Annotated in this window: 48 protein-coding genes and 3 pseudogenes (2 of these 51 cut by a window edge); 27 read left to right on the top strand and 24 right to left on the bottom strand. The window is 72.1% G+C overall.

Translation table 11 applies throughout. The features are described 5' to 3' along the window. Both ACFYZJ_RS26275 and ACFYZJ_RS26270 read right to left on the bottom strand, forming a co-directional pair. Positions 1-1,303, bottom strand: partial view of a DNA repair helicase XPB gene (locus tag ACFYZJ_RS26275; RefSeq protein WP_388571813.1) — the 5' portion only. 344 nt of this gene lie to the left of the window's left edge; the window shows 1,303 of its 1,647 coding nt (coding positions 1-1,303); it begins with the start codon at positions 1,301-1,303; its stop codon lies off the left edge, out of view. 89 nt (positions 1,304-1,392) lie between these two features. Then, positions 1,393-3,987 carry a helicase-associated domain-containing protein gene (locus ACFYZJ_RS26270; RefSeq protein ID WP_388571811.1) on the bottom strand — a complete coding sequence of 865 codons (2,595 nt, stop codon included), beginning with the start codon at positions 3,985-3,987 and terminating at the stop codon, positions 1,393-1,395. A 799-nt stretch (positions 3,988-4,786) separates the two neighbouring features. On the opposite strand from ACFYZJ_RS26270, the gene ACFYZJ_RS26265 reads away from it, so the two are divergent. Further along, positions 4,787-5,788 carry a hypothetical protein gene (locus ACFYZJ_RS26265; RefSeq protein ID WP_388571810.1) on the top strand — a complete coding sequence of 334 codons (1,002 nt, stop codon included), beginning with the start codon at positions 4,787-4,789 and terminating at the stop codon, positions 5,786-5,788. Positions 5,789-5,873: 85 nt separating this feature from the next. On the opposite strand, the gene ACFYZJ_RS26260 is transcribed toward ACFYZJ_RS26265, so the two are convergent. Then, positions 5,874-6,260: a hypothetical protein gene (locus tag ACFYZJ_RS26260; protein ID WP_388571809.1), complete on the bottom strand. Its 387-nt coding sequence runs from the start codon at positions 6,258-6,260 to the stop codon at positions 5,874-5,876. A gap of 153 nt (positions 6,261-6,413) precedes the next feature. On the opposite strand from ACFYZJ_RS26260, the gene ACFYZJ_RS26255 reads away from it, so the two are divergent. Next, the gene (locus ACFYZJ_RS26255; RefSeq protein WP_388571808.1) at positions 6,414-7,031 is read left to right on the top strand and encodes an HAD family hydrolase; all 618 of its coding nucleotides are present in this window, start codon (positions 6,414-6,416) and stop codon (positions 7,029-7,031) included. Positions 7,032-7,061: 30 nt separating this feature from the next. Here ACFYZJ_RS26255 and ACFYZJ_RS26250 read toward each other — a convergent pair whose 3' ends face one another. Then, positions 7,062-7,316, bottom strand: a complete 255-nt coding sequence (locus ACFYZJ_RS26250; RefSeq protein WP_263230614.1) for a hypothetical protein — start codon at positions 7,314-7,316, stop codon at positions 7,062-7,064. A gap of 175 nt (positions 7,317-7,491) precedes the next feature. On the opposite strand from ACFYZJ_RS26250, the gene ACFYZJ_RS26245 reads away from it, so the two are divergent. Then, positions 7,492-7,875 (top strand): cold-shock protein, encoded by a 384-nt coding sequence (locus ACFYZJ_RS26245; RefSeq protein WP_388571806.1) that lies wholly within the window; start codon positions 7,492-7,494, stop codon positions 7,873-7,875. Positions 7,876-7,899: 24 nt separating this feature from the next. Here the strand turns inward: ACFYZJ_RS26245 and ACFYZJ_RS26240 are convergent, their stop codons facing one another. The 4 genes from ACFYZJ_RS26240 to ACFYZJ_RS26225 form a co-directional block, all read right to left on the bottom strand. Next, positions 7,900-8,754: a 1,4-dihydroxy-6-naphthoate synthase gene (locus ACFYZJ_RS26240; protein ID WP_388571804.1), complete on the bottom strand. Its 855-nt coding sequence runs from the start codon at positions 8,752-8,754 to the stop codon at positions 7,900-7,902. Then, positions 8,751-9,437, bottom strand: a complete 687-nt coding sequence (locus tag ACFYZJ_RS26235; protein WP_388571803.1) for a futalosine hydrolase — start codon at positions 9,435-9,437, stop codon at positions 8,751-8,753. Before ACFYZJ_RS26235 ends, ACFYZJ_RS26240 begins: the two co-directional genes overlap by 4 nt. 26 nt (positions 9,438-9,463) lie before the next feature. Then, positions 9,464-9,925, bottom strand: a complete 462-nt coding sequence (locus ACFYZJ_RS26230) for a DUF2771 domain-containing protein (RefSeq protein ID WP_388571802.1) — start codon at positions 9,923-9,925, stop codon at positions 9,464-9,466. A gap of 71 nt (positions 9,926-9,996) precedes the next feature. Then, the gene (locus ACFYZJ_RS26225) at positions 9,997-11,430 is read right to left on the bottom strand and encodes an MFS transporter (protein WP_388571800.1); all 1,434 of its coding nucleotides are present in this window, start codon (positions 11,428-11,430) and stop codon (positions 9,997-9,999) included. A gap of 411 nt (positions 11,431-11,841) precedes the next feature. Between ACFYZJ_RS26225 and ACFYZJ_RS26220 the strand changes: the two genes are divergently transcribed. The 4 genes and pseudogenes from ACFYZJ_RS26220 (at position 11,842) to ACFYZJ_RS26205 (ending at position 17,459) form a co-directional block, all read left to right on the top strand. Then, complete coding sequence (locus tag ACFYZJ_RS26220; protein ID WP_388571799.1) at positions 11,842-12,762, top strand: DUF3027 domain-containing protein; 921 nt, start codon at positions 11,842-11,844, stop codon at positions 12,760-12,762. 99 nt (positions 12,763-12,861) lie between these two features. Continuing rightward, a complete protein-coding gene (locus tag ACFYZJ_RS26215; RefSeq protein WP_388571798.1) occupies positions 12,862-15,978 on the top strand; it encodes a sacsin N-terminal ATP-binding-like domain-containing protein in 3,117 nt (1,038 codons plus the stop codon). A 127-nt stretch (positions 15,979-16,105) separates the two neighbouring features. After that, positions 16,106-16,264: pseudogene (locus tag ACFYZJ_RS26210) on the top strand (calcium-binding protein); the annotation flags it as partial. Positions 16,265-16,526: 262 nt separating this feature from the next. Next, on the top strand, positions 16,527-17,459 hold the full coding sequence (locus ACFYZJ_RS26205; RefSeq protein WP_388571797.1) for a hypothetical protein: 933 nt from the start codon (positions 16,527-16,529) through the stop codon (positions 17,457-17,459). Between the two features lie 20 nt (positions 17,460-17,479). On the opposite strand, the gene ACFYZJ_RS26200 is transcribed toward ACFYZJ_RS26205, so the two are convergent. Beyond that, positions 17,480-19,873 (bottom strand): cation-translocating P-type ATPase, encoded by a 2,394-nt coding sequence (locus ACFYZJ_RS26200; protein ID WP_388571795.1) that lies wholly within the window; start codon positions 19,871-19,873, stop codon positions 17,480-17,482. A 125-nt stretch (positions 19,874-19,998) separates the two neighbouring features. After that, complete coding sequence (locus tag ACFYZJ_RS26195) at positions 19,999-20,253, bottom strand: DUF2530 domain-containing protein (protein WP_388571793.1); 255 nt, start codon at positions 20,251-20,253, stop codon at positions 19,999-20,001. A gap of 282 nt (positions 20,254-20,535) precedes the next feature. On the opposite strand from ACFYZJ_RS26195, the gene ACFYZJ_RS26190 reads away from it, so the two are divergent. After that, positions 20,536-21,987, top strand: coding sequence for an NCS2 family permease (locus ACFYZJ_RS26190; RefSeq protein WP_388571791.1), 1,452 nt, complete (start codon positions 20,536-20,538; stop codon positions 21,985-21,987). Here ACFYZJ_RS26190 and ACFYZJ_RS26185 read toward each other — a convergent pair. Beyond that, a complete protein-coding gene (locus ACFYZJ_RS26185) occupies positions 21,957-22,214 on the bottom strand; it encodes a ribbon-helix-helix protein, CopG family (RefSeq protein WP_388571790.1) in 258 nt (85 codons plus the stop codon). The two genes, ACFYZJ_RS26190 and ACFYZJ_RS26185, sit on opposite strands and share 31 nt — an antisense overlap. Before the next feature lie 194 nt (positions 22,215-22,408). Between ACFYZJ_RS26185 and ACFYZJ_RS26180 the strand changes: the two genes are divergently transcribed. From ACFYZJ_RS26180 to thpR, 3 genes are all read left to right on the top strand, one after another. Then, complete coding sequence (locus tag ACFYZJ_RS26180) at positions 22,409-22,846, top strand: MarR family winged helix-turn-helix transcriptional regulator (RefSeq protein WP_200420914.1); 438 nt, start codon at positions 22,409-22,411, stop codon at positions 22,844-22,846. A 325-nt stretch (positions 22,847-23,171) separates the two neighbouring features. Then, complete coding sequence (locus ACFYZJ_RS26175; protein WP_388572120.1) at positions 23,172-24,434, top strand: MFS transporter; 1,263 nt, start codon at positions 23,172-23,174, stop codon at positions 24,432-24,434. Positions 24,435-24,749: 315 nt separating this feature from the next. Beyond that, the gene (gene thpR, locus ACFYZJ_RS26170) at positions 24,750-25,361 is read left to right on the top strand and encodes an RNA 2',3'-cyclic phosphodiesterase (protein WP_388571789.1); all 612 of its coding nucleotides are present in this window, start codon (positions 24,750-24,752) and stop codon (positions 25,359-25,361) included. Between the two features lie 157 nt (positions 25,362-25,518). On the opposite strand, the gene ACFYZJ_RS26165 is transcribed toward thpR, so the two are convergent. The 3 genes from ACFYZJ_RS26165 to ACFYZJ_RS26155 form a co-directional block, all read right to left on the bottom strand. Then, on the bottom strand, positions 25,519-26,511 hold the full coding sequence (locus ACFYZJ_RS26165; RefSeq protein ID WP_388571788.1) for an aldo/keto reductase: 993 nt from the start codon (positions 26,509-26,511) through the stop codon (positions 25,519-25,521). Between the two features lie 61 nt (positions 26,512-26,572). Then, positions 26,573-27,157, bottom strand: a complete 585-nt coding sequence (locus ACFYZJ_RS26160) for a Uma2 family endonuclease (protein ID WP_388571786.1) — start codon at positions 27,155-27,157, stop codon at positions 26,573-26,575. An 88-nt stretch (positions 27,158-27,245) separates the two neighbouring features. Further along, positions 27,246-27,929: a GDSL-type esterase/lipase family protein gene (locus ACFYZJ_RS26155; RefSeq protein ID WP_388571785.1), complete on the bottom strand. Its 684-nt coding sequence runs from the start codon at positions 27,927-27,929 to the stop codon at positions 27,246-27,248. A gap of 86 nt (positions 27,930-28,015) precedes the next feature. Here ACFYZJ_RS26155 and ACFYZJ_RS26150 point away from each other — a divergent pair. Both ACFYZJ_RS26150 and ACFYZJ_RS26145 read left to right on the top strand, forming a co-directional pair. After that, positions 28,016-28,739 (top strand): annotated as a pseudogene (locus ACFYZJ_RS26150) (WD40 repeat domain-containing protein); the annotation flags it as partial. A gap of 22 nt (positions 28,740-28,761) precedes the next feature. Continuing rightward, positions 28,762-29,136: pseudogene (locus ACFYZJ_RS26145) on the top strand (CHAT domain-containing protein); the annotation flags it as partial. Positions 29,137-29,203: 67 nt separating this feature from the next. Here the strand turns inward: ACFYZJ_RS26145 and serC are convergent. Further along, a complete protein-coding gene (gene serC, locus ACFYZJ_RS26140) occupies positions 29,204-30,322 on the bottom strand; it encodes a phosphoserine transaminase (protein ID WP_388571784.1) in 1,119 nt (372 codons plus the stop codon). Between the two features lie 253 nt (positions 30,323-30,575). On the opposite strand from serC, the gene ACFYZJ_RS26135 reads away from it, so the two are divergent. Then, positions 30,576-32,195: an ABC-F family ATP-binding cassette domain-containing protein gene (locus ACFYZJ_RS26135; protein ID WP_388571782.1), complete on the top strand. Its 1,620-nt coding sequence runs from the start codon at positions 30,576-30,578 to the stop codon at positions 32,193-32,195. Positions 32,196-32,318: 123 nt separating this feature from the next. On the opposite strand, the gene ACFYZJ_RS26130 is transcribed toward ACFYZJ_RS26135, so the two are convergent. Genes ACFYZJ_RS26130 through ACFYZJ_RS26105 form a run of 6 tightly spaced genes read right to left on the bottom strand, consistent with a single transcriptional unit; the run spans position 32,319 to position 37,838 of the window. After that, on the bottom strand, positions 32,319-33,554 hold the full coding sequence (locus tag ACFYZJ_RS26130) for a cytochrome P450 (RefSeq protein ID WP_388571781.1): 1,236 nt from the start codon (positions 33,552-33,554) through the stop codon (positions 32,319-32,321). Next, positions 33,551-34,774, bottom strand: coding sequence for a cytochrome P450 (locus ACFYZJ_RS26125; RefSeq protein WP_388571779.1), 1,224 nt, complete (start codon positions 34,772-34,774; stop codon positions 33,551-33,553). The genes ACFYZJ_RS26130 and ACFYZJ_RS26125 overlap by 4 nt, the downstream gene beginning before the upstream one ends. Continuing rightward, positions 34,771-35,415: an ATP/GTP-binding protein gene (locus ACFYZJ_RS26120; RefSeq protein WP_388571777.1), complete on the bottom strand. Its 645-nt coding sequence runs from the start codon at positions 35,413-35,415 to the stop codon at positions 34,771-34,773. The genes ACFYZJ_RS26125 and ACFYZJ_RS26120 overlap by 4 nt, the downstream gene beginning before the upstream one ends. Next, positions 35,396-35,743: a DUF742 domain-containing protein gene (locus tag ACFYZJ_RS26115; protein ID WP_388571775.1), complete on the bottom strand. Its 348-nt coding sequence runs from the start codon at positions 35,741-35,743 to the stop codon at positions 35,396-35,398. Before ACFYZJ_RS26115 ends, ACFYZJ_RS26120 begins: the two co-directional genes overlap by 20 nt. Then, positions 35,740-36,147, bottom strand: a complete 408-nt coding sequence (locus tag ACFYZJ_RS26110; protein ID WP_388571774.1) for a roadblock/LC7 domain-containing protein — start codon at positions 36,145-36,147, stop codon at positions 35,740-35,742. Before ACFYZJ_RS26110 ends, ACFYZJ_RS26115 begins: the two co-directional genes overlap by 4 nt. After that, the gene (locus ACFYZJ_RS26105) at positions 36,144-37,838 is read right to left on the bottom strand and encodes an ATP-binding protein (protein WP_388571772.1); all 1,695 of its coding nucleotides are present in this window, start codon (positions 37,836-37,838) and stop codon (positions 36,144-36,146) included. The genes ACFYZJ_RS26110 and ACFYZJ_RS26105 overlap by 4 nt, the downstream gene beginning before the upstream one ends. 347 nt (positions 37,839-38,185) lie before the next feature. Here ACFYZJ_RS26105 and ACFYZJ_RS26100 point away from each other — a divergent pair, with 347 nt between their 5' ends. After that, positions 38,186-41,056, top strand: coding sequence for an FAD-binding and (Fe-S)-binding domain-containing protein (locus ACFYZJ_RS26100; RefSeq protein WP_388571771.1), 2,871 nt, complete (start codon positions 38,186-38,188; stop codon positions 41,054-41,056). Between the two features lie 228 nt (positions 41,057-41,284). On the opposite strand, the gene ACFYZJ_RS26095 is transcribed toward ACFYZJ_RS26100, so the two are convergent. Further along, the gene (locus tag ACFYZJ_RS26095; RefSeq protein ID WP_388572119.1) at positions 41,285-41,701 is read right to left on the bottom strand and encodes an ATP-binding protein; all 417 of its coding nucleotides are present in this window, start codon (positions 41,699-41,701) and stop codon (positions 41,285-41,287) included. A 104-nt stretch (positions 41,702-41,805) separates the two neighbouring features. Here ACFYZJ_RS26095 and ACFYZJ_RS26090 point away from each other — a divergent pair, with 104 nt between their 5' ends. From ACFYZJ_RS26090 to ACFYZJ_RS26080, 3 genes are read left to right on the top strand one after another with little or no spacing between them, the layout of a single operon-like run. Then, a complete protein-coding gene (locus tag ACFYZJ_RS26090) occupies positions 41,806-42,618 on the top strand; it encodes a helix-turn-helix transcriptional regulator (RefSeq protein ID WP_388571770.1) in 813 nt (270 codons plus the stop codon). Beyond that, positions 42,615-42,821: a DUF397 domain-containing protein gene (locus ACFYZJ_RS26085; protein ID WP_388571768.1), complete on the top strand. Its 207-nt coding sequence runs from the start codon at positions 42,615-42,617 to the stop codon at positions 42,819-42,821. Before ACFYZJ_RS26090 ends, ACFYZJ_RS26085 begins: the two co-directional genes overlap by 4 nt. Before the next feature lie 13 nt (positions 42,822-42,834). Continuing rightward, positions 42,835-43,734 carry a GNAT family N-acetyltransferase gene (locus ACFYZJ_RS26080; protein WP_388571767.1) on the top strand — a complete coding sequence of 300 codons (900 nt, stop codon included), beginning with the start codon at positions 42,835-42,837 and terminating at the stop codon, positions 43,732-43,734. Between the two features lie 100 nt (positions 43,735-43,834). On the opposite strand, the gene ACFYZJ_RS26075 is transcribed toward ACFYZJ_RS26080, so the two are convergent. Next, the gene (locus ACFYZJ_RS26075) at positions 43,835-44,791 is read right to left on the bottom strand and encodes a DMT family transporter (RefSeq protein ID WP_388571765.1); all 957 of its coding nucleotides are present in this window, start codon (positions 44,789-44,791) and stop codon (positions 43,835-43,837) included. A 314-nt stretch (positions 44,792-45,105) separates the two neighbouring features. Between ACFYZJ_RS26075 and ACFYZJ_RS26070 the strand changes: the two genes are divergently transcribed. The 8 genes from ACFYZJ_RS26070 to ACFYZJ_RS26035 all read left to right on the top strand — a co-directional run bounded on the left by ACFYZJ_RS26070 (position 45,106) and on the right by ACFYZJ_RS26035 (position 55,226). After that, complete coding sequence (locus tag ACFYZJ_RS26070) at positions 45,106-45,900, top strand: TIGR03084 family metal-binding protein (RefSeq protein WP_388571763.1); 795 nt, start codon at positions 45,106-45,108, stop codon at positions 45,898-45,900. A gap of 5 nt (positions 45,901-45,905) precedes the next feature. After that, positions 45,906-47,597, top strand: coding sequence for an acyclic terpene utilization AtuA family protein (locus ACFYZJ_RS26065; protein ID WP_388572117.1), 1,692 nt, complete (start codon positions 45,906-45,908; stop codon positions 47,595-47,597). Continuing rightward, positions 47,594-49,192, top strand: coding sequence for an acyl-CoA carboxylase subunit beta (locus tag ACFYZJ_RS26060; protein ID WP_388571761.1), 1,599 nt, complete (start codon positions 47,594-47,596; stop codon positions 49,190-49,192). Before ACFYZJ_RS26065 ends, ACFYZJ_RS26060 begins: the two co-directional genes overlap by 4 nt. 23 nt (positions 49,193-49,215) lie before the next feature. Beyond that, positions 49,216-51,057, top strand: a complete 1,842-nt coding sequence (locus ACFYZJ_RS26055; RefSeq protein ID WP_388572115.1) for a biotin carboxylase N-terminal domain-containing protein — start codon at positions 49,216-49,218, stop codon at positions 51,055-51,057. A 95-nt stretch (positions 51,058-51,152) separates the two neighbouring features. After that, the gene (locus ACFYZJ_RS26050) at positions 51,153-52,286 is read left to right on the top strand and encodes an acyl-CoA dehydrogenase family protein (protein ID WP_388571759.1); all 1,134 of its coding nucleotides are present in this window, start codon (positions 51,153-51,155) and stop codon (positions 52,284-52,286) included. A 29-nt stretch (positions 52,287-52,315) separates the two neighbouring features. Beyond that, entirely contained in the window at positions 52,316-53,881 is a 1,566-nt protein-coding gene (locus ACFYZJ_RS26045) for a 4-coumarate--CoA ligase family protein (RefSeq protein ID WP_388571757.1), read from the top strand. Next, a complete protein-coding gene (locus tag ACFYZJ_RS26040) occupies positions 53,878-54,615 on the top strand; it encodes an enoyl-CoA hydratase family protein (RefSeq protein ID WP_388571755.1) in 738 nt (245 codons plus the stop codon). Before ACFYZJ_RS26045 ends, ACFYZJ_RS26040 begins: the two co-directional genes overlap by 4 nt. Continuing rightward, positions 54,603-55,226: a TetR/AcrR family transcriptional regulator gene (locus ACFYZJ_RS26035; RefSeq protein ID WP_388571753.1), complete on the top strand. Its 624-nt coding sequence runs from the start codon at positions 54,603-54,605 to the stop codon at positions 55,224-55,226. Before ACFYZJ_RS26040 ends, ACFYZJ_RS26035 begins: the two co-directional genes overlap by 13 nt. 25 nt (positions 55,227-55,251) lie before the next feature. Here ACFYZJ_RS26035 and ACFYZJ_RS26030 read toward each other — a convergent pair whose 3' ends face one another. After that, a complete protein-coding gene (locus tag ACFYZJ_RS26030; RefSeq protein ID WP_388571752.1) occupies positions 55,252-56,352 on the bottom strand; it encodes a citrate synthase 2 in 1,101 nt (366 codons plus the stop codon). Positions 56,353-56,781: 429 nt separating this feature from the next. On the opposite strand from ACFYZJ_RS26030, the gene pdxH reads away from it, so the two are divergent. Continuing rightward, positions 56,782-57,094, top strand: partial view of a pyridoxamine 5'-phosphate oxidase gene (pdxH, locus tag ACFYZJ_RS26025; RefSeq protein WP_388572114.1) — the beginning only. It continues 326 nt past the right edge of the window; 313 of the gene's 639 nt are visible here — the first part of the coding sequence; it begins with the start codon at positions 56,782-56,784; its stop codon lies off the right edge, out of view.

Raw genomic sequence — 57,094 nt, 5'->3', positions numbered from 1 at the left:
CCTTGATGACCGGCGCGCCCAGATGCTCACCCAGCTCGTCCAGCTGGTCGATGTACTGCCCGATGACGAGGATCTGCTGCCCGGCGAAGCGCCGCACCAGCGCCTCGGTCACCTTCCGCTTGGTGTCGGTGGTCGCGCAGTACCGGTACTTCTCCTCCTGCTCGGCGGTGGCGTAGGCGAGCCGCTCGGAGTCGGTGAGGTTGACCCGCACCTCCACGCAGTCGGCGGGCGCGATGTACCCCTGAGCCTCGATCTCCTTCCACGGCGCGTCGAACCGCTTGGGCCCGATCAGGGAGAACACGTCCGACTCGCGCCCGTCCTCGCGCACCAGCGTCGCCGTCAGCCCGAGCCGCCGCCGCGCCTGCAGGTCCGCCGTGAACTTGAAGACGGGCGCGGGCAGCAGGTGCACCTCGTCGTAGACGATCAGCCCCCAGTCCCGGGAGTCGAACAGCTCCAGGTGCGGGTAGATGCCCTTCCGCTTGGTGGTGAGGACCTGGTAGGTGGCGATGGTGACCGGCCGGATCTCCTTCCTGGTCCCCGAGTACTCGCCGATCTCGTGCTCGGTGAGCGAGGTCCGCTTCACCAGCTCGTGCTTCCACTGCCGTGCGGAGACGGTGTTGGTGACGAGGATCAGCGTGGTCGCCTTGGCCTGCGCCATGGACCCGGCGCCGACCAGGGTCTTCCCGGCACCGCAGGGCAGGACGACGACGCCGCTGCCGCCGTGCCAGAAGTTCTCCACGGCCTGCTTCTGGTAGGGCCGCAGAGCCCAGCCGTCCTCGCGCAGCTCGATGGGGTGCGCCTCGCCGTCGACGTACCCGGCGAGGTCCTCGGCCGGCCAGCCCAGCTTCAGCAGCACCTGCTTGATCTGCCCACGCTCGGAGGGGTGCACCGCGACGGTGTCCTCGTCGATCCGCGCCCCGACCAGCGGAGTGATCCGCTTCGACCGCAGCACTTCTTCGAGGACGGGCCGGTCGGTGGTGGTCAGCACCAGCCCGTGGGCCGGGTGCTTGCTGAGGGTGAGCCGCCCGTACCGGTCCATGGTGTCGGCGATGTCGACGAGCAGCGCGTGCGGCACCGGATACCGGCTGTACTGCACGAGCGCGTCCACGACCTGCTCGGCGTCGTGCCCCGCGGCGCGCGCGTTCCACAGCCCGAGCGGGGTCACGCGGTAGGTGTGGATGTGCTCGGGTGCCCGTTCCAGCTCGGCGAACGGCGCGATGGCCCGACGGCAGTCGTCGGCCTGCTCGTGCTCGACCTCGAGGAGCAGGGTCTTGTCGGACTGGACGATCAGCGGACCATTCACGCGCGCACCCTTTCGCTACGGCCATACGCTGCGGCCAAACGTCCAGTGTGCCTCATGGAGGGACGATCACGGCCGGCTCGACGGAACGATCACTCCTGGTCGTCCGCGAGTTCCGCGACCCCCGTGACCCGGTGCAGCGGATAGGTGCGGACCTCGTCCGCCGTGTGGTCGTACGCCGTCACGAAGCCGCCCTCGACGCGGATGGGGGCGATGACGCGCTGGCTGGCGGCGCCCTCGGCGTTGACGTAACCGATCCACAGGGACTCGCCGGTGAGCACGGCGGCCTGCATGGTGGCGAGGGTCTCGGCGGAGGTGGTGCGCGGCAGGTCGCCACCTGTGGCGGGAGCGCCGGTGGATTTGCGGGGTGCCGTGGAGGCCAGGTCGCCGGCGCGGATGGCGCGCAGGGCGGCCGTGAGGAGGGTGGCGTCCGGGGGCGGCGGGCCGTCCGGGACCGGCTCGGGCGGGGTGCGCGGCGGGGTCCGGTGGGCATGGGCGCGGCTGATCAGGACGTCGCCCTCGGCGGACTCGGCGGCCGGCGCGAGCCCCATGGCCCGCAACCCCTCCAGGAGGGTCGCCGGGTCGGTCTGGGCGGCCAGGACGGTCGGGGCCAGGCGGCGCAGGCGCAGGGCGGCCGAGCGCCTGTCGGCGAGGATCTCGTTCAGCAGGGCGTCGTCGTCGCAGCGCACATACGCGGAGGCCGCGCCGACGCGCAGGTGACCGTGCTTCCGCGCGACGTCGTCGATGAGATACGTCAGCGGCTGCGGGACCGGTGTGCGGGAGTGGGCGGCCAGGAAGGCGTGCAGGTCGGACGCGGTGCGGCCGGCGTCCAGGGCGCGGCGGACGGAGGCGGGCGTGAAGCGGTAGACGGTCGCGCCGCCCTTCGACTCCACCTCCGCGAGCACGCCGAGCACGTCGGCCAGCGGGCGCTGCAGCGGGCCGGGGGCCACCGCCGTGAGGTCCGCCTGGAGCAGGACGTGGTCGAGGGGTTCGGGCAGCAGCGGGGCGAGCAGGCGGGCGGCGCGGGCGGCGGCCGCGGCCTGCTCGGCGGGGGTGAGCGGGGCGCGGGGGACGGAGGTCCTGTGGTGGTGCCGGTGGACGGGGAGCTTGTCGCCGGGGCCGGTCGCGGTGGGCTCCACCGACGGGGCGTGACCGGAGGGCTCCCCGATCAGGGCGCGGCCGTGGGCGGACAGGGCGCCGCGGCCGGTCACGCCGAGGAGTTCCGCTTCGGAGAGGGTCCACTGGGCGAGGCGGGCGCGCAGATCCTCGGCGCCGGGCTCAGAGCCGCCGGCCCGGGTGCCGCGCGGGGGCCGCTCCCAGCGCAGCCGGGCCAGGATCGACTCGGGGGTGGCGGAGGCGCCCTCCGGCAGCCCGGCGAGCAGGGCCAGGACGCGGTGGCGGACCTCGGGCGCGGAGGAGCGGTCGAGACCGGGGCCGAGCGCGGACAGGGTGCGGTCCTTGGCGTCCCGCCCGCCGACGAGACCGGGGGTGCGGGTGGCGGCCAGCCATGCGGTGGCGAGCAGGGTCCACCGCTCGGCGGCGGGGCGTTCCAGCCACTCGTCGTAGGCCGGGGTGGCCGCGTACCGCTCGTCGGCCTCGCCGTCCGAGGCCAGCAGGCCCGCCGCGTAGGCGAGTTCCACCCAGAAGGCGGCGACGGGCTCGGGCACGTCGAGGGCGACGGCGGTCCGCTTCAGATCCCGCACACTCAGTCCGCCCGCCCGCAGCACGGCCGGCCCGCCCTCGTCCCAGTCCTTCAGCAGCTCCTCGACGGTGGCGAGCGCCGTGTACGCCTGACCGGCCGCGGTGGCGTCCACAACCTGTGGACGGTGGGTGGCGGCGGGCTCCACGGCGGGCGGCAGCGGCTCGGGATGGCGGTGCGCCCGCCCGGAACGCAGATGCAGGGCGACCTCGCGGGGGAGGACGACGGTGCCGGGTGCCGTGGGCAGCAGCAGACCCCGGTCGAGGAGCCAGCGCAGCCGCGGGGCGGGGTCCGGGGTGACCTGCCCGTACGGCGGCCCCCAGACGAGCCGGCCCAGGACCTCCAGGGACTCGGCGGGGGCGGTGGCGAGGAGCGCGGCCAGGCGGGTGCGGTCGCTGAAGAGGCCGGTGAGCGAGGCCACGGCGGACACGGCGTCGTGGGTCGTCGGCAGTCCGGTCGTGGTGAGGATCTCCTGGATCCGCCCCGGGGACATGCCGGCGGTGGCCTCGGCGACGGTGGGGCCGAGGCCGGTGGGGGAAGGGTGCTGCGGGGAGGGGGCGAGTAGCTCGCGGGCGGTGCGGACGAGGTGGAGCCGGTCGTCGGTGCCCCACACGAGGGCCTGCTCGCGCAGGGTGGCAAGGGCGTGGGGGACGGCCTCGGCGACCACGGGATCGGCCTCGGCCCCGCCGTCACCGGTCATGAGCTGCAGGAGTTGGCCGTACGACGCCGGGTCCGCGGCCACGGCGAGCGCCTCCGCCGTCTGCTGGGCGAACCGGTCGAGGCGCTCCAGGGCGCGGATGACGCTGGCTCGGGTGGCGGCGCGGGTGGCGAGCTGGGTGAGGTCGGTGGGGACCGGGGTGATGAGGTCCGGGCGGGCGCGGAGGAGGGCGGCCAGGGAGGCGTCGTCCCTGGCCCGCAGGGACTCGGCCAGCGAACGGGGCGCACCGGTGCCGGTGGCTTCCTTGCGTGAGCGCTCCTCGGTCGTCATCCGGTCAACGTTAGCGGGTGGGGCGGGACCGACGCGTCCGATGCCCGCAGCCACCGAGCGGTCCTCGCCCCCGCCGCCCCTACCCTCCCCGTCCACCAGGGGCTCCGCCCCTCCAACCCCACCAGGGGCTCCGCCCCTGCCCCCGGCGGGGACTGGGTCCCCTGCACCCCTGAGGGGGCCCGGCTCCTGGGTCCTGGGCGGGGACTGGGTCCCCGGCACCCCTGAGGGGGCCCGGCTCCTGGGTCCTGGGCGGGGAGTGGGTCCCCGGCACCCCTGAGGGGGCCCGGCCTCTGGGTCCTGGGCGGGGACTGGGTCCCCGGCACCCCTGAGGGGGCCCGGCTCCTGGGTCCTGGGCGGGGACTGGGTCCCCTGCACCCCTGAGGGGGCCCGGCTCCTGGGTCCTGGGCGGGGACTGGGTCCCCTGCACCCCTGAGGGGGCCGGGGCAGCGCCCCCGAAGGGGCGCGGGGCTGTGTCGATGTGCGGCTCCGCCGCGCGTGGGCGCGACCTGCCACATGTGGCCCGCGGCCGGGCGCGTGTCCAAGCCGTCCGGGCTCTTCGGGCCGAAGGCCGATCGGGGGGTCGGGGGCGGCGCTCCGAAGGGGCGGGGGGCTGTGTCGATGTGCGGCTCCGCCGCGCGTGGGCGCGACCTGCCACATGTGGCCCGCGGCCGGGCGCGTGTCCAAGCCGTCCGGGCTCTTCGGGCCGAAGGCCGATCGGGGGGCTGGGGGCGTGGCCCCCAGGGACGGTTCGACCGGGATACGGTACGGGGGACATGCGGCGCCACCCCGGAGGGGCTTCGTGGGGATTGAGAGCGATCAGCTCGTCTTCGACTACCTGAGCCGGGTCGGAGACCTGGCCCAGCAGCGCCAGCTGCCGTCGGCCGCGCGCATGCGGCTCGTGTCGGACCTGCGCAACGAGATCGACCGGCGCCGCGCCAAGGCCCCCGTCGACAGCCCGGCCACCGTCCGCCGTATCCTCGCCCGCCTCGGCACCCCCGACGAGGTCGTCGCCGCCGCGTCCGCCGACGCCCCCGCCGGCGCCACCGAGAGCCGCCCCGCCTCCGTCCCCCTCCAGCGGGTGAACGGCACGGATGACCGCCCCAAGGGCCTGCGCCGCGTCGTACCCCGGCCCCGCCCTGCCGATCCGCCGCCCGCCGACACTTCCCGGAACGCCCCCTCCCCACCCCACCTGGCCGGTGCCCACGAGCTCGGTGACAGCGCCGTCCAGCCCGACTGGTGGCGGGTCGACGGCGGGCCCGGCGGTGCGTTCGGGGTCGGTGACGGTGTCCCCGGGTTCGTCGGCGGTGTGGAGATCCCCGAGCTGCTGAAGCCGCCGCCGCGCGACACGCCGAAGCCGAAGACCGAGCGGACGGAATCGGAGCCGGAGCCGGTACCGGCCGTGGAGGCCGCCCCCGGCGCCGAGGAGACCGCCGCCGCCCCGGCCCGCCGTCTGCCGCGCCTGACGGGATGGCGCAACCCCCTGCTGCTCCTGGCCGCCGGTCTCCTCCTCGCCGGTGCGGTGCTCGGCAACTGGGTCGCCCTCGGCCTCGGCTGGCTCATCGCGTGGGCGTCCCGTCGGCTCAGCCCGACCGAGTCCAAGTGGGCGGTGATGGGCATGCCCGGTCTGGTCGCGGCCGCCGGCATCGTCTGGCTGTGGGGCCGCACGGACGGCCGCTGGGGCACCCCCATCGCCCAGGGCCACATGAACGACGCGATCGCCCAGACCTGGCCGTGGGTCGTCCGCGGCGCCGCCGTCGCCTCGGCCCTGTTCCTGATCTGGCGCTCACAGCGCCGCCGTTGACACCACAAAGGCCCCGGCTCACCCGGAGCCGGGGCCGTCCATACTCATCGCTCATCGCTGCGCGACTACTCGTACTCCCTTTCCCTTACTCCTCCGTGGCGGTTTCCTCGCTGCCGCTCTCTTCGGCCGCGGTTTCCTCGGTCGCGGGAGCGGCGGGTTCCTCAGCCCCGGCCTCCTCGGTCGCCGTGGTGGCCTCGGGCCCTCCGGTCGTGGTCTCCCCGGCCGTGGTGGCCTCAGGCCCTTCGGTCCCGGTCTCCTCGGTACCGGTCTCTCCGGCCGCCGCGGTCTCCGGTGCTTCTGCCCCGGTGTCCTCGGTCGCGGTGGTCTCGGGCCCTTCCGCCCCCGTGTCCGCCGCCTCGGTGGTCGGCTCTTCGCCCTCGGCGCCGGTCCCGGTGGTGGCCGGTGCCCCCTCAGGGGTGGTCTCTGCCTCTGTCCCTTCGGCCGCAGTGGGCTCCTGCTCGGTGTCGCTCACGTGCTCACCGCCTTCCCGTGGTGACAAACAGGAAGAGGCTCAGGTGTCGTCCCGTCGGACGACGATCGTGATGCGGAATTCACTATTCATGATGTCACCGATGAGGTGATTTGAGCCCATTTGATACTGATCCCCCCTGGGACAATCGCCCATATGACTTCGCGCCCCCTCACGGTCGGCTTCGACCTCGACATGACGCTGATCGACTCCCGGCCCGGGATTCACGCCTGCTACCAGGCACTTTCCGCACGGACCGGCACGTACATCGACGCCGACCTGGCCGTCACCCGGCTCGGGCCGCCGCTCGCGGAGGAGCTCGTGAACTGGTTCCCGGCGGAGCAGATCGACGCCGTGGCCGACCTCTACCGGGAGATGTACCCCACCATCGCCATCGCCGCGACGCCCGCCCTGCCCGGCGCCCGCGAGGCGATCGAGGCCGTACGGGCGGCCGGCGGGCGGGCGATCGTCGTCACCGCCAAGTACGAGCCCAACGCCAAGCTGCACCTGGAGCACCTCGGCATCGAACCCGACGCGGTGATCGGCGACCTGTGGGCCGAGCGCAAGGCGGAGGCCCTGCTCGACCACGGCGCGGCGGTCTACGTCGGCGACCACACGGGGGACGTACGCGGTGCCCGTACGGCAGGAGCGCACTCCGTCGCCGTCGCCACGGGCCCCTGCGACGCCGACGAGCTGCGGGGCGCGGGCGCGGACGTGATCCTCACCGACCTGACCGAGTTCCCGGCCTGGCTCGCGACGTACGGAGCCCGGTAGCGCCCGCCACCGCCGCCCGGCCCGCGGTCGCTACCGCTGCCCCGCTCCCCGCGCCTGCCTGCGGCCCTCCGCGATCGACTGCAGGACGCCGGCCCCGGCCATCAGGAAGCCCACGCCCATGAGCATGCACAGGCCGTACATGTACGTTGGGAAAGGCTTCGTCCCCAGCAGCAACGGGGCCACGGTGACCAGAGTGGACACGGCCCCGAGGAAGAACACGATGGCACCGGCACGGATCAGCCGGTCGCCGGCCGCGGCGGAATTCGCTTGGGTTTTGTCACGCACTGGACCAGGGTAGTTCCCACCGCGAGGAACCACTCGGCGACGTCTTGTCACCGGCCCCTGGACCATTAGCCTTGGTACCGGCGGGTCCACGCGGCCCGCTGCAGTGCTCTCCAGAGCAGTTTCCCGAAACACTTTGCAGACGCAGTTTCCGACGAGTACGAGGACGAGGACAGACGTGCCTACCGGCAAGGTCAAGTGGTTCAACAGCGAGAAGGGCTTCGGCTTTCTCTCCCGCGACGACGGCGGCGACGTCTTCGTCCATTCCTCGGTTCTCCCCGCCGGAGTGGATTCCCTGAAGCCGGGACAGCGTGTGGAGTTCGGAGTGGTCGCCGGTCAGCGCGGCGACCAGGCGCTGTCCGTCACCCTTTTGGAGCCGACCCCCTCGGTCGCCGCCGCGCAGCGCAAGAAGCCGGACGAACTGGCCTCCATCGTCCAGGACCTGACGACCCTCCTCGAGAACATCACGCCGAATCTGGAGCGGGGCCGCTACCCCGACAAGGCCTCCGGCAAGAAGATCGCGGGCCTGCTGCGCGCGGTCGCCGACCAGCTCGACATCTGACCGCGCGCGACGCACCGGCCCCCGTCAGGGGAACGCGAGCGCGTCCGGGCCGAGGGGCGGTACCAGCCCCTCGGCCGCCGCACGAGTGAGCAGACCGCGGACGGCCGCGTAGCCGTCCGCCCCCAGGTCGGCCGTGAACTCGTTGACGTACAGGCCGATGTGCTGGTCGGCCACCGCCGGGTCCATCTCCTGCGCGTGCTCCATGACGTAGGGGCGGGAGGTCTCGGGGTCGTCCCAGGCTGCCCGTACGGACGTGCGGATCGAGTCGGCGAGCAGCTTCAGCGTGTCCGCGCCCAGCGACCGCTTGGCGATGATCGCGCCCAGCGGGATCGGCAGGCCGGTGCTGTCCTCCCAGTGCTCACCCATGTCCGCGAGCTTGTGCAGCCCGTAATTCTGGTACGTGAACCGCGCCTCGTGGATGACCAGCCCGGCGTCGACCTTCCCGTCCCGCACGGCCGGCATGATCTCGTGGAACGGCATGACGACGATCTCCCCGACCCGGCCGGGGACGGTGTCCGCCGCCCAGAGCCGGAACAGCAGGTACGCCGTCGACCTCTCGCTCGGCACGGCGACCGTCCGGCCGGTGAGGTCGACCTCCGGCTCCCGCGTGAGCACCAGCGGCCCGCACCCACGCCCCAGCGCGCCCCCGCACGGGAGCAGGGCGTACTCGTCCAGGACGTACGGCAGGACGGCGTACGACACCTTCAGCACGTCGAACTCGCCGCGCTCGGCCATCCCGTTGGTGATGTCGATGTCGGCGAACGTCACGTCGAGCGCCGGCGCGCCCGGCACACCGCCGTGGGCGAGGGCGTCGAAGACGAACGTGTCGTTCGGGCAGGGGGAGTAGGCGATCTTCAGGGGCTCGGCGGATGCGGTCATGCGGACTCCCAACTCTCCCATACGGGCGCTAGCTTCCCGAAGCCCTCCGAGAGGGCCGTGAGCGCGTCACCGATGCGCCAGGCGGCGCGGTCGCGCGGGCCGACGGGGTTGGACACGGCCCGGACCTCCACGACGGGCGTGCCGTGCGCGGCGGCCGCCTCCGCGACCCCGAACCCCTCCATCGCCTCCGCGACCGCCCGCGGATGCCGGGCGCGCAGCTCGGCGGCGCGGGCGGCGCTGCCGGTGACGGTGGAGATGGTGAGGACGGTCCCGGCGCGGGCTCCGGTGGCGGCGACGAGCTCTCGTACGAGTGATTCCGGTGGCCGGTGGCTGACGGTCCCGAAACCGAGTTCGGTCACGGGCAGGAAACCATCCGTGGTCTCGGCGCCGAGGTCGGCGGCCACGATGTCATCGGCGACGACGAGCGAGCCGAGGGGCGCGTCGGGCAGGAAGCCGCCCGCGATGCCGGCGGAGACGACGAGGCCGTAGGGGGTGCCGTCGAGGGCGGCGGCGGTGAGCGCGGCGGCGGTGGAGGCGGCGGCGCGGGCGGGGCCCACCCCGGCGGCGAGCAGGTCGAGGGCGCCGGTGCGGTGCAGGGTCACCCCGGGCAGCGGTACCTCGACCGGTGGGGACGGGAAGGCCCTGGCCACCGCGTCCCGTTCCACGGGGACCGCGGTGGCCACCAGGACCCTCCTGCGCGGAGGAGTGATCAGGAAGCCTTCTCGAGCTTGAAGGACCACAGCCCCGTCACCTTGCTCTCGCCCTCCTTGATGGAGACGAGCGTGGAGTTGCCGCTCGCCCCGTACTGGGCGTTGAAGAACACGCTGCCCGGGATGGTGCGGTAGGTCTTGGTGCTGGACTCGGTCAGCGGCTGGCCGTTCATCAGGATCGTCCAGCCCTTGTCCGCGACGGCCGGGTCGACGCCGAAGCGGACCGTCTCGTCCGGGTCCACCTTGATGGACTTGATGTCCTTCGACTTCAGGCACTTCGCCAGGTCGCCGGACGGGACTTCCTTGCCGTCGTTGTAGCAGTCGGTCTGGGAGCTCACCGAGTTCGTGCCGACCGTGATGGTCGCCAGCGGCGACGGCTTGTTACAGGCGGACAGCAGGAGCAGTCCGGCGGAAACGGCGCCGAAGGCGGCTACGGCGCGACGGGAACGCAGTGCGGTCATGGCCGAAGGCTATCGGGCATGACCGGAGCGCCTCCCACGCGGGGTGGACGACGTGCCGCCCGCTCCCGCGATCAGGCCCCGCCCGCCCTGGCCGGAGCCGGGCCCTCGCGTCGCGCCGAGGCCATCAGTGCGCGTACCGTCGGCAGCCAGCCCGCCGCGACGATCACCGCGCCGACCGAGAGCCCCAGCACCCCGTTGAGCGGCAGCACGATCCCGATCGCCCCGCCCAGCACCCAGGCCATCTGCAACAGCGTCTCCGAGCGCGCGAACGCCGACGTACGCACCAGCTCCGGCACGTCCCGCTGGATCAGCGCGTCCAGCGCCAGCTTGGCGAGCGCCTGAGCGAATCCGGCCACCGCGGCCAGACACGCCACCAGGAACGCCCCGAAGAACACCGCCGCCGTGATCGCCGCGCCCAGCACGATCGCCACCACCGTCACAATGATCACTTCCGGTGCGCGCGACCTCAGCCAGGCACCGACGGCCGTACCCAGCGCGTTCCCGGCCCCCGCCGCGACGCCCACGATGCCCAGCGACACCGCCGCGCTCTCCCCGGTGAGCGGGTGGTCGCGCAGCAGGAAGGCGAGGAAGAAGATCAGGAAGCCGGACAGACAGCGCAGCGCGGCGTTGGCGGCCAGGGCGTGGATGACGGCGGGGCCCACGGTGCGCAGCCCGGGCCGGCGTGCGGCCGCCCTGCGCCCCGGGCCGTGCAGATGCTCCTCGTCCGCGGCGAGCAGCGCACGGTCCTCCCCCTTCGCCGAGTCGACCTTCGGCGGCAGCGAGAACGACAGGACCGTCCCCGCGACGAACAGCACGAAGGCGCCGTACAGCGGCCAGCCGGGACCGATGGCGTGCAGCGCGGCCCCGACCGGGGCGGCCAGCCCGGTGGCGAGCAGGCCGCCGAGGGTGACCCGGGAGTTGGCTTTCACCAGGGAGAAGCGGGGCGGCAGCAGCCGTGGCACCACGGCGCTGCGGACGACGCCGTACGCCTTCGACGCGACGAGGACGCCGAGCGCCGCCGGGTACAGCTCCAGGCTTCCGCTCGCCACCGCCCCCGAGATGATCAGCGCGAGCAGGGCGCGGGCGAGCATCGCGCCCGCCATCGCGGCTCGCCGGCCGTGCGGGAGCCGGTCGAGGAGAGGACCGATCACGGGGGCGAGCAGCGTGAACGGCGCCATGGTGATGGCGAGGTAGAGCGCGACCCGGCCGCGGGCCTCGTCGGTCGGGACGGAGAAGAAGACGGTGGAGGCGAGGGCGACGGTGATCATGACGTCGCCGGCGCCGTTCACGGCGTGCAGTTCGATGAGCTTGCCGAGGCCGGACTCGCCCGCGCCGTGCGCGTGCGTGGCCTTCCGGATTCCGCGGGCGACACCGGTGAGCGGGCGGCGCACGGCACGGCCGACCGCGCGGACGGGCCCGCCGAACCGGCCCGAACCGCCACCCCGGCTGTGCCCTCCGGCCCCACCGACCCCGGTGGTTCCCTCGGACGACCTCGCGGCTGCCACCCCGTCATAGTGCCCCGAGAAGGGCGGGTGTAGCGCCGTTACCGCACGTATTGCCGCACCTACGGGATCGACCGGTGTCGTACAGGGGTGGGGCGCGGGGAGGGAACAGGTCACCTGCGCGCGGCCGGAAGACGCCGCGGCGACATGTCCGGAACGGTATGCGGAGGGCGGGGCTCCGGGAAAGCGCAGCCACTCGGTGTGGGCCCCGGGGCGCGGAGAGGGTAGCGTGCGTAGCGCGCCGTGGCGATTGTTCTCGGCCGCGCGCCTGAAATCCATCCCGCAGAATGGATGGTGTGGGTGCGCCCGAGCGCGATCGGGCGCGGACGTCGACGCGGCCCTCAGGTCCGCTCCGTCCGCACCCAGCCGAGAAAGGGCGCACCTGTGAGACGGCGTAGGAGAGAAGCGATACCTGTGAGCGCGACAACGCGAAGCCGCACCCCCGACCGCCTCTGCGCCGAGGCGATCGACCTCGCCCGCGCCGCCGCCGAGGAGGCCGCCGCGCCCGGCGTCGTGGGCGAGCACGCCGGGATGGTGTCCGAGGGTGATCGTGTTGTCACGCACTTCTTCGAGTGCAAGGAACTGGGGTACCGGGGCTGGCGCTGGGCGGTGACGGTCGCGCGGGCCTCGCGCGCGAAGATCGTCACGGTGGACGAGACGGTGCTGCTGCCCGGCCCCGACGCACTGCTCGCCCCGGAGTGGGTGCCGTGGAGCGAGCGGCTGCGCCCCGGCGACCTCGGGCCCGGCGACCTGCTGCCGACGGACGCCGAGGACCTGCGCCTGGAGCCCGGTTTCACCGGCGAGGAGGAGCCGCCGCCGAACTCCGCGGTCTCCGGCGAGATGGCCGAGCTGGTCGAGGCGGAGGACGCGGAGGTGACCGCCGGAGCCCCGGCGAACCTGCCGATGGCCCCGTCGCGCGGTTCGATCTCCGCGGTGGCGGAGGAACTGGGCATGCGCCGCGCCCGGGTCCTGTCCCGCTACGGACTGCACGTAGCCGCCGACCGCTGGGAGGAGGCGTTCGGCCCCAAGACGCCGATGGCGCAGGCGGCTCCCGCCTCCTGTGTCACCTGCGGCTTCCTGGTCCCGATCGGCGGCTCGCTCGGACAGGCCTTCGGGGTGTGCGCCAACGAGTTCTCCCCGGCGGACGGCCGCGTCGTCTCCCTGTCGTACGGCTGCGGCGGCCACTCGGAGGCGGCGGTCATGCCGAAGACACCGCGCCCGGCTCCGCCGGTGGTGGACGAGACCAAGGTCGAACCGTTTCCTCTGCGGCCGTCGCCGGAGGGGTCGGTGCCGGCGGTGGCGGACGAGTCGTCGGCGGAGCTCGGGCACTCGTAGCGCACGTTCGGAGCCTGGCCGAGCGCCTTCCCGGAGCCGAGGGCAGACCTCGCGCACGGTACCTTCATCCAGCGAAGCGACCCGGGTGGAGGATGAAGCGTGAGCAAGTTCGTGCGACCGGCAGCCGAAGGGGACCCGTTCGGCACGGCCCGCCTGCGCCGCGGTGTGCTGGACGCCTGGGCCACCAGCCCGGCCCGGTTCCGCGAGGACGCCAACGCCGAGGAGGACCTCGTCCTCGGCGGCTACCGCGACCGCCTGGTCGTGGAGCTCGCGCAGAACGCCGCCGACGCGGCGGCCCGGGCGGGGGTACCCGGCCGGCTCCGGCTCACCCTCCGCGAGGGCGTGCTCGTCGCCGCCAACACCGGTGCCCCGCTGGACGCGGCCGGTGTCGAGTCGCTGTCCACCCTGCGGGCCTCCGCCAAGCGTGACGAACGCGAACAGGCCGTCGGCCGCTTCGGCGTCGGCTTCGCGGCCGTCCTCGCCGTCAGCGACGAGCCCGCGGTCGTCGGCCGGCACGGCGGGGTGCGCTGGTCCCTGTCCGAGGCCCGCGAACTGGCCACCGAGACCGCCCGGCACAGCCCCGGCCTCGGCGACGAGATCCGCCGCCGCGACGGGCACGTACCGCTGCTGAGGCTGCCGTTCGCCGCCGAGGGCACCGCCCCGGACCCGTACGACACCGCCGTCATCCTCCCGCTGCGCGACGCGGCGGCCGCCGATCTCGCCGAGCGGCTGCTGGGGGCCGTCGACGACGCGCTGCTGCTCGCCCTGCCCGGCCTCGAAGAGGTCGTCGTGGAGATCCACGACGAGAGCCCCCGCACGCTGATCCGCCGCGCCGAGGGTACCGACACGGTCGTGGAGGACTCCCGGGACGGCACCACCCGCTGGCGTACCGTCTCCCGGCACGGCCCCCTCACCCCGGACCTGCTCGCCGACCGCCCGGTCGAGGAGCGGCTGCGCCCCCACTGGTCGGTCACCTGGGCCGTCCCCGCGGACGCCGACGGCACACCGTCCCGTCCCCGCACCGCGCCGGTGGTGCACGCCCCGACCCCCAGCGACGAGCCGCTCGGGGTGCCCGCCCTGCTCATCGCGTCGTTCCCGCTGGACACCAGCCGCCGCCATGCCGCGCCCGGCCCGCTGACCGACTTCCTGGTGGAGCGCGCGGCCGACGCCTACGCCGAACTCCTCGCCGAATGGCGCCCGGTGAGCCCCGGCATCCTCGACCTGGTGCCGGGCCCGCTCGGCAAGGGAGAGCTGGACGGCGCGCTGCGGGGCGCCATCCTGGAGCGGCTGCCGCGCACCGCGTTCCTGCCCCCCGCGGGCGAGCCCGGCGACGACGACGAACTGCCCGAGGCGCTGCGCCCCCGGGACGCCGAAGTCGTCGAGGGCGCCGGGGCCGGGACCGTGCGGGTCCTCGCCGAGGTGCTGCCCTGCCTGCTGCCCGCGGGCCTCGAACGCCGCGTGGAGCTGCGGACGCTGGGCGTGGCCCGGGTGCCGCTGACCGAGGCGATCGACCGGCTCGCGGGGCTGGAGAAGGAGCCGGAGTGGTGGTGGCGGCTGTACGACAGCCTGGCCGGGGTCGACCCGGACCGGCTGTCCGGGCTGCCGGTGCCGCTGGCCGACGGACGTACGACGATCGGGCCCCGGCAGATCCTGCTGCCGACCTTCGACGGGCCGCCGGTGGCTCCCCAGGCGCTGGCCCGCCTCGGCCTGAAGGTCGCGCACGCGGACGGCGCCCACCCGCTGCTGGAGAAGCTCGGCGCGCTCCCGGCCACCCCGCGGGCCATCCTCACCACCCCGCAGGTGCGGGCCTCCGTCGCCGCTTCCCTGGACGATGAGGGTACGGGCTGGGACCAGGACGGGCTGGACGCCGAGGAGTTGGCGGACACCGTGCTCGCGCTGGTCCGCGAGGCGGGCCTGGAGCCCGGTGACGAGCCGTGGCTCGGCGCCCTCGCGCTGCCCGACGAGGACGGCGAACTCGCGCCCGCCGGGGAACTGGTCCTGCCCGGCAGCCCGTTCGCGAGCATCATGCGCGAGGGCGAACTCGCCTGCGTGGACGCCGAACTGGCCGAGCGCTGGGGCGAGCAGCCGCTGGCCGCCTGCGGCGTGCTGGCCAACTTCGCCCTCGTCCGCGCCACCGACGTCGTCCTCGACCCGGACGAACTGGAGCCCCGCGACTCCGACTTCGCCGAACCCGACGACGTGGGGCTGCTCGACGCGGTCGACGTGTGGTGCGAGGACGTCCTGGACCGGCTGCCCGACACACCGGTACCGCCGGTGGCGACCGAGATCGTCGCCGTACGGGACCTGGACCTGGTCGACGACGACCGCTGGCCCCAGGCCCTCGCCCTGCTCTCGCGGCCCCCGCTCAGGGACGCGCTCACCCAGCCGGTGCGGGTGCTGCTGCCGGACGGCACGCACGAGGTCGTACGCCCCTACACGGCCTGGTGGCTGCGCGGCCACCCGGTGCTGGACGGCCGCCGCCCGGCCGGTCTGCGCGCCGCGGGCGGCGACCCGCTGCTCGCGGGCCTGTACGAGGAGGCGGACGCCACCGGCTTCGACGACGAGCAGGTGCTGCGCGCCCTCGGCGTACGCACCTCGGTCGCCGCCCTCCTCGACGAGCCCGGCGGCGCGGCGGAACTCCTCGACCGGCTCGCCGACCCGGACCGCCTCGTCTCGGCCGCCCAACTGCACGCGCTGTACGGTGCGTTGGCCGAGCTGGACCCGCAGCAGGTGACCCTGCCGGAGGAGTTGCGCGCGGTGGTCGACGGGCGGGTGACCGTGGTGGACGCCGCCGACGCGGTGGTCGTCGACTCGCCCGACCTGCTGCCCTTCACCGAGGGCGTGCCGCTGCTGCCGGTGCGCCCGGCCCGGGCCGCCGATCTCGCCGAGCTGTTCCAGGTGCGGCGGCTGAGCGAGTCGGTGACGGGCGAGGTGACCTCCGAGGGCGTCGAGCACGACGTACCGGACTCCGTGCGGATCCTGCTCGGACCGCGGACCCCGGGGACGTACGTGGAGCACGAGGAACTCGTCGTCGACGGGGTCGAGCTGGACTGGCGCCTGACGTCCGACGGTGTCCTGCACGCGGCCACCCTGGAGGGCGTCGCTGCGGGCCTGGCCTGGGCGGCGGGTCAGTGGCCGCGCCGCTTCGAGGTGGCGGCGCTGCTGGAGGACCCGTCCCGCACGGAGGAGTTGGCGCGGGACCGCTGGTTCGACTGACAGCCCTCAGGAGCTGACGGCGAGTCAAACCGCCCTCGAAGAAGCTTCACAACATCGCACAACCTTTCACTTCCGCCACGGGTCCGGGTCTGTGGAGTCAGGGGACTCCACAGACCCAGCCGGGCACCGGGCCTACACCACGCCGAAGACCATCAAGACGGACTCGTACGGCAACCTGAAGACGACCGCCACGGCGTCGGTCGACGGGTACCACCGCAACAGCTTCGCGGGCACGTCCACCACCCCGGCGGTCAGCGCCACGGGTGACTTCGTCGACGTGCGGTAAGTCCACGCACAGCAGGCTGTCACACCGAGCGGCCCCTGCCTCCTGGGCGGGAGGCGGGGGCCGTATCCGTCGTGGCCCGGCCCGCGCACCCGGACCGGGCAGTGCCACGGAAACCGGTCCGGGCAGCGCCACGAAAAAAGATCAGGACTCGTACAACCATGCGTTTCGGCCACGTGTCTGATCGCACGAGTCAAGAGACTCCCCAGAAACTCCGGTCCCACGTGAAGCAACTCCGTGGGCCCTTTCTCCACTTGGGGAACCCATGCGTATTCGTGCCACTGTGGCCGCCGTCTCCGGCGCCCTGGCCCTCTCCGCCTTCGCCGTGCCCGCCGCGCACGCCGACGGCTCCGCGTCCTACCGCACGCACGCCGCCACGATCCGTGAAGCCGCCATCGCAGGCTCCGGAACCGGCTCCGCCAAGACCGCGTTCACCGCGGCCACCGAGACGACCGGCCAGCCGTACGCCCTGGACGTCACCTTCTCCAACCTCAAGATCGGCAAGGCGTACAAGGTGGGCACCACCAGCCACGTCGCCTTCTCGGTCAGCTACACCCTCACGCACGGCTCCGACGTCGACATCACGTCGTCCGACTTCCAGACGGGCCCGTACATCTACAAGGGCTCGTACGACAACCCGAGCAACATGCTCTTCGGGGACAAGCCGGCGACCTGCACCGCGACCTCGTCGACCACCGCCACCTGCAAGGGCAACATCGACATCTACCCGGCCGACGGCGACCTCATGAACGCCGACGCGGGTTCGTGGAGCGCCGGCGCCCTGGCCATCGACTGGAACGGCCAGCAGAACTCGACCAACCCCGACCTGTCCAAGGTCGGCGTCGCCGACCAGGGCGGCCTCGGCACGACCCTGGTCCAGCGCAACTCCACGCTGACCGCCGACGCCGGCCCCGAGCCGGTCTACAAGGGCAGGACGCTCACCGTCACGGGCAAGCTGAGCCGCGCCAACTGGGAGGACAACCACTACCACGGCTACGCCAACCAGCCGGTCAAGCTCCAGTTCCGCAAGGCGGGCACGAGCACGTACACCACCGTCAAGACGGTGTACACGAACTCCTACGGCAACCTGAAGACCACCACCACCGCCAACTACGACGGCTACTGGCGCTTCAGCTTCGCCGGCACCTCGACGACCCCGGCGGTCAGCGCCACAGGTGACTACGTCGACGTGAAGTAAGCAAGCCCCAGGGGCTCTCCCTAGGCGGGGAACCGGCGGTCGACCCACTTCCACAGCAGTTCCAGGGCGGCCGCCGACACCGCCGCGATGCCCACGGCGACCCACGGGATCGTCTCCCCGACCAGCCGCAGGGCGAAGAAGTGCTGCAGGTACGGCACGGCCAGCACACACACGAACGCCACGCCCATCGAGGCCACCAGGCCGATCCGCCACCAGGTGTAGGGGCGGGCGACGATCGCCAGCACCCACATGGCGATCAGGAACAGCGTCAGGGTCGCCGCGCTGGTCTCCGCGGCCAGGGAGCCGGGGCCGGTGTAGTGGTGGCGGGCGATCAGGTACGTGACGAAGGTGGCGACCGCCGCCACCGTCCCGCCCGGGACCGAGTACCGCATGACCCGCCGGACGAAGTGGGGTCTGGCCCGCTCCTTGTTGGGCGCGAGGGCCAGGAAGAACGCCGGGACACCGATCGTCAGGGTGGACAGCAGGGTCAGGTGCCGGGGCAGGAACGGGTACTCCACCTGCGAGCACACCACCAGCACCGCCAGCAGCACCGAGTACACCGTCTTCACCAGGAACAGTGTCGCGACCCGTGTGATGTTCCCGATCACCCGCCGGCCCTCGCCGACCACCGACGGCAGCGTCGCGAAGCTGTTGTCGAGCAGCACGATCTGCGCCACCGCCCGGGTCGCCTCCGAGCCGGAGCCCATCGACACCCCGATGTCCGCGTCCTTGAGCGCCAGCACGTCGTTCACGCCGTCGCCCGTCATCGCCACCGTGTGCCCGCCCGACTGGAGGGCGCCCACCATGTCCCGCTTCTGCCGCGGGGTGACCCTGCCGAAGACGGTGCCCTTGTCCAGGGACTTCGCCATCTCGTCCTGGTTCTGCGGCAGGTGCCGGGCGTCCATCACCTCGCCACGGATGCCGAGCTTCCCGGCCACCGCGCCCACCGACACCGCGTTGTCGCCCGAGATGACCTTGGCGTGGACGTTCTGGTCGGCGAAGTAGCGCAGGGTGTCGGCGGCGTCCGGGCGCAGCCGCTGTTCCAGGACGACCAGCGCGGTGGGCCGGACGCCGGCCGCGACCCGGGGGTCGTCCAGGTCCCGGGAGGCGCGGGCCAGCAGCAGCACACGCAGCCCCTGCTCGCTCAGCCGTTCGGTCTCGGTCAGGGCAGGGTCGTCGGGGTCGAGGAGGACGTCGGGGGCGCCGAGCAGCCAGGTACTGGCCTGGCCGTCGCCCTCGCTGAACGAGGCGCCGCTGTACTTGCGGGCGGAGGAAAAGGGCAGGGCCTGGGTGCAGCGCCAGTCCTCGCTGTCCGGGTAGGCGTCGATGATCGCCTGGAGGGAGGCGTTGGGACGCGGGTCCGCCTCGCCGAGGGCGCCGAGCACCTTGCGTATGTAGGTCTCGTCGGCGCCCTGGAGGGGGCGCAGCTCGGTGACGTCCATGCCGCCCTCGGTGAGCGTGCCCGTCTTGTCCAGGCAGACGGTGTCGACGCGGGCCAGCCCCTCGATGGCGGGCAGCTCCTGGACGAGGACCTGCTTGCGGCCCAGCCGGATGACACCGATCGCGAAGGCCACGGAGGTCAGCAGGACCAGCCCCTCGGGGACCATGGGCACGATGCCGCCGACGGTGCGGGCGACGGAGTCCTTGATCCCGTGCTGTGTGGTCACGAGCTGGCTGATGACCAGGCCGATCGCGGTCGGGACCATCATCCAGGTGACGTACTTGAGGATCGTGGAGATGCCGGTGCGCAGCTCGGAGTGCACGAGCGTGAAGCGGCTCGCCTCCTCGGCGAGCTGGACGGCGTAGGCCTCGCGGCCCACCTTGGTCGCCTGGAACGCTCCGCCGCCCGCGACCACGAAGCTGCCGGACATCACCGGGTCACCGGGCCGTTTGACGACGGGGTCGGCCTCACCGGTGAGCAGCGACTCGTCGATCTCCAGCCCGTCGGTCTCGACGCAGACGCCATCGACGACGATCTTGTCACCGGGCCCGATCTCCAGGACGTCGTCCAGCACGATCTCCGACGTGCTGATCTCGACCGGTGTCCCGTCCCGGCGCACGGTCGGCCGCGCCTCGCCGATCACCGCGAGGGAGTCCAGCGTCTTCTTGGCCCGCCACTCCTGGATGATGCCGATGCCGGTGTTGGCGATGATCACGTACCCGAACAGGCTGTCCTGGAACGGCGCCACGAACAGCATGATCAGCCAGAGCACACCGATGATCGCGTTGAAGCGGGTGAAGACGTTCGCGCGGACGATCCCGCCCAGGGAGCGACTGCTGCGGACCGGAACGTCGTTGACGTCACCGCGGGCGACCCGCTCGGCCACTTCGGCGGCGGTCAGGCCGCGCGTCCGCACGGGCATCGGGGCGGGGTGCACGGGATCGAGTTCGGCACCCGCGTCGATGTGCGTCATGCATTCGACGGTACGTGCGGATTTGCGCCTTCACCCGCCGAGCACTTCAAAGATCCGACCAGGGGAGGAGGGAGTGTCGTGCGGTGGTTGTACGGGAGCCGTACACGGCTCGTGTCGTCGCCGCGTTACCGCTTGCCGGCGGAGGCCCGCTTGATCGCCGCGTCGCGCCTGCGCACGTACCAGATGCCCACGCAGCCGAGCCCGGCTCCGGCCAGGCACGTCCACAGCCACCAGGTGTGCCCGTGGTCGGCGAACCAGCCGTAGAACGGCAGCTGGACCAGGAACATCAGGAACCAGAGGATCGTGCCGCCGATGACGACGGGCACCACGGGGCCCTCGAGGGGCTCCGGAGCCTCGTGCCTGGGGGTCCACTTCGCCATACGCACAGCTTACGAGGCGACGGGACCGCCCCGGCCGGTGACCCGGCCTGCCCTTGTGCGCCAAGGGTCTACGCGCGGAGATAGCGATCAGCGGCTTATACGTTCATACTGAAACGGTTCGAGTCTGGCCGCTTATGTTCGTACGAAACACCAACAGAAACCTGGGGGAGACCTGTTGGTGATCAAGCGGCGGCGAGACTCGATCACGTCTGTCAGCGATCCCCAGTGATCCACGTGGTCCCCCGTGATCACGTGATCCCCCCTGCACTTTTGAGGTCCCGCATGTCCACCTCGGCCCCCGCCAAGGCCTCCGCCGCGCAGCAGCCGGCCACCCGGCCGCCGTCCGGCGCCCTCGACCGCTACTTCAGGATCTCCGAGCGGGGCAGCACGCTGTCCCGCGAGATCCGCGGCGGTTTCGCCACCTTCTTCGCGATGGCGTACATCATCGTGCTGAACCCGATCATCCTCGGCAGCGCGAAGGACATGTACGGGCACCACCTGGACCACGGCCAGCTGGTCACCGCGACGGCCGTGACCGCCGCCTTCACCACGCTGCTCATGGGCGTGATCGGCAACGTCCCGATCGCCCTCGCCGCCGGCCTCGGCGTGAACACGGTCGTCGCCCTCCAGCTCGCCCCGCGCATGTCGTGGCCGGATGCGATGGGCATGGTCGTCCTCGCCGGTTTCGTGGTGATGCTGCTGGTCGCCACCGGTCTGCGCGAGCGCGTGATGAACGCCGTGCCGCTCGGCCTGCGCAAGGGCATCTCGATCGGCATCGGCCTGTTCATCATGCTGATCGGTCTCGTGGACTCCGGCTTCGTCACCCGCATCCCCGACGTCGCCCAGACCACGGTCCCGCTCCAGCTCGGCATGAACGGGCACCTCAACGGATGGCCCGTCCTGGTCTTCGTCCTCGGCGCGCTGCTCACCTTCGCGCTGATCGTCCGCAAGGTGCCGGGCGCGATCCTGATCTCGATCGTCGCGATGACGGTCCTCGCGGTGGTCCTCAACGCCGTCGCCAAGGTCCCCAGCTGGGGCCTGACCGTTCCGAAGTGGCCCGGCAACCCGGTCGCCACCCCCGACTTCGGCCTGATCGGAAAGGTCAGCCTGTTCGGAGGCTTCGGCAAGGTCGGCGTGCTGACCGGCATCCTGTTCGTCTTCACGGTCCTGCTGTCGTGCTTCTTCGACGCGATGGGCACGATCATGGGCATCAGCGACGAGGCCAAGCTGACCGACGCCGAGGGCAACATGCCCGGCATCAACAAGGTCCTCTTCGTCGACGGCATCGCGGTCGCGGCGGGCGGCGCCAGCTCCTCCTCGGCCACCACCTGCTTCGTGGAGTCCACGGCGGGTGTCGGCGAGGGCGCGCGCACGGGCTTCGCGAACGTCGTCACGGGCCTGCTGTTCGCCGTGGCGCTCTTCCTCACCCCGGTCGCCACGATGGTGCCGTCCCAGGCGGCCACCCCGGCCCTGGTCGCGGTGGGCTTCCTGATCCTGTCCAACTCGATCAAGGAGATCGACTGGGCGGACCACACCATCGCGATCCCCGCCTTCGTGACGATGCTGATGATGCCGTTCACGTACTCGATCACGAACGGCATCGGCATGGGCTTCATCACCTTCGTGCTGCTGCGCCTGGCCGCGGGCCGCGGGCGCGAGGTCCCGGCGGCGATGTACGTGGTGTCGGCGGTCTTCGCCTTCTACTACCTGATGCCGGCGCTGGGCCTGACCTGATCCGCCGGGTCGGCCTGCGGGGTCGGGCGACGGTCGGGTGACCCCGTGGAACCGTTGTAGAACCGTTCCGTCTCCTCGACGGCGGCCTCGAACCGCTGGTCGAAGTCATCGCGAATGAGCGTCCGGACGACATAGTCCTGGACGCTCATTCCTCTTCTGGCGGCATGGCGCCGGAGCCGCTTGAGCAGCTCCCCGTCCATCCGCACACTGAGCACGCTGGTCCCCATGCCCATGAGGGTCGCCCGACCCGGGCGCGCGACGGGTCACGTTTCGCTGCGAGATCACTCGTTCGGGTGATACCTGCAGCTCAGGAGTTTTCTCGCCATGGTTCGGGAGTGGGGTTTCGGAAGTGGCCGGAGTCACCCTCATGGGCGCGTGTTGGGGTGGTCTTTAGGGAAAGTAATGAGTTATCCTAAAGAGCATGCCTGACCTGACCCATGGCGACGACGCTGCCGCCGTGAACGCTCTCCGCTCCGCCGTGATGCGCCTGTCGCGCCGACTCAAGCACCAGCGGGTCGACGAGTCGCTGAGCCCCACCGAGATGTCGGTGCTCGGCACCCTGGCCCGCTGCGGCTCCGCGACCCCGGGCGAGCTCGCCCGCAAGGAGCACGTCCAGCCGCCCTCGATGACCCGCATCGTGGCCCTGCTGGAGAGCAAGGGTCTGGTCGCCCTGGAGCCCCACCCCGAGGACCGGCGCCAGAAGGTGGTCACCCAGACCGAGCGCGCCGAGGCGATGCTCGAGGAGAGCCGCCGCAAGAGAAACGCGTTCCTGGCCGGACTGATCGAGGGCCTGGACGAGGACGAGTGGGCGGCACTGCGCGCCGCAGCCCCCGTCCTCGAGAAGCTGGCGCACCTGTGACCGGGGCGCATCCGGGGTACAGCAGCACTCCGCGCCGGGGTGTCGCGGCCACGGGTGCGCATCTCTGCCGGACGCTCACCGTGACCGACGCGGCCCCCACCCGCGTACGTACGAAGTCGTCATCGCAAGGAGGCGAATCCCTTTGAGTACGGGAACCGGAGCAGCTTCCGCCCCCGCACCAGCCACCCACGACTCCCCGTCCGCCCACGAGACCGCACCGCCGGCACAGCCCCCCACCGCCGCCGAGAGCCCCGAGCCTCTCGAACGCACCGAGACCGTCGAACGCACCGGGACCGCCGTCCCGGCCGAGCCCCGCAAGTCATCGATGTTCAGTTCGCTGCGCATCCGTAACTACCGGCTCTTCTTCCTCGGCCAGGTCGTCTCCAACACCGGCACCTGGATGCAGCGCATCGCCCAGGACTGGCTGGTGCTCAGCCTGACCGGCTCCTCCACCGCCGTCGGTGTCACCACGGCGCTGCAGTTCCTGCCGATGCTGCTGTTCGGCCTGTACGGCGGCGTCCTCGTCGACCGTCTGCCCAAGCGCCCGACGCTGCTCGTCACCCAGTCGGCGATGGGGGCCACCGGCCTCGTCCTCGCCTTCCTGACCCTGACCGGGCACGTCCAGGTCTGGCACGTCTACCTGGCCGCCTTCGCCGTCGGACTCGCCACGGTCGTCGACAACCCGGCCCGGCAGTCCTTCGTCTCGGAGATGGTCGGCCCGAAGCACCTGCAGAACGCGGTCAGCCTGAACTCGGCGAACTTCCAGTCCGCCCGCCTGGTCGGACCCGCCGTCGCCGGTGTCCTGATCACCGGCGTGGGCACGGGCTGGGCCTTCCTGCTCAACGGTGTGTCCTTCCTCGCGCCCATCGCCGGCCTGCTGCTGATGCGCGCCCGTGAGCTGCACGTCGTGGAGCGCGCACCGCGCGGCAAGGGCCAGCTGCGCGAGGGCCTGCGCTATGTCGCCGGGCACCCGGAGCTGATCTGGCCGATCGTGCTGGTCGGCTTCATCGGCACCTTCGGCTTCAACTTCCCCGTGTGGCTGTCCGCCTACGCGGACGACGTCTTCCACGCGGGCGCCGGCGCCTACAGCCTCTTCAACACGCTGATGGCGATCGGCTCGCTGACCGGCGCGCTGCTGGCCGCCCGCCGTGGCACGGCCCGGCTGCGGGTGCTGATCGCGGCGGCGGCACTCTTCGGCACGCTGGAGATCGTCGCCGCCGAGGCGCCGTCCCTGTGGCTGTTCTCACTGCTGATGGTGCCGATAGGAGTCGCCGGTCTGACGGTGAACGTCACGGCGAACACGGCCGTCCAGATGGGCACGGACCCGGCGATGCGCGGCCGCGTCATGGCCCTGTTCATGATGGTCTTCATGGGCGGTACGCCCCTGGGCGCGCCCGTGGTCGGCTGGATCACCGACGCCTACGGGGCCCGGGTCGGCTTCGCCCTGGGCGGCCTGATCTCGGCCGCGGCCGCCGTGACCATCGGCCTGATCCTGGTGCGGGCGAGCGGCCTGCGCCTGGCGCTGGGCTGGCACCGGGGGCACCCGCGGGTGCGGTTCGTGCCGCGCGAGGAGCCGATGACGGCCTGAGCGGGTCGGTGACGGCTTGAGGGTTCGGTGACGGCCTGAGCGGGTCGGTGACGGCTTGAGGGTTCGGTGACGGCCTGAGGGGTCGGTGACGGCTTGAGGGTTCGGTGACGGCCTGAGGGGTCGGTGACGGCTTGAGGGTTCGGTGACGGCCTGAGCGGGTCGGTGACGGCTTGAGGGTTCGGTGACGGCCTGAGGGGTCGGTGACGGCCTGAGGGTTCGGTGACGCCTGAATGGTCGGGGCGCCCGGGTAGGGCGCCCCTTCGCGCCTCGGTTGCCGGTGTGGCCGGGAAGCACGATCCCTGCGAGGGTGAGGTCATGAGACTGTTCGCCGCGGTGCTGCCTCCCCCGGACGCGCTCCGGGAACTGGCCGCGGCGGTGCGCGAGTTGGAAGGGCTGCCGGGGGCGCGGGGACTGCGCTGGACGGGACGACCCGCCTGGCACTTCACGCTGGCCTTCTACGGTGAGGTCGCCGAGGACGTCGTACCGGACCTGTGCGAGCGGCTGGCCCGGGCGGCCCGGCGCACCGAGCCGTTCCCGCTGTCCGTGTCCGGGGGCGGGCGCTTCGGGGACAGGACACTGTGGGTGGGCGCGTCCGGGGACGTACGGGCGCTCCGGCTGCTCGCCGACCGTGTGGAGTCCGCGGCGCGGAAGGCGGGCGTGGAGATGGGGGAGCACCGCCCCTACCACCCGCATCTGACCCTGGCCCGTAGCCGGGGTTCGGCGGACTTCCGGCCCTATGTGGCGGCTCTGCGGGAGTTCGCGGGCCGCGAGTGGACGGTCGCCGACCTGACCCTCGTCCGCAGCCGGCTGCCGCAGTCGGGGGTGGCCGGGGAGCAGCCCCGCTACGAGACGGTGGAGCGGTGGGGGCTCGGCGCGGGCGGTGACGGGGTCCGGTTACGCTCGATACGTGGACCCGAAGACCCGTAACCGGATCATGGCCGGTGTGCTTGTGCTGATGTTCGCGGTGGTGGCGCTGGCGGCGGTGGTCGGGAAGTAGCTCCGGGCTACCGCGGGAACGCGGGGAAGGTGCCCCGCGGGCCAGGCGTTCCCCGGCCCGCGGACACCGGCCACGTCCCTGCGCCGGTTACCAGGCGAAGGCCTCCGGTGACGGACCCGGACCGGGGAAGATCTCCTCCAGGCCCGCCAGGACCTCCTCCGACAGCTCCAGCTCCACCGCCCTGATCGCCGAATCCAGCTGTTCGGCGGTGCGCGGGCCGACGATGGGGCCCGTGACGCCCGGGCGGGTCAGCAGCCAGGCGAGAGCCGCCTCGCCGGGCTCCAGGCCGTGCTTCTCCAGCAGGTCCTCGTAGGACTGTATCTGCGCCCGGACCGCGGGGTCGTTGAGCGCGTCGGCGGTCCGGCCGCCGGCCCGGCGTCCGCCCTCGACCTCCTTCTTGATGACGCCGCCCAGCAGCCCGCCGTGCAGCGGCGACCACGGGATGACCCCGACGCCGTAGTCCTGCGCGGCCGGGATGACCTCCATCTCGGCGCGGCGCTCGAAGAGGTTGTACAGGCACTGCTCGCTGACCAGCCCCAGCGAGCCGACCCGGGCGGCGGTCTCGTTGGCCTGGGCGATCTTGTAGCCGGGGAAGTTGCTGGAGCCGACGTACAGGACCTTGCCCTGCTGCACCAGCACGTCCAGGGCCTGCCAGATCTCCTCGAACGGAGTGTTCCGGTCGATGTGGTGGAACTGGTAGAGGTCGATGTAGTCGGTCTGGAGGCGCTTGAGGCTGGCGTCGACCGCCCGCCGGATGTTCACCGCGGAGAGCTTGTCGTGGTTGGGCCAGGGGGTGCTGCCGTCCGGGGCCATGTTGCCGTACACCTTGGTGGCGAGCACGACCTTGTCGCGCCGCTCGCCGCCCTTGGCGAACCAGTTGCCGATGATGGTCTCGGTACGGCCCTTGTTCTCGCCCCAGCCGTACACGTTGGCGGTGTCGAAGAAATTGATGCCCGCGTCCAGGGCCGCGTCCATGATCGCGTGGCTGTCGGCCTCATCGGTCTGCGGACCGAAGTTCATGGTCCCGAGAACCAGCCGGCTGACCTTGAGTCCCGTGCGTCCGAGCTGCGTGTACTCCATGACTGCTTAGCCAACGGGGTGGAGTGCGCTCTAGGCAAGGGGGGTTGGGCGCGGGGGCGGGTCAGTCGCGGGGGAACTCGTCGGTCTTGAGGGTCAGGCCGAGGGGAGTGGTGGTCATGTCGACGTCGGCTCCGAAGGCGATGGAGAGTTCGCTGACGTACTCGCCGTCCTTGGGCTGGGTGTAGAGGTGACACTTGCCCTGGTAAGGGTCCGCGATGAGGTAGACGGGGACTTCGGCGAGTGCGTAGGCCGTCTTCTTCGGCCCGTAGTCGTTATGCGCTGTGCTCCTCGAGATGACCTCGGCGACGAATTCGACGTCCTTGCACCGCCACAGGCCCTTGTCGTCCCTCTCGGCACCCTCGGCCACCAGCGTCACATCGGAGGCGAAACCGTTGAGGTGGCCCGGGTAGTCGACGCGGACGTCCGACTTCACCCGCTTGCGAGGGTACTTGGTGCGCAGTTGCTCGACGATATCCAGGATGATCTCCCAGTGCGTGTCCCGCTGCGGCGACATGAAGATGGCCCCCTCGACGATCTCGACCTTGTATCCCTCGGGGGTGGTCCGCTCGAGCGACTCGAACAGCTCGTCCAGAGTCAGCTCGCCGCTGTCATCGGCCATCTCGATCCTGTCTTCAAGGACGGTCATCGTGGCGCTCCTCCCCGGCCACTCTCCGCACGAGTGCAGCCGCGCAGGACAACGATACGTACCGTGACCGAGACACGCCGGTATTCGGTCAACTCGTTCCAGCCGCGTACGCCTGTCCGACCCCCCACGCCTCCCGCATCGCCCCCGCGAACGCCTCCGCGATCTTGTGTTCGCCGGAGGCGTTCGGATGCGTGCCGTCGTAGGTGTCGACGTGGATGTCGTACGACGGCGGCGGCGAGGCGAGCAGGATCGGTGACCGGGGCTCGTCCAGGTCGGCCACCGCCTTCGCCAGGAGTTCATTGAAGCGCGCGACCTGGGACCCGAAGGGCGCGTCCGTCGCCGCCCGGATGTTCGGGATCACCGGGAGCAGGACCATTCCGACGCGCGGGTTGGCGTTCCGGGCCTCGGTCACGAAGCGGCGCACGTTCTCCGCCGTCTGCTCCGCGTTCGTGTAGAAGCCGAGGTCGATCAGCCCCAGCGACACGAGCAGCACGTCCGCCCGGGACTCACGAACCGCGTCCGCGATCAGCGGCGCCATGTGCAGCCAGCCCTCGCCCCAGCCCGCCAGATGGGCGCGCGGGAAGTCGGGTTCGGCGTAGGCGTAGGACGTCGGCGCGTCGGCCGCCTTGTCGTACAGCGTCTCGCGCGGACCGACGAGCGTGCACGGGCCGCCGTACGTCGCGCACAGATGCCGCCACAGCCGGTAGCGCCATGTGTGTTCGCCCGCGCTGCCGATCGTCATGGAGTCGCCCACGGGCATGAACCTGAGCATCCGCTCATTATGGAGGGTCGGTGGTGGGGGACGGCCTCGCCCCCTGGTCCCGGGTGAACACCGGCGGCGGATGGCAGGCTTGGCGCATGCGTCGATCGTTCGCGTTCCTCTCCGGGGCCCTTCTCGTCGGTGCGGTCGCGCTCGCCGCGCCCGCGTCCGCCGACGACGGCGGCTTCAGCATCACGGACCCCCGGATCACCGAGTCGAGCGGGCTCGCCGCCTCCCGCCTCCACCCGGGGATCTACTGGACGCACCCAGTACGTCGTGAAGTACGCGGACGGCCCCAGGGACGCCGAGTGCCTGTTGGTCCACCCGAAGACCGGGCGCGTCCACATCATCGACAAGAAGGCGGACGGCGGCCACCTGTACGAGGGCCCGGCCAGGCTGACCGCCACGGGGACGAACGTCTTCCGGCCCATCGCCGTCGTCGACCTGTGGGCCACCGACGCCGCCTTCTCGCCCGACGGTGAACAGCTCGCCGTGCGCGGCTACTTCGGCGGCATCGCGTACGCGTGGAACGGCGGGAGGATCAAGAAGCAGACCCGCCTCGACGTCCCCCTGCAGCGGCAGGGCGAGTCGGTCACGTACACGCTCGACGGCTCCAGGCTCCTGTACGGCAGCGAGGACGCGGACAGCCCGGTGCAGCCGGAGGACGTGCCCGGTCACGAGGCCAAGTCGCCATCGCGGAAAGGGAGTGCGCAGACCGGGGCCGGGGCCGGGGGCGGATCACCGCTGAACGCCGACTACAAGGTGGGCGCCTTGGTCCTCGCGGCCGGCCTGGCCCTGGGTTCACTTCAGCTGCCACGGCGGGCAGGACCTCGCAGATCCGTCCCAGGGTGGCGTGCACCTCCACGACGGCATGCTGACCGTGGAGGAACTCACCTCCGCCCGGCACGCCCACGGTGAAATGGCCTTCCTGTCCGCCTGCCAGACGGCGCTGGGCGGCCTGGCCAACCTCGATGAGGCCATCACGCTCACCTCCGCGCTCCAGCACGCCGGGTGGCGTCACGTCGTCGGCACCCTGTGGTCGGTGTGGGACGCCGCAGCCGCGGGCATCAGCGAGGCCACCTACCGGCACCTGGTGCGCGACGGACGGGTCGATGCGGACGATGCCGCCCGGGCGCTGCACCGCGCGACCCTGGCCATGCGTGACCACCTGCCTCAACGCCCCTCCGTCTGGGCGCCCTTCGTGCACGTCGGTCCCTGAGCCGAGCGGTGAGAAGGAAAAGGGCGCCCGGTGTTCGCCGGGCGCCCTCATCGACGTACTGATGAGATCAGAGCCGTTCGATCACGTAGTCGACGCACTTCGTCAGTGCCTCGACGTCCGTGGGCTCGATCGCCGGGAACATCGCGATGCGCAGCTGGTTGCGGCCGAGCTTGCGGTACGGCTCGGTGTCGACGATGCCGTTGGCGCGCAGCACCTTGGCGACGGCGGCGGCGTCGATCTCGTCCGAGAAGTCGATCGTGCCGATCACCTGGGAGCGCTTGGCCGGGTCGGTGACGAACGGGGTCGCGAACTTGACGTCCTCGGCCCAGCCGTACAGCGTGCGCGCCGAGGTGGCGGTGCGGCGGACCGCCCAGTCCAGGCCGCCCTGGCCGTTGATCCACTCCAGCTGCTGGTTGAGCAGGAACAGGGTGGCGAGGGCCGGGGTGTTGTACGTCTGGTTCTTGCGGGAGTTGTCGATCGCCGTGGGGAGGCTGAAGAACTCCGGGATGTGGCGGCCAGAGGCGTGGATGCGCTCGGCGCGCTCGATCGCGGCCGGGGAGAACACGCCGATCCACAGGCCGCCGTCGGAGGCGAAGGACTTCTGCGGGGCGAAGTAGTAGACGTCGGTCTCGGCGATGTCGACCGGGAGGCCGCCGGCGCCGGAGGTGGCGTCGACCAGGACCAGGGCGCCTTCGTCGGCACCCTCGACCCGCTTGATGGGCATGGCGACACCGGTCGACGTCTCGTTGTGCGTGAAGGCGTAGACGTCGACACCCGCCTCGGCCTGCGGCTCGGGGTGGGTGCCGGGGTCGGCGGCGATGACGGTGGGCTCGGCGAGCCAGGGGGCGAGCTTGGCCGCCTTGGCGAACTTGGAGGAGAACTCGCCGAAGCTGAGGTGCTGCGACTTGTTCTCGATCAGGCCGTGGGTCGCGATGTCCCAGAACGCGGTGGAGCCGCCGTTGCCGAGGATGACCTCGTAGCCCTCGGGGAGCTGGAACAGCTCACGGATCCCCTCGCGCACCTTGCCGACCAGGTTCTTGACCGGGGCCTGGCGGTGGGACGTGCCGAGCAGGGAGCCACCCGTCGCGGCGAGGGCGTCCAGCGCCTCGACCCGCACCTTGGAGGGACCCGCGCCGAAACGACCATCCGCGGGCTTGATGTCGTCAGGAATCTGGATGTCAGCCACGGACGGGAGCGTAGCCGCTGGAGGAAACCTGGGCGAAACGTGGTCCGTCGGATGAGACGGGGTGTCGCCACCGGGTTGACCTCGCCCCCGCCGCCCCTACCCGTCCCGTGCCATCCCGTGCCTGGGGGCTGTGCCCCAAAAATGAGCAGCCGTCGACCGGGCCCGCCTGGCACCGTGGTCCGGGGCCCACCCGCCCACGCAGTGCGACGGCGCACCACGCCGTCCCCGTACGGCAGACAAGGACACACGAAAGATGGGACATCTTGAGGCCTCTCACCTTGAGTACTACCTGCCCGACGGACGGACGCTGCTCGGCGACGTGTCGTTCCGGGTGGGCGAGGGAACGGTGGCGGCCCTGGTCGGTGCGAACGGCGCCGGCAAGACGACCCTGCTGCGGCTGCTGTCCGGCGAGCTGAAGCCGCACGGCGGGACGGTGACGTCGAGCGGCGGTGTCGGGGTGATGCGGCAGTTCGTCGGCTCGGTACGGGACGAGAGCACGGTCCGCGACCTGCTGGTGTCGGTGGCGCCGCCCGGGATCCGGCAGGCCGCGCAGGCCGTGGACGCGGCAGAACACCTGATCATGACGGTGGACGACGAGGCCGCTCAGATGGGGTACGCCCAGGCCCTCGCCGATTGGGCGGAGGCACGCGGCTACGAGGCGGAGACCCTGTGGGACATGTGCACCATGGCCGCGCTCGGCGTGCCGTACGAGAAGGCGCAGTGGCGTCAGGTGCGCACGCTCTCGGGTGGTGAGCAGAAGCGGCTGGTCCTGGAGGCGCTGCTGCGCGGTCCCGACGAGGTGCTCCTGCTGGACGAGCCCGACAACTATCTGGACGTGCCGGGCAAACGGTGGCTGGAGGGACGGCTCGGGGAGACCGGGAAGACCGTGCTGTTCGTCTCGCACGACCGGGAGCTGCTGGCACGGGCCGCCGAGCGGATCGTCGCGGTGGAGCCGAGCCCGGCCGGCTCCGACGTCTGGGTGCACGGCGGCGGTTTCGGCACCTTCCACGAGGCGCGGCAGGAGCGGTTCGCACGGTTCGAGGAGCTGCGCCGCCGCTGGGACGAGAAGCACGCCCAGCTCAAGAAGCTGGTGCAGGACCTGCAGCAGTACGCCGCGCGCAGCGACGAGATGGCCTCCCGTTACCAGGCGGCGCGGACCCGGCTGCGCAAGTTCGAGGAGGCCGGCCCGCCGCCGGAGCCGCCGCGCAAGCAGGAGATCCGGATGCGGCTGCACGGGGGGCGCACCGGGGTGCGGGCCGTCACCTGTGAGCAGTTGGAGCTGACCGGGCTGATGAAGCCCTTCTCACTGGAGATCTTCTACGGCGAGCGGGTGGCGGTGCTCGGCTCCAACGGGTCGGGCAAGTCGCACTTCCTGCGGCTGCTGGCCGGGGAGGACGTGGCGCACACGGGTACGGTGAAACTGGGCGCACGAGTGGTACCGGGTCATTTCGCCCAGACGCATGCGCATCCCGAACTGATGGGGCGCACCCTGGTGGACATCCTGTGGACGGAGTACGCCCGGGACCGGGGCGCGGCCATGTCGGCGCTCCGCCGCTACGAACTGGACCGGCAGGGGGACCAGGCCTTCGACCGGCTCTCCGGCGGGCAGCAGGCGCGCTTTCAGATCCTGCTGCTGGAACTGCAGGGAACCACCGCCCTGTTGCTGGACGAGCCGACCGACAACCTCGACCTGGAGTCGGCGGAGGCCTTGCAGGAGGGCCTGGAGGCGTACGAGGGGACGGTCCTGGCGGTCACCCACGACCGCTGGTTCGCACGGTCCTTCGACCGCTTCCTGGTCTTCGGCAGCGATGGCCGGGTGCGCGAGACGCCGGAGCCGGTGTGGGACGAGCGCCGCGTGCAGCGGGCCCGCTGACGGGGGGTCTGGGGGCTGAGCCCCCGCGGGGACTCCAGGGGCGGAGCCCCTGCCGGGGGCGAAGGGGCGGAGCCCCTGGAGGACGGGGGCGGGCTGGGGCGGCGGGGGCGAGGAGCCGCCGGCTCAGCCGCCCAGCCGCACCGGCAGCTCGAACAGGTCGTTCTGCGTCACCACCGGCTTGTTGCGCAGCTCGCGCGCCGGGACCGCCAGGTCCAGGTCCGGGAACCGGGCGTACAGGGCCGGCAGCGCCACGCCCGCCTCCAGACGGGACAGCGCCGCCCCGGGGCACACATGCGGACCGTGGCCGAAGGAGATGTGCCGGTTCTTTGCTTCCCGGGTGATGTCGAAGACACCCGCACTCGGGCCGTGCGCCTTCTCGTCCCGCCCGATCGCCCCGTACGACACGATCAGCGCGTCACCTGCGGGGATGACCCGGTCACCCACCGGGACGTCTTCCGTGGCGAAACGGATCAGCACATGGGAGGTGGGCGTGGAGTAGCGCAGCGTCTCCTCGACCACCGCCGACCAGCCCGCCTCACCGGAGAGCACCAGCGCCCGCTGTTCGGGGTGCGTCGACAGGTTGACCACCGCGTTGACGATCAGCGAGATCGTCGTCTCGTGGCCCGCCGCCACCATCAGCTGCAAGGTGGAGACGATCTCCTCGTCCGTCAGACGGTCGCCGTCCTCCGCGGCCTGGATCAGTGCGGAGGTCAGGTCGTCGCCCGGTGCGGCACGCTTCGCCGCCACCGTGTCCGCCATGATCCCCGCCAGCTCGGTGAGCGTGGCGACGACCTCCTCGGGCGGCGTCTGCGTGGAGAAGAACTTCTCGAACAGTTCCTTCAGCCGCGGCAGCCAGGACTCCTGAATGCCCATCAGGTCCGCGATGACGTACATCGGCAGCGGGTACGCGAACTGCGCCTTGAGGTCGACCACCGAGCCGTCGGTGGGCAGCCGGTCCAGCAGGTCCTCGGTCAGTTTGGTGATGCGGTCCCGCATCTCCTCCACCCGGCGTGGCGTAAGCGCTTGCGCCACCAGCGTGCGCAGCCGCCGGTGGTCGGCTCCGTCCACGGTGAGCATGGACCGGCCGGGGTTGGCCAGGCCGATCAGCGGCCAGTCGGGGGCGATCTCGCCGCGCTGCCAGGCGCCCCACACGTTGATGTCCTTCACCAGCCGGGGGTCGGTGAGCAGTTCCCTGGCCTCGGCGTGGTGGGTGACCGCCCACACCGGAACGCCGCCGGGCAGTACCACGGCGGCGAGCGGTCCGGCCTCCCTGAGGCGGGCGCTCTCGGCGTCCAGGTCGGAGACGAAGGGGTCCAGGGCTATGGGGGCTCTGGCAGGAGAGATCTCGGTAGAGGTCATGGGGAAGCGCTTCCAACCGCGGGGGTAGGGGTAAACCTCACCGGCAGTGCCGTCAGTCCCCGCAGCCACGGCGACGGACGCCGCGTCAACTCCTCGGCCGGCACGGCGAGATCGATGTCCGGCAGCCGGTCGAGCACCACCTCGATGCCCGTCCGCGCGATCACCTCCGCCACCTCCTGCGCCGGGAACGGGCACCGGTGCTCACCGTGCCCGAAGGAGAAGTGCGCGTTGTTGCCGCCGGTCAGTTCGGCGCCGTCGGTGCGCACCTGGGGATCTCTGTTGGCGCCCTGGAGGCCGAGCAGCAGCAGGTCCCCGGCACGGATGTGCCGGCCGCCGAGGCGGGTGTCGCGGGACGCCCAGCGGCCCGCCACGTTCTGCGTCGGGGTGTCCTCCCACAGCACCTCGTTCATGGCCTCGGCGACGCTGTTGCGCCCGCCGAAGAGGGAGGCGGCGAAGCGCTCGTCGGTCAGCATCAGCCGCAGCGAGTTGCCGATCCAGTCCGCGGTCGGCTGGTGGCCGGCGGCCATCATCACCATCAGGTCCTGAATGATCTCCTCGTCGGTGAAGCCGCCCTCGTCCGCGAGCATCCGCGACACCACGTCGTCGGCCGGGTGCTCCTTGCGGTCGGCGACCAGCTCGGCCATGGAGCCGGCCAGATGGGTCTGCCCCGCGATCGCCCGCTCCCGCCCGTCGATCATGTCGTTCAGGGCGGTGACCAGGCCCGGCCCCTGCTCCTCCGCGAAGCCGTAGAGAAGGGCGAGCACCCGGACGGGCAGCAGCATCGCGTACTGCGCGACCAGGTCCGCCTCACCCTTGTCGCACACCGCGTCGATCAGTTCGTCCGCGAACCGCTCGGCGCGGCGGCGCAGTTCGAACGGGTCGACGGCCTCGAGGGCGCCGCTGATCATCGCGGCGCGCTCGCGGTGGCGTTCGCCGACGGTGTAGAGGATCGACGGCTGCCTGCGGCCGATCATCGGCAGCAGCGGCCAGTCGTCGGGGATGGCGTCCCACTGGTTCCACAGGCCGGAGTCGCGGCTGAACAGCACCGGATCGCCGGTCACCTGGTGCAGCTCGCGGTAGCCGAGCACCAGCCAGGCCGGGATGTCGCCGTCGAGCAGGACCGGGGCGACGGCGCCGTGCTCGTGCCGTATCTCCCGGTACAGCGCGGCGGGTTCGGTCTGGAACCTCGGCCCGCTCAGGGGCACGGGGGCGGGGGTCACACCAGCTCCTGTTCGGACGATCGGGGCGCTTGGAACCGTGCGGGTGCGGGCGGGTGCGCGGCGTGGTGCCGCCGCACCTGCTCGACCAGTGTGATCAGCACCTGCTTGGCGGACTCCCGGGAGCGCGCGTCGCAGTCGATCAGCGGCACCTGCGGGTCCAGGTCGAGGGCCGTACGGACCTCGTCGGGCGTGTGCCGGGGGCCACCGAAGTCGTTGCAGGCGACGATGAACGGCGTGCCGTGCCGCTCCAGGCGGTCGATGGCGTACCAGGACTCGTCGATGCGGCGGGTGTCGACGAGGACGACCGCGCCCAGCGTGCCGGAGAACAGCCGGTCCCACAGGAACCAGAACCGCTCCTGCCCCGGCGCCCCGAACAGGTACAGCACGTTGTGCGCGTCCAGCGTGATGCGGCCGAAGTCGAAGGCGACGGTCGTCGCGGACTTGCCGTGCACCCCGTTGAGGTCGTCGACGCCCTCGCCGGCCCGGGTCATGGTCTCCTCGGTGGAGAGCGGGCGGATCTCGCTCACCGAGCGGACCAGGGTCGTCTTGCCGACGCCGAAGCCGCCGACGACCACGATCTTCAGGCCGTTGTCGGCCTGGGCACCCAGCGGAGCGCGGGTGTCAGAGGTTGCGGAGTCCAACGAGCACCTTGTCCAGGAGGTCGGGGTCGGGAAGGGCGGCGGTGCGCGGGTGGCGGGCGCTGATGCGGCCGGCCGCGTGCAGGTCGGAGAGCAGGATCCGGGTGATGCTCACCGGCAGCCGCAGCTCGGCGGCGATCTCCACGACCGCCGTGGGCCGCTCGCACATCCGCAGGATCGCGGCGTGCTCCGACTGCATACCGGGCACCGGGTCGCACTCGGCGACCACGAGCGTCACCAGGTCGAACCGCGCGGCCGAGTCGGACCGGGCGCGCCCTTGGGTGAGGGTGTACAGCCGGTCGGGCGCGTCGTCCCTGCCGGGGCGGCTCATGAGGTCCGCGGCTCGGCGGTCAGGTGCTCGCCGAGTTGTTCCACGAGTTCGCTCATGGTGTGCCCGACGAGCCCGGCGTCCGCGTCCTCGTCGGTGACCAGGGCGAGGTGGGCGCCCTCGCCAGCCTCCACGATGAACAGGACCCCGCCGTAGAACTCGGCCATCGCCGAGCGCACGCCTCCGCTGCCGTCGCCGAACTCCACGGACGCGCCGTGGGAGAGCGACTGGATGCCGGCGGCGATCGCGGCCAGCTGGTCGGCCTGGTCGACGGACAGCTCCGGGGTGCGGCACAGCTTCAGCCCGTCGCGGGAGAGCACCAGCGCGTGCCGGGCCCCGGGTGTGCGCTCCAGCAGTCCCTCAAGGAGCCAGGTGAGCCTCTCGTCGGCGGTCGTGGTGCCGGTCATGAAGTGGTGTCGCCTTCCGGGTGCGGGGAGTTGGGTGCCTGAGTGGGCTCGGGCGTGGGGGCTTCGGCTTGGGGTACGGCTTCGGGGGCCGGTCCGGTGGTGGCCGGTTCCGTCGCCGTGGCGCGGACCGCCTGGCGGAAGCTGCTGAAGCGGGCGGCACGAGCCTTGGCGTCCCCGGGGGTGCGCGGCTCGCGCTCGGGCCGGTCGGCGGTGTGTGCGCGCCCCCGTTCGGCGGCGGCGAGCGCCTGGCCGCGGCGGCGCCGGGGCAGACCGCCGGTGTCGGTGTCGTGCGACCTCGGGGACCGGTGGTCCGGCACCGGGTCGGGGTCGAGGTCCCCGGCGGCCCGGGCGGCGGCGTACGACGGCCGGTGACCGGGGGCGGCGGCCACGGCGGCCTTCGCGGCCGGGGCGGCCTCGTGGGCCGGAGTCGGAGCCGGGGCCGGGGCGGGCGTGGCGGCCGGCGGCGGCACCGGCTGGGACAGGATCTCCTGGGGGATCAGCATCAGCACGCCGGTGCCGCCGCGCGCCGAGGGCCGGAAGGACACCTTCAGGCCGTGCTTGCGGGCGAGCCGGCCGACGACCGCGAGGCCGAGCCGGGTGCCGGTGAGTCCGCCGAGCTCGGCGATGTCGCCGGAGACGGCGCGTTCGGCGCGGCGCAGCTGCACGTCGCTCATGACGAGCCCCGCGTCCTCCACGGACACGATGACCCCGGCCGGCACCTCCTCGACGTAGACGTGCACTTCGGCGGTCGGCGGGGAGAAGTTCGCGGCGTTGTCCAGGAGTTCGGCGAGCGCGTGCATCACGCCCTCGGCGGCGTGTCCGGAGACGGCGGCCTGGCTGGCGGAGTGGACGCGGACGCGCTGATAACCGGCGATGCGGCCCATCGCGCCGCGCAGGATGGACTCCATGACGATGGGGCGCGCCCAGCGACGGCCGGAGCGCGCGCCGGCGAGAACGGCGACGGAGTCGGCCAGGCGGCCCGCCTGCGCGGTGCGGTGGTCGAGGTGGAGGAGGTCGGCGAGGACGTCCTCGTCGCTGTGCTTCTCCTCCATCGCGCGCAGGTCGGCGAGCGTGCCGGTGGCCAGCGCCTGCATGCGCCCGGCGACGTTGGCGGTGACGGAGACGGCCGCGTCACGCGCGTTCGAGGCCTGGCGCAGGCGCTGGGCGAGACGGCGGTTGTCCTCGGTGAGCCGGGTGACATCGGCGGTGAGGGCGGCCCGTTCCCGGGCGAACTCCTCGCCGAGCACGGCGCGTTCCCGTTCGAACTCGTCGGAGAGGCGGGTGCGCTCGTGCTCGAACTCCTCGGTCAGCCTGGCCCTGTCCCGCTCCAACTCCTCGGTCAGCCGGACCCGTTCCTCGATGAAGCCGTCCATGAGCCGGCCCCGCTCCTGACTGAACTCCTCGGCGAGCCGGGCGCGTTCCTGCAGCAGCCGGGTCGCGTCCTGGGTCACGGCGTCCAGGCGGCGGCGCGCCAGGGCGGCGGACCGGACCCCATGGGCGGCCAGGGCCACCGCCGCGCACAGCAGCAGGGTGGCGGCGGCGCCGCCCCAGGCGAGGGGGACGCGGACTGCCTGAGGAGCCGCCAACACCGCGGCGGCGACGGCGAGGCCCGCCACCGCGGCGGCGACCAGGGGGGCGGGTGCGACGGCGCGGAGGGTGGGCCGTTCGCCGGGCGGTATGGGGGCGGTCATGAATGGTGTCCTCGGTCGACCTCGGTCATGTCCATGGCGTGTGGGGCGCGCAGGGCCGGGACGCGCAGCGACCCTTGGTGCTCAATTGGTGGTCCATATAAGAGTGATTGGGCGTCACTATAGGTGAGTCTCAGGTGAGTCTGGGATTGGAATGAGGCGGTTTCGATTCGGAATCCGGCCATGTGATCACTGCGCGACCACGTGCGACCGCGGCCGCCACCGCGCCGCGACCGCGGCCGCCACCGCAGCCGCCACCGTCCCCCGACCGCAGCCGCCCGCCCTTCCGCGATACCGCTCCGGTGTGCCCCGGAGCGGTCACTGTCAGTGGCGGCAGGCATGCTGGTGGCATGACGGATCGTGTGGTGCGAGGGCAGCAGGCGGCGGGCATCGACGCCGATGTCGGTGCGCTGCGCCGGGAGCTGCGCACGGCGGTGCGCGGTGCGGTCGGGTTCGACACGACCGCGCGGGCGCTGCACACCATGGACGCGTCCAACTACCGGCGCGTCCCGCTCGGTGTGGTGGCCCCCTGGGACGCGGACGACGTGGCGGCGGCGCTGGCCGTGTGCCGGGCGCATGGCGTGCCGGTCGTCGCCCGCGGTGGCGGCACGTCGATCGGCGGACAGGCGACGGGCACGGGCGTGGTGCTCGACTTCACCCGCCACATGAACGGGATCGTGTCCCTCGACCCCGAGGCACACACGGCCGTGGTGCAGCCGGGCCTGGTCCTGGACCGCCTCCAGGAGGCCGCCGCCCCGCACGGCCTGCGCTTCGGCCCGGACCCCTCCACGCACGCCCGCTGCACGCTGGGCGGGATGATCGGCAACAACGCGTGCGGCTCGCACTCGGTGGCCTGGGGGACGACGGCGGACAGCGTACGGCAGCTGTCGGTGCTCACCGCGCGGGGCGAGCCGCTGACCCTGGGCCGGGACTGGAAGGGCGCCCCCGACGGCCTGCGGGCACTGGTCGAGGGCGAGTTGGCGCTCCTGCGCACCGGCTTCCCGTCCCTCCCGCGCCGTATCTCCGGGTACGCGCTGGACGCGCTGCTTCCGGAGAAGGGCGCGGACGTCGCCCGCGCCTTCTGCGGCTCCGAGGGCACGCTGGGCGTCCTGACGGAGGCGGTCGTCCGCCTCGTCGAGGCACCCCGCGCGCGTGCGCTCGCCGTGCTGGGGTACGCGGACGAGACGGCGGCGGCCCAGGCGGCGGCCGGGCTGCTGCCGCTCGGCCCGCTGACGGTGGAGGGCATGGCCGCCGATCTCGTACCACCGTCGGCGGGGCTGCCGCGTGGTGGCGCCTGGCTGTTCGTGGAGGCGGGCGGCAGCGGCGAGGCGGAGGCACGCGCGCGTGCGGAGGCGATCGTCCGGGCCGCCGACGTCACGGACGCCGTGGTGGTCACGGACCCGGCGGCGCAGCGCGCCCTGTGGCGGCTGCGGGAGGACGCGAGCGGTACGGCGACCCGGATGCCGGACGGCAGTGAGGCCTGGCCCGGCTGGGAGGACTGCGCGGTGCCGCCCGCCCGACTCGGCGACTACCTCCGGGACTTCCGCCGCCTACTGGCCGACCACGGTCTGCGCGGCACCCCGTACGGCCACTTCGGGGACGGTTGCATCCACGTCCGTATCGACTTCGACCTGGTGACCGAGGAGGGCGTCGCCCGCTTCCGCCGCTTCTCCGAGGACCTCGCGGACCTGGTCGTCGCCCACGGCGGCTCGCTGTCGGGGGAGCACGGCGACGGGCAGGCGCGCGCGGAGCTGCTGCCGAAGATGTACGGGCCCGACCTGGTCACTCTCTTCGAGCGGGCGAAGAACGTGTGGGATCCGGACGACCTGCTGAATCCCGGCATGCTGGTCCGCCCGGCCCGCCTGGACGAGAACCTGAGGTTCGCGGTGCTGCCCCGCGAGCCGGTCGACGTCGCCTTCGGCTATCCGGCGGACGGCGGCGACTTCTCGGCGGCGGTCCGCCGGTGCGTGGGCGTCGCCAAGTGCCGTACGACGACGGTGTCCGGCTCCTCGGTGATGTGCCCGTCGTTCCGGGCGACGGGTGCGGAGGAGCACTCCACCCGCGGACGGGCCCGGCTGCTGCACGAGATGCTGGCGGGCGAGGTGGTGACGGACGGCTGGCGCTCGACGGAGGTCAGGGACGCCCTCGACCTGTGCCTGTCCTGCAAGGGCTGCCGTACGGACTGTCCGGTCGGGGTCGACATGGCCACGTACAAGGCGGAGTTCCTGCACCACCACTACACGGACCGCCGCCGCCCGGCCGCGCACTACGCGATGGGATGGCTGCCGCTGTGGCTGGGGGCGGTGGCCCGCACCCGCACGGCCCCGCTGGTCAACACCCTGGCGTCGGTGGACCCGTTGGCGGCGCTCGCGAAACGCCTGGGCGGAATCACGCCCGAGCGCCGGCTCCCCCCGCTGGCGCGGGAGCCGTTCAGCCGATGGTGGCGGCGGACGACCGGCGGACGCCCCCGGGGGACCGGCCCCCTGATCGCCCTGTGGCCGGACACCTTCACGGAACACCTGTCGCCGTCCGTGGGCCGCGCGGCGGTCCGCGTCCTGGAAGCGGCCGGCCTCAGGGTGGCCCTGCCGCCGGGCCGCCGACGCCGGGTCTGCTGCGGCCTGACCTACGTCTCCACGGGCCAACTGAACCGCGCCCGCACCGTCATGCGCCGCACCCTGGACCTGATGGACCCGGTGCTGGCGGCGGGCGCCCCGGTGGTCGTGCTGGAGCCGAGCTGCGCCGCCGCACTGCGCACGGACCTGCCGGAGCTGCTGCACGACGACCCGCGCGCACAGCGCCTCGCGGCAGCGGTGCTGACGTTCGCTGAGGCCCTGGAGAAGCACGCCCCCGACTGGACACCGCCCCGCCTCGATCGCCCGGCGGCCGGCCAGACCCACTGCCACCAGCACGCGGTCCTCGGCGACGCCGCCGACCGCCGACTCCGCACGGCGGCCGGCCTGACCGGCGACCTGACGGGCGGCTGCTGCGGCCTGGCGGGCAACTTCGGCTTCGAGAAGGGCCACTACGAGGTGTCGACGGCCTGCGCGGAGGACCAACTGCTCCCCGCGGTGCGCTCCGCACCACCGAACGCGGTGGTCCTGGCGGACGGCTACTCCTGCCGCACCCAGCTTGACCAACTGGCGGGCCTCAGGGCACGGCACCTGGCGGAGGTGCTGGCCGACGGCCTTGAGGAACCCACGACCCCGGAGGGCGAGAAGTGAGCGGCGGCGCGGCGCCCCGAGAGCCCTCCGCAGGGCGAGGCCGTGCGCTCTTCAGCTGCACCAGGTCACGTTGCAGACGTAGACGCATTCGTGACGGGGCGCGGCCAGGAAACTGATGAAGCCGCGCCCGGCGAGGATGTCGAACTCACGCAGCCTCCCTCCTTGTCGAAGGGCCTGCCGACCCTCACCGACTCGTGTCCGAGGGTCGGCAGCTCCGTGGCGATCCTTTCACGCCTTCCCGTGACCCGGTGTGAGCTCGGCCCAGACCGTCTTGGCGTTGGCAGGTGCCCCGTCGACGCCCCAACGGTGGGCGTAGGCGGCCACGATCCGGAGACCGCGGCCGGTTTCCGCCTCACCGTCCGCCGGGTCCTTGATGCGCGGGACCCGGTCGCCCCGGGCGTCCGTCACCTCGATTCGGAGGGTGCCGTCGTCGTGCAGTTGCAGCCCCAGCCGGAAGTCCCTTCCGCTGACCCGGCCATGCAGTACGGCGTTGGAGGCCAGCTCGGCCACGATCTGTGCCGCTTCCTCGAACGGAACGCCCCACTCGTCCAGTTGGCGTTCCGTGAGCAGCCGGGCGAGACGGGCACCCCTTCGAGTGGCGGACAGCTGGATCCTGAGCTGAGTTTTCTGGTTCACCTCACCCAGCGTGGCCAACCGTCCCTACGCTGACCAGCAACGACCACGGTACGGAACGTGACTGTCCGGGTGGTGTGCGTAGTCGTACGGTTCGTACGTCGGGAGGGGACAGCGTGCAGGACGAGGAGGCCGAGGCCGTACTCAAGGCGGTCGGGCGGCAGATCAAGGTGTGGCGTGAAGCCGCCGGGATGCGGCAGGTGGAGCTGGGGGCGGCGATCGGGTACGGCGAGGAGATGGTCTCGTCCGTCGAGCGCGGGCGGAGGATCCCGAAGCCGGACTTCCTGGACAAGGCCGATGAGGTGCTCGGGGCGGGCGGGAAGCTGTCCGCGATGAAGGAGGACGTGGAGAAGGCTCGGTATCCGAAGAAGGTGCGGGACCTGGCGAAGTTGGAGGACGAGGCCATCGAGATGGGGGCCTATGTCAGCCAACACATCCACGGTTTGCTGCAGACGCCCGAGTACGCGCAGGCGGTGTACGCACTGCGACGGCCGGCATACACAGAGGACGAGATCGAGCGTCTGGTCGCCGCGCGTATGGCACGGAAGGCCGTCTTCGACCGGGTGCCCCGGCCGCTGATCACCTTCGTGCAGGAAGAGGCGACGCTGCGGCGGCCCGTCGGGGGCAGAATGGTGCTGCGGCAACAGCTCGAACACCTGCTGGAAGTCGGCAGTTTGCCGCACGTCGAGATCCAGGTGATGCCCACGGACCGTGAGGACCACGCAGGGCTGAGCGGCCCCATCCGGCTGCTGAAGCTCCAGGACGGCAAGACGCTGGGGCACCTGGAGGTTCAGTTGCACAGCCGTCTGATCAGTGATCCCCGGGAAGTCCAGATCCTGGAAATGCGCTATGGAATGATCCGGGCGCAAGCTCTCTCGCCCCGGGAGTCGCTCGCCTTCATCGAGAAAGTACTGGGAGAAGAGACATGACCCTCACGCCGCTGGAGTGGTTCAAGAGCAGCTACAGCAGCGCTGACGGCCCTGACTGCGTCGAGGTTGCCATAACTCCCGCCCAAGCCACCGTCCACGTCCGCGACTCCAAGAACAGGAACGGCGTGCGGCTCGCGGTCACCAGCGCCTCCTGGACCGCGTTCGTCGCGTTCGCCGGCCTGGTCGGACGCAGAGTTCTCTGACTAAAGTCAGGGAATGGATGAAACGCAGATCGACCAGGTGCGGCGCTTCAACCGCACCGTCACCGAACGCGTGGGTGTGCTCCACGACCACTACCTGGGCCGCGACCGGCCGATCGGCGAGGCCCGGTTGCTCTGGGAGGTCGGCGAGCGGGGTGAGGACGTGCGGCGCCTGCGTGAGCGTCTCGGGCTCGATTCCGGGTACGTCAGTCGACTGCTGCGTTCCCTGGAGAGCGACGGCCTGGTGACGGTCCAGCCGCAGCGCCGGGACAGGCGAGTGCGTACCGTGCGGCTCACCGACGAAGGCCGAGCGGAGCGCGCCCTGCTGGACGGCCGCAGCGATGAGCTGGCCGGTTCCCTGCTTGAGCCACTCAACACCGCACAGCGCGCCCGGCTGGTCGCGGCCATGGCCGAGGTCGAGCGGTTGCTGACCGCCGCGACGGTCACGCTGGACGTCGTCGACCCCGACCACCCGGACGCCCGGCACTGCCTGATGTCCTACTTCACCGAACTGCAGGAGCGCTTCGAGACCGGCTTCGATCCCGCGCGCAGCCTGCTGCCCGACGCGGGCGAACTCCGGCCGAATCGCGGTCTTTTCCTGGTCGCTCGCCTGCACGGCGAACCCGTCGGCTGTGCGGGTTTGAAGCTGCCGCCCGGGGCTCCGGCAGAGATCAAGCGCATGTGGGTCGCGCCCCAAGCTCGGAGGCTCGGCCTCGGTCGCCGGTTCCTGACCGAACTGGAGGCGCGGGCCGCCGAGCACGGCCGCGACACCTTGCGCCTGGACACCAACAAGGCGCTCACCGCCGCGATCAGCCTGTACCACTCCTTCGGCTTCCAGGAGGTCGCCGCCTTCAACGACGAGCCGTACGCCCACCACTGGTTCGAGAAGCGGATTTCCGCACCGTCGTCGGGGTGACGACAGGAGCGGTCGGCACGGACGTCCCTTGACGTTCGTGGGGCGTTCCGCACGCCGACCCCCCAACGGCTGCGGCAGCCGTACGTCTCACTGTCCGGACCTACGCCTCCGGCTGCGCCACCTTCGCCCTGCCCCGCCCCACCTGCGTCCGCACCGCCCCCATGCTCGCCGCGATGACCAGCGCGATGGCGACCGCCTCGGTGGCGGTCAGGGACTGGCCGAGGACCAGGAAGCCCGATGCCGCCGCGAGCGCCGGTTCCAGGCTCATCAGGATCGCGAACGTGGAGGCGGGCAGGCGGCGCAGGGCGAGGAGTTCCAGGGTGTAGGGGAGGACCGAGGAGAGCATCGCGACGGCCGCGCCCAGCCCGATCGTCATCGGGACGAGCAGCTTCGTGCCGGACTCGGCGATCCCCAGCGGCACGAACAGGACCGCCGCGACCGCCATCGCGAGCGCCAGGCCGTCGGCCTGCGGGAAGCGCCGTCCCGTACGGGCGCTGAAGACGATGTACGCCGCCCACATGGCGCCCGCCGACAGCGCGAAGGCGATGCCCGCCGGATCCAGGTCGCCGAATCCTCCGCCGCCCAGCAGGAACACGCCGGCCAGGGCGAGGGCCGCCCAGACCACGTTCACCGCGCGGCGGGAGGCGAGGACGGAGAGGGTGAGGGGGCCGAGGACCTCCAGGGTGACGGCGGGGCCCAGCGGGATGCGCGCCACGGCCTGGTAGAAGAGGCCGTTCATCGCGGCCATGGTGATGCCGAAGACGACGACCGTGCCCCAGTCGGCGCGCGAGTGCCCGCGCAGCCGGGGCCGGCAGACCAGGAGCAGCACGATCGCGGCCACCACCAGCCGCAGGGTGACGACCCCGAGCGCACCGGCCCGCGGCATCAGGCTCACCGCCAGCGCGCCGCCGAACTGGACCGAGACGCCCCCCGCGAGCACCAGGCCGACGGGCCCGAGGGAACGCCGAAGCCGAGGACCGCCGGGCGCCGCGGGCGTGGTCGAGGCGGGAGTCGGCGCCGAGGAGGCGGCGGAGGGGGCGGTGCTGGGCGTGTTCACGGGGCCTTCCAGGTGCTGGGCGCAGAAGTCGTGCAGCTTGGTGTACCTGGAAGTCCAGGGTAGTGGACTTCGTCAGGTGTGTGAAGCTGTTATGCGCCTGTACCCCCGGCAGCCGAACGGTGTCAGCCCCCCTGCCAGGGCTTCTCGTCACGGAAGAGCGTGCGGCCGTCCGGGAGTTGGTGGGGTACGGCCCCGGGGGCCTCTCCGGGGAACTCGTACGGTAGTGCGAGCGATCCATGCAAGCGTGCTTGCTTGTTTCTCCGCCCGCTGCCATGCTCCCCACGCACACCGTCGTGCCCCGAGGGGAGCGCATCGTGTCCGACGCATCGTCCGTGATCGACGACCTGGGCCGGGAGGGCGAGGAACTCGACCGGCTGGTGGCCGAGTTGGGTGAGGACGGCTGGGCGCTGGCCACCCCCGCCGCGGGCTGGACCATCGCCCACCAGATCGCCCACCTCGCCTGGACCGACCGCGTCGCCCTGCTGGCCGTCACGGACCCGGAGGCGTTCGCGACGGAGGTGGAGAAGGCCCTCACGTCCCCCGGCACCTGGGTCGACGAGGCCGCGCGCGAGGAAGCCGCGCGGCCGCCCGCCGAACTGCTCACCCGGTGGCGAGAGGGCCGCGCCGCGCTCGACCGGGCCCTGCGCCAGGCACCGCCCGGCGCCCGTTTCCCCTGGTACGGCCCGCCCATGTCGACCGCCTCCATGGCCACTGCCCGCCTCATGGAGACCTGGGCCCACGGCCTGGACGTGGCGGACGCGCTCGGTGTCGCTCCCGCGCCCACGGCCCGGCTGCGGCACATCGCCAGGCTCGGGTACCGAACCCGGGACTTCTCCCACGCGGTCCACGGACTGCCCGCGCCCGCCGACCCGTTCCGCGTCGAACTCCTCGCTCCGACCGGCGACGTGTGGACGTACGGCCCCGACGACGCCCCGCAGCGCGTCACCGGACCCGCCCTCGACTTCTGCCTCCTGGTCACCCGACGTGCCCACCGCGCCGACCTCGCCCTGCGCGCCGAGGGACCGGACGCCGACCGCTGGCTGGACATCGCCCAGGCCTTCGCGGGCCCACCGGGCACCGGACGCCCGCCGAAGGGAGCCGCCCGGTGACGACCCTGCGTCCCCTGCGCATAGGCAACGCCTCCGGCTTCTACGGCGACCGCTTCGACGCCCTGCGCGAGATGCTCACCGGCGGACCCCTCGACGTCGTCACCGGCGACTACCTCGCCGAGCTGACCATGCTGATCCTCGGTCGGGACCGCCTGAAGAACCCCGGCGGCGGCTACGCGCGCACGTTCCTGGGCCAGTTGGAGGAGTGCCTGGGTCTCGCCCACGAACGGGGCGTACGCGTCGTGGCCAACGCGGGCGGCCTCAACCCGGCCGGACTCGCCGACGCCGTGAGGGAGCTGGCGGAACGCCTCGGCATCCCCGCCCGGGTGGCGCACGTCGAGGGCGACGACCTCACCGCGGCCAACCCCGGCGCCCTCACCGCCCACGCCTACCTCGGCGGTCACGGGATCGCCGCCTGTCTGCGCGAGGGCGCCGACGTCGTGGTGACCGGGCGTGTGACGGACGCGGCGCTGGTCACCGGGCCGGCCCTCGCCCACTTCGGCTGGGGGCCCGAGGAGTACGACCGGCTGGCGGGCGCGGTGGTCGCCGGGCACGTCCTGGAGTGCGGAGCGCAGGCCACCGGCGGCAACTACGCCTTCTTCGCCGAGCACCCGCCCGAGCGGCTGCACCGGCCCGGCTTCCCACTCGCCGAACTCCACGAGGACGGCAGCAGCGTCATCACCAAACACCACGGCACCGGCGGTGTCGTGGACGTCGGCACGGTCACCGCGCAGCTGTTGTACGAGACGGCCGGCGCCCGGTACGCGGGTCCCGACGTCACCGCCCGCCTGGACACCGTCCGGCTCACCCGGGAGGGGCCCGACCGGGTGCGGATCGAGGGCGTGCGCGGGGAGGCGCCCCCGCCCACCCTCAAGGTCGGCGTCAACCGGCTCGGCGGCTTCCGCAACGAGGTCACCTTCGTGCTGACCGGGCTCGACATCGAGGCCAAGGCCGCGCTCGTCCAGGCCCAGATGGAGACGGCCCTGGACGCCGCCAAGTCCCGCCCTGCGCAGGTGCGCTGGGAACTCGCCCGCACCGATCACCCCGACGCCCCCACCGAGGAGACCGCGAGCGCCCTGCTGCGGCTCGTCGTACGGGACCGAAACCAGGAGACCGTGGGCCGGGCGCTGAGCGGTGCCGCCGTCCAACTGGCGCTCGCCAGTTACCCCGGCTTCCATGTGGTCGCCCCACCGGGGAAGGGGGAGCCGTATGGGGTCTTCGAAGCGGCCACCGTCGACCGTGGTGCCGTAGCCCATGTGGCGGTCCTCTACGACGGCCGCCGCATCCCCGTGCCGCCGGCCCACACCACCCGCGTACTCGACGACGTACCGGAACCACCCCTGCCCGAGCCGCTGCCCCCGGGACCCACCCGGCGTGCGCCCCTCGGCCTCGTCGCCGGTGCCCGCAGCGGCGACAAGGGCGGCAGCGCCAACGTCGGCGTCTGGGTCCGTACCGACGAAGCCTGGCGCTGGCTCGCCCACACGCTCACCGTCGACCGCTTCCGGGCGCTCCTCCCGGAGACGGCCGGGCTGCCCGTCGTACGCCACGTCCTGCCCAACCTGCGCGCCCTGAACTTCGTCGCCGAGGGCATCCTCGGCGAGGGCGTCGCCGCGCGACACCGCTTCGACCCGCAGGCCAAGGGCCTCGGTGAATGGCTGCGCGCCCGCCATCTGGAGATACCGGAGGCCCTCCTTTGACCGTCCTGTCCTCGGCCCTGGACCCCCGCAGCCCCGACTTTCTCGCCCACCGCGACGCCATGCTCGCCAAGCTTGCCGAACTGGACGCCGAGCACGCCAAGGCGCTCGCGGGCGGCGGCGAGAAGTACGTGGCCCGCCACCGCGCACGCGGCAAGCTGCTCGCCCGTGAGCGCGTCGAACTCCTCCTGGACCCGGACACGCCGTTCCTGGAGCTGTCCCCGCTCGCGGCCTGGGGGAGTGACTACACGGTCGGCGCCTCCCTCGTCACCGGCATCGGCATCGTGAAGGGCGTCGAATGCCTGATCACCGCCAACGATCCCACCGTGCGGGGCGGCGCGAGCAACCCGTGGAGCCTGAAGAAGGCCCTGCGCGCCAACGACATCGCGCTCGCCAACCGGCTGCCCTGCATCAGCCTCGTCGAGTCCGGCGGCGCCGACCTGCCGTCCCAGAAAGAGATCTTCATCCCCGGGGGCGCCATCTTCCGGGACCTGACCCGCCTGTCCGCCGCGGGCATCCCGACGGTCGCGGTGGTCTTCGGCAACTCCACGGCCGGAGGCGCGTACATCCCCGGCATGTCCGACCACGTGATCATGGTCAAGGAGCGCGCCAAGGTGTTCCTCGGCGGACCGCCGCTGGTGAAGATGGCCACCGGCGAGGAGAGCGACGACGAGTCCCTGGGCGGCGCCGAGATGCACGCACGCGTGTCGGGCCTCGCCGACCACTTCGCACTCGACGAGCAGGACGCGATCCGGCAGGCCCGGCGCGTGGTCGCCCGCCTCAACCACCGCAAGGCGTACGCCGAGCCGGGACCGGCGGACGCACCCAAGTACGACACGGAGGAACTCCTCGGCATCGTACCCGGCGACCTGAAGGTGCCCTTCGACCCGCGCGAGGTCATCGCCCGCATCGTCGACGCCTCGGACTTCGACGAGTTCAAACCGCTGTACGGGACCAGCCTGTGCACCGGTTGGGCCGCCCTGCACGGCTACCCGGTCGGCATCCTGGCCAACGCCCAGGGAGTGCTGTTCAGCGAGGAGTCCCAGAAGGCGGCCCAGTTCATCCAGCTCGCCAACCAGCGCGACATCCCGCTCCTCTTCCTGCACAACACCACCGGCTACATGGTCGGCAAGGAGTACGAACAGGGCGGCATCATCAAGCACGGCGCCATGATGATCAACGCCGTGAGCAACTCCAAGGTGCCGCACCTGTCGGTGCTGATGGGCGCCTCCTACGGGGCCGGGCACTACGGCATGTGCGGACGGGCCTACGATCCGCGCTTCCTGTTCGCCTGGCCCAGCGCCAAGTCCGCCGTCATGGGCCCGCAGCAGCTCGCGGGCGTCCTGTCGATCGTCGCCCGCCAGTCTGCCGCCGCGAAGGGGCAGCCGTACGACGAGGAGGCGGACGCCGCCCTGCGCGCCATGGTGGAGCAGCAGATCGAGTCCGAGTCCCTGCCGATGTTCCTGTCCGGGCGGCTGTACGACGACGGCGTCATCGACCCGCGCGACACCCGCACCGTCCTCGGCCTGTGCCTGTCCGCGATCCACACCGCGCCCTACCAGGGCGCGCGTGGCGGGTTCGGCGTCTTCCGGATGTGAGGCCCCAGATGCCCTTGATGCCCGTGATCACCTCCGTTCTGGTGGCCAACCGCGGTGAGATCGCCTGCCGTGTCTTCCGAACCTGCCACGACCTGGGCATCCGCACGGTCGCCGTGCACTCGGACGCCGACGAGAACGCGCTCCACGCACGCGTGGCCGACGCGGCGGTACGACTGCCCGGGGCGGCGCCAGCCGACACCTACCTGCGCGGCGACCTGATCGTGAAGGCCGCCCTCGCGTCCGGCGCCGACGCCGTGCACCCCGGCTACGGCTTCCTCTCCGAGAACGCCGACTTCGCACGCGCGGTACGCGACGCGGGCCTGGTCTGGATCGGGCCGCCACCGGAGGCGATCGAGGCGATGGCGTCCAAGACGCGCGCGAAGAAGCTGATGGGCCTGGAGCCGCTCACCTCCGTGACGGAGGCCGACCTCCCGGTCCTGGTCAAGGCTGCGGCGGGCGGCGGCGGACGCGGCATGCGGATCGTACGGCACCTCGCCGACCTGGACGCCGAACTGACGGCCGCGCGTGCGGAGGCGCGGGGCGCCTTCGGCGACGACGAGGTGTTCGTCGAGCCGTACGTCGAGGGTGGCCGCCATGTCGAGGTGCAGATCCTCGCCGACACCCACGGCACGGTGTGGGCGCTCGGCACCCGGGACTGCTCCCTCCAGCGCCGCCACCAGAAGGTGATCGAGGAGGCGCCCGCACCCGGACTGACCCCGGAGCTGGAGGAGTCCCTGCGGTCGATGGCCGTACGGGCCGCCCGTGCCGTCGACTACGTGGGCGCGGGCACGGTCGAGTTCCTGGTGGCGGGGGACAGTGCGCACTTCCTGGAGATGAACACCCGCCTCCAGGTGGAACACCCGGTCACCGAGGCGGTGTTCGGGATCGACCTGGTGGCCCTGCAGATCCGGGTGGCAGAGGGCACGGCACTGGACGACGAGCCGCCACGCGCGCGTGGGCACGCGATCGAGGCCCGCCTGTACGCGGAGGACCCGGCCCACGACTGGGCCCCGCAGACCGGCACGCTGCACCGCCTCTCCGTACCCGGCGTACGCCTCGACACCGGATACACGGACGGCGACACCATCGGCGTCCACTACGACCCCATGCTCGCCAAGGCCGTCGCCCACGCCCCCACACGCGCGGAGGCGATCCGCCGACTGGCGGGCGCCCTGGAACGCGCCGACATCCACGGCCCGATGACCAACCGGGACCTGCTGGTCCGCTCCCTGCGCCACGAGGAGTTCACGGCGGCCCGGATGGACACCGGCTTCTACGACCGCCACCTGCCGCACCTGACGGCGCCCGCCGCGGACCCGTACGCCCCCCTGGCCGCCGCCCTCGCGGACGCCCACCGCCGCTCACGGTTCGGCGGCTGGCGGAACCTTCCGTCGCAGCCGCAGACCAAGCGGTACCTCATGGCGGGCGCGGAGCACGAGGTCCGCTACCGGCACACGCGCGGCGGCCTCGCGGCGGACGGGGTGCGGGTGGTGCACGCGGACGCGCACCTGGTGATCCTCGAGGTGGACGGCGTGCGGCGCAGGTTCCCGGTGGCCCGGTACGGCGACGAGGTGCACGTCGGCTCGACGGCCCTGACGGCCGTGCCCCGCTTCCGCGAACCCGCGGCAGACCACACCCCGGGTTCCCTGCTGGCCCCGATGCCCGGGACGGTCGTACGGGTCGCGGAGGGGCTGACGGTGGGGGCGGCGGTCCGGGCCGGGGAGCCTCTGCTCTGGCTGGAGGCGATGAAGATGGAGCACAAGGTCACAGCCCCGGCCACGGGAACGGTCACGGCCCTGCACGCAAGCCCCGGCCGGCAGGTGGAGGTCGGAGCATTGCTGGCAGTGGTGCAAACCACCGAGTAGGGACGCGCCCTTCAGGGGCGCGGGGCTGTATCGATATGCGGCTACCGCCGCGTGAGCGCGATCAACCACATCGGACCCGCACCCGGGAGACGACAATGAGCCCCCTCATCGAATCCGACGAACAAAAGACCCTCCGCTCGGCCGTCACGGCCCTGGGCAGCCGGCACGGCCGCCACCACGACCCCCGCGAACTCTGGTCGGAAGCCGCCAAGCTCGGCTACCTCGGCGTCAACCTCCCCGAGGAGTACGGCGGCGGAGGCGGCGGCATAGCCGACCTCTCCATCGTCCTCGAAGAACTCGGCGCAGCCGGCTGCCCCCTGCTCATGCTGGTCGTCTCACCAGCCATCTGCGGCACGGTCATAGCCCGCTTCGGTACCAGTACCCAAAAAGAACAATGGCTGCCGGGCCTCGCCGAAGGCACCCGCATCATGGCCTTCGGCATCACCGAACCCGACGCCGGCTCCAACTCCCACCGCATCACCACCACCGCCCGCCGCGACGGCGACGACTGGGTCCTGAACGGCCGCAAGGTCTTCATCTCCGGCGTCGACATCGCGGACGCCACCCTCATCGTCGGCCGCACCGAAGACGCCCGCACCGGAAGGCTCAAGCCCTGCCTGTTCATCGTCCCCCGGGACACCCCCGGCTTCGAGCGGCGGCAGATCGACATGGAACTCACCGGCAGGGAGAAGCAGTTCGAGCTGACCCTGGACGACGTACGGCTGCCCGCCGACGCGCTCGTCGGCGACGAGGACGCGGGCCTGCTCCAGCTGTTCGCCGGGCTGAACCCGGAGCGGATCATGACGGCGGCCTTCGCGATCGGCCTCGGCCGCTACGCCGTCTCCCGTGCCGTGGAGTACGCGCGCGACCGTACCGTCTGGCAGCAGCCCATCGGCGCCCACCAGGCCGTCGCGCACCCCCTGGCGCAGGCGCACATCGACCTCGAACTGGCCCGCCTGATGATGCAGAAGGCCGCCTTCCTGTACGACTCGGGGGACGACACGGGTGCGGGCGAGGCTGCCAACATGGCGAAGTACGCGGCCGGGGAGGCCTGTGTGAAGGCCGTGGACCAGGCCGTGCACACCCTCGGCGGCAACGGCCTGACCCGGGAGTTCGGGCTCGCCTCCCTCATCACGGTCGCGCGCGTGTCTCGTATCGCACCGGTGAGCCGGGAGATGATTCTCAACTACGTCTCCCACCAGAGTCTGGGCCTGCCCAAGTCGTACTGACACCCGGCGCGCCGGCGCGAGGAGGAACAGTGTTCCGCAGCGAGTACGCAGACGTCCCGCCCGTCGAACTCCCCATCCACGACGCCGTGCTGGGCCAGGCGGCCGAGTTCGGCGAGCTGCCCGCCCTGATCGACGGCACCGACGGCACCACCCTCACCTACGAACAACTGGACCGTTTCCACCGGCGGATCGCGGCGGCGCTCGCCGAGGCGGGGGTGCGCAAGGGCGACGTGCTCGCGCTGCACAGCCCGAACACGATCGCCTTCCCGCTCGCGTTCTACGCGGCCACGCGCGCGGGTGCCTCCGTCACGACCGTGCACCCGCAGGCCACGGCGGAGGAGTTCGCCAAGCAGCTGCGGGACTCGGCGGCCCGCTGGATCATCACCGTGTCACCGCTCCTCCAGACGGCCCGCCGCGCCGCCGAACTCTCGAGCGGCGTCGAGGAGATCCTCCTCTGCGACAGCGCGCCGGGCCACCGGTCGCTGATCGACATGCTGGCCTCCACCGCGCCGGAACCCCAGGTCGTCATCGACCCGGTGCGGGACGTCGCCGTGCTCCCGTACTCGTCCGGGACGACCGGCATCCCCAAGGGCGTCATGCTCACCCACCGGCAGATCGCCACCAACCTCGCGCAGATACGGCCGCTCATCGGGACGGGCCCCGATGAGCGCATCCTCGCCGTGCTGCCCTTCTTCCACATCTACGGCATGACGGCCCTCCTGAACGCGCCCCTGCGGCAGGGCGCCACCGTCGTCGTACTGCCGCGCTTCGACCTGGACACCTTTCTCGCGGCCATCCAGAACCACCGGATCACCGGCCTGTACGTGGCCCCGCCGATCGTGCTGGCCCTGGCCAAGCACCCGATCGTCGCCCAGTACGACCTGTCGTCCCTGAAGTACATCATCAGCGCCGCGGCACCCCTGGACGCCAAGCTGGCGGTGGCCTGCGCCGAACGCCTCGGCCTGCCACCCATCGGCCAGGGATACGGCATGACCGAGCTGTCCCCGTGCACACACGTGGTGCCCCTGGACGCCCGGGACGCACCCCCCGGCACGGTGGGCAAACTGGTCCCCGGTACCGAGATGCGCATCCTGTCCCTCGACGACCCCGACAAGGACCTCGGCGTCGGCGAGGCCGGTGAGATCGCCTTCCGCGGCCCCCAGGTGATGAAGGGCTACCTCGGCCGCCCCGAGGCCACCGACGCCATGATCGACCGGGACGGCTGGCTGCACACCGGGGACATCGGGTACGTCGACGCGGACGGCTGGCTGTTCGTCGTCGACCGCGTGAAGGAACTCATCAAGTACAAGGGCTTCCAGGTGGCCCCCGCCGAGCTCGAAGCCCTCCTCCTCACCCACCCGAAGATCGCCGACGCCGCCGTGATCGGCGTCTACAATGATGACCACAACGAGGTGCCCCACGCCTTCGTCGTCCGCCGGCCGGGCGCCGACGACCTCTCCGAGGGCGAGGTCATGATGTACGTCGCCGAACGCGTCGCCCCCTACAAACGCGTCCGCAACGTCACCTTCATCGACGCCGTGCCGCGCGCCGCTTCCGGGAAGATCCTCCGCCGGCAGCTCAGGGAGCGCGCATGACCGACCTCGTCCGCACCGCCCACCATCGCGGCATCACCACCCTCACCCTCGACTCGCCCGCCAACCGCAACGCCCTGTCGGCCGCCCTCGTCGGCGGCCTGGCCGACGCGCTCACCGCCTGCGGCAAGGACCGCGACGTCCGCGCCGTCGTCCTCACCCACACCGGCACCACCTTCTGCGCGGGCGCCGACCTGCGCGACCCACCGCACCCCGATGCGCTCGTCGAGCTGCTCCGGCAGATCATCGAGCTCCCCAAACCCGTCGTCGCCCGGGTGACCGGACACGTACGGGCAGGCGGTCTCGGCCTGCTGGGCGCCTGCGACATCGCCGTCGCGTCCACCGCGGCCACCTTCGCCTTCACCGAGGTACGCATCGGGGTGGCACCCGCCGTGATCTCCCTGACCGTGCTGCCCCGCACCGACCCCCGTGCCCTCGCCCGGCACTACCTCACCGGAGAACGCTTCGACGCCTTCGAAGCCGTCCGCACCGGCCTGCTCACCGCCACCGGCGACGACGTCGACCAGGTGCTCGAACCCGTGCTCGACGGATTGCGGCGGGCCGCACCCCGGGCCCTGGCGGAGACCAAACGACTCCTCACCGCTACTGTGCTTCAGACCTTCGACCGGGACGCGGCCGACCTGACCGCGCTCTCGGCCCGGCTGTTCTCCTCCCCGCAGGCCCGCGAGGGGATGACGGCCTTCCTGGAACGACGGGACCCCTCATGGGTGGTGTGAGCACAGCAGAACGCGAGCGCGTCCCCAAGCAGGACCGCGTCCCCAAGCAGGACCGCAGCCGGGCCACCCGGCAACGGCTCCTCCAGGCCGCCGTGGCCTGCCTCGCCGACCACGGCTGGGCCGGTTCCACCGTCTCGGTCGTCGCCGAACGCGCCGGTGTCTCCCGGGGCGCCGCCCAGCACCACTTCCCGACCCGGGAGGACCTGTTCACGGCGGCCGTCGAGTACGTCGCCGAGGAGCGCTCCACCGCGCTGAGGGTCCTGTTCCCGCACGGGGCCGCCGACCGGCGCGCGGTGGTCGCGGCCCTCGTCGACCTCTACACCGGGCCGCTGTTCCGCGCCGCCCTGCACCTGTGGGTCGCCGCCTCCAACGAGGAGCAGCTGCGCCCCCGGGTGACCGAGCTGGAGGCCCGCGTCGGCCGCGAGACCCACCGCATCGCCGTCGACCTGCTCGACGCCGACGAGAGCAGGCCGGGCGTCCGGGAGACGGTCCAGGGCCTGCTGGACATGGCCCGCGGCCTGGGTCTCGCCAACCTCCTCACCGACGACGCCGCCCGCCGCGAACGGGTCGTGGCGCAGTGGGCGGCACTGCTGGACGAGGCGCTGGGCTGAGGACAGCCCAGCGCCCTCCTGGTCGTCAGTGCGCGATGTCCGCGTAGCCCTCGATCTCCTGCGGGCTGCGCGGCCCGGGACCCACATAGCGGGCCGACGGGCGCACCAGGCGGCCCGTGCGCTTCTGCTCCAGGATGTGCGCCGACCAGCCGGCCGTACGGGCACACGTGAACATCGACGTGAACATGTGCGCCGGGACCTCGGCGAAGTCGAGCACGATCGCCGCCCAGAACTCCACGTTCGTGGCGAGCACCCGGTCCGGACGGCGGTTGTGCAGCTCCTCCAGCGCCGCCTTCTCCAGCGCCTCCGCGATCTCGAACCGCGGCGCGCCCAGCTCACGGGCGGTGCGGCGCAGCACGCGCGCCCGCGGGTCCTCGGCCCGGTACACCCGGTGGCCGAAGCCCATCAGCCGCTCGCCCCGGTCCAGGGCCCCCTTCACATAGGCCTCCGCGTCACCGGTGCGCTCGATCTCCTCGATCATGCCGAGGACGCGGGAGGGCGCGCCGCCGTGCAGCGGCCCCGACATGGCACCCACGGCGCCGGACAGCGCCGCGGCCACGTCCGCGCCCGTGGAGGCGATCACCCGCGCGGTGAAGGTGGAGGCGTTCATGCCGTGCTCGGCCGCCGACGTCCAGTACGCGTCGACGGCCGCGACGTGCTTCGGGTCCGGCTCGCCCCGCCAGCGGATCATGAACCGCTCCACGATGGACTGCGCCTTGTCGATGTCCCGCTGCGGGACCATCGGCAGCCCCTGGCCGCGCGCCGACTGGGCGACGTACGACAGCGCCATGACCGCGGCCCGGGCCAGGTCGTCGCGGGCCTGCTCCACGTCGATGTCCAGCAGCGGTTTCAGGCCCCACACGGGGGCGAGCATGGCCAGCGCGGACTGCACATCCACCCGGATGTCACCGGAGTGCACCGGGATCGGGAACGGCTCGGCGGGCGGCAGTCCGGGGTTGAAGGCGCCGTCCACGAGCAGGCCCCACACGTTCCCGAAGGAGACATGGCCGACCAGGTCCTCGATGTCGACGCCCCGGTAGCGCAGGGCACCGCCCTCCTTGTCCGGCTCGGCGATCTCCGTCTCGAACGCGACGACTCCCTCGAGTCCGGGTACGAAATCGGACATCAGGCGGCTCCTCGTGATGTGTACGGCGGAAAGGGGTGCGCCGCCCCGGCTCCACGGTCTGTAGCGGTCGTTCTCGAAAATCCGCGGTCCGAAACGGTCACCCCGGTTGATGCCCCGATCGGTCGGCGGTCACCCAACCGGAACGGCACCAGCACGATATCCCCGAGTGCCACCGTTGGGGAGAGCAAGCGGCACTCAGTGCCACACAGTGACGAAGCCCACCCTCACCGTGCCCACTGTCCACAAGCCGCCGAGGGCTCCGGGCGCGTACGGCAAGATGACGGCGTGACCGACCGCTACCCGGATGAACCCGCAGCCCAGCCCCCCGTGCACCCGGCCGCCAAATCCACCACGGACCCGGTGATCGAACCCATTGTCGAACACGCGGCCGAAGGTCCCGCCGAGGAGCTGTCCGCCAACCCCGCCGAAATGCGAGCCCACTACCGCGCCGAAGGTCTCGACGAGTCCTCGCTCGCCCCCCACCCCATGGACCAGTTCGCCCGCTGGTTCAAACAGGCCGCCCAGGCCGCCATCGCCGGAATGCTCTACGAGCCGAACGCGATGATCGTCTCCACCGCCGACGCCGAGGGACGCCCCAGCTCCCGCACCGTCCTGATGAAGCAGTACGACGAACAGGGCTTCGTCTTCTACACCAACTACGACTCCCGCAAGGCCCGAGACCTCGCCGCCAACCCCTACGTGTCCCTGCTCTTCCCCTGGCACCCCATGGCCCGTCAGGTGA

Origin of the sequence: Streptomyces sp. NPDC001848 (genome assembly GCF_042891915.1) — a bacterium.
In the GTDB taxonomy this organism is placed as follows: Bacteria; Actinomycetota; Actinomycetes; order Streptomycetales; family Streptomycetaceae; genus Streptomyces.
Note: the sequence above shows the minus strand (reverse complement) of the source record. Positions and strands in the feature narration are given on the sequence as shown.

Excerpts from the sequence above, each read along its gene's own strand:
- ACFYZJ_RS26270 (WP_388571811.1), bottom strand. The coding sequence starts at position 3,987 with ATGACGACCGAGGAGCGCTCACGCAAGGAAGCCACCGGCACCGGTGCG.
- ACFYZJ_RS26255 (WP_388571808.1), top strand. The coding sequence starts at position 6,414 with ATGACTTCGCGCCCCCTCACGGTCGGCTTCGACCTCGACATGACGCTG.
- ACFYZJ_RS26240 (WP_388571804.1), bottom strand. The coding sequence starts at position 8,754 with ATGACCGCATCCGCCGAGCCCCTGAAGATCGCCTACTCCCCCTGCCCG.
- ACFYZJ_RS26230 (WP_388571802.1), bottom strand. The coding sequence starts at position 9,925 with ATGACCGCACTGCGTTCCCGTCGCGCCGTAGCCGCCTTCGGCGCCGTT.
- ACFYZJ_RS26205 (WP_388571797.1), top strand. The coding sequence starts at position 16,527 with ATGCGTATTCGTGCCACTGTGGCCGCCGTCTCCGGCGCCCTGGCCCTC.
- ACFYZJ_RS26200 (WP_388571795.1), bottom strand. The coding sequence starts at position 19,873 with ATGACGCACATCGACGCGGGTGCCGAACTCGATCCCGTGCACCCCGCC.
- ACFYZJ_RS26195 (WP_388571793.1), bottom strand. The coding sequence starts at position 20,253 with ATGGCGAAGTGGACCCCCAGGCACGAGGCTCCGGAGCCCCTCGAGGGC.
- ACFYZJ_RS26190 (WP_388571791.1), top strand. The coding sequence starts at position 20,536 with ATGTCCACCTCGGCCCCCGCCAAGGCCTCCGCCGCGCAGCAGCCGGCC.
- ACFYZJ_RS26185 (WP_388571790.1), bottom strand. The coding sequence starts at position 22,214 with ATGGGGACCAGCGTGCTCAGTGTGCGGATGGACGGGGAGCTGCTCAAG.
- ACFYZJ_RS26180 (WP_200420914.1), top strand. The coding sequence starts at position 22,409 with ATGCCTGACCTGACCCATGGCGACGACGCTGCCGCCGTGAACGCTCTC.
- ACFYZJ_RS26175 (WP_388572120.1), top strand. The coding sequence starts at position 23,172 with ATGTTCAGTTCGCTGCGCATCCGTAACTACCGGCTCTTCTTCCTCGGC.
- thpR (WP_388571789.1), top strand. The coding sequence starts at position 24,750 with ATGAGACTGTTCGCCGCGGTGCTGCCTCCCCCGGACGCGCTCCGGGAA.
- ACFYZJ_RS26165 (WP_388571788.1), bottom strand. The coding sequence starts at position 26,511 with ATGGAGTACACGCAGCTCGGACGCACGGGACTCAAGGTCAGCCGGCTG.
- ACFYZJ_RS26160 (WP_388571786.1), bottom strand. The coding sequence starts at position 27,157 with ATGACCGTCCTTGAAGACAGGATCGAGATGGCCGATGACAGCGGCGAG.
- ACFYZJ_RS26155 (WP_388571785.1), bottom strand. The coding sequence starts at position 27,929 with ATGCTCAGGTTCATGCCCGTGGGCGACTCCATGACGATCGGCAGCGCG.
- ACFYZJ_RS26135 (WP_388571782.1), top strand. The coding sequence starts at position 30,576 with ATGGGACATCTTGAGGCCTCTCACCTTGAGTACTACCTGCCCGACGGA.
- ACFYZJ_RS26130 (WP_388571781.1), bottom strand. The coding sequence starts at position 33,554 with ATGACCTCTACCGAGATCTCTCCTGCCAGAGCCCCCATAGCCCTGGAC.
- ACFYZJ_RS26115 (WP_388571775.1), bottom strand. The coding sequence starts at position 35,743 with ATGAGCCGCCCCGGCAGGGACGACGCGCCCGACCGGCTGTACACCCTC.
- ACFYZJ_RS26110 (WP_388571774.1), bottom strand. The coding sequence starts at position 36,147 with ATGACCGGCACCACGACCGCCGACGAGAGGCTCACCTGGCTCCTTGAG.
- ACFYZJ_RS26105 (WP_388571772.1), bottom strand. The coding sequence starts at position 37,838 with ATGACCGCCCCCATACCGCCCGGCGAACGGCCCACCCTCCGCGCCGTC.
- ACFYZJ_RS26100 (WP_388571771.1), top strand. The coding sequence starts at position 38,186 with ATGACGGATCGTGTGGTGCGAGGGCAGCAGGCGGCGGGCATCGACGCC.
- ACFYZJ_RS26085 (WP_388571768.1), top strand. The coding sequence starts at position 42,615 with ATGACCCTCACGCCGCTGGAGTGGTTCAAGAGCAGCTACAGCAGCGCT.
- ACFYZJ_RS26080 (WP_388571767.1), top strand. The coding sequence starts at position 42,835 with ATGGATGAAACGCAGATCGACCAGGTGCGGCGCTTCAACCGCACCGTC.
- ACFYZJ_RS26050 (WP_388571759.1), top strand. The coding sequence starts at position 51,153 with ATGAGCCCCCTCATCGAATCCGACGAACAAAAGACCCTCCGCTCGGCC.
- ACFYZJ_RS26040 (WP_388571755.1), top strand. The coding sequence starts at position 53,878 with ATGACCGACCTCGTCCGCACCGCCCACCATCGCGGCATCACCACCCTC.
- ACFYZJ_RS26035 (WP_388571753.1), top strand. The coding sequence starts at position 54,603 with ATGGGTGGTGTGAGCACAGCAGAACGCGAGCGCGTCCCCAAGCAGGAC.
- ACFYZJ_RS26030 (WP_388571752.1), bottom strand. The coding sequence starts at position 56,352 with ATGTCCGATTTCGTACCCGGACTCGAGGGAGTCGTCGCGTTCGAGACG.